Here is a 57,671-nt window from a genome sequence, read left to right on the forward strand (position 1 = left end):
CACTCAACGGTCGCTTGTCGGTCTCTTTTTTTACATATCGTGAGATGACATGGTCACTATGAAGTCGCCTATACGTCTCTCGAGAAACCGCGCAAGACCCAGATATATATTATTCCATTGGCGGGTGATGTGTCTATGAAGCGAGGGAGGGCTGGCGAATCTCAAAAAGTTGATAGCTACTGACCTGATTTTCACGCTGAATTTTACAAGGAACAATTCATGTCAAACCTAATGTAGAGTTCGTTTTTAATATCACGAATAAGTTGATAATCTACCAATAGACGAGAGGGGTGGTTGGATTGGGTGAGTCGTCGATCGATGTGGACGCATTACACAGTACGTACCGTCAGCTTGCAGATGCCATTGGTGTCGACAATATGCTGGCTGTCTACGATCTGTTTAAGGGACTCCAGGTCCAGTTCCCGATGCGACTGTACGATCGAGACCTGGCCGGAAAGAAAATTGCATCCGAATTTACGGGGCACAACGCAAGGGCATTGTCGAACAAATACGGGTATTCACAGCGGTGGATCTATAAGAAAGTTCAGAACGATAAAAATAACCGATAATAGGAGTTGTTGGGTTGTTTTAACACTGATAGGAGGACACGGTGATGAAGAAGGTAACGTTGCGCGTGGGGATAGTCGTATTGTCTCTGGTGGTTACGCTCGTTGGGTGTGGGTCAAAACAGCAGAGTCAAAAAAGTAGTAGTCAAAATGGCTACAAGACGGCTATTTCGAAGGGGTTAGACGCTGTTGCTCAGGACAACTTTGATCAAGCCACCAGCTATTTCGAAAATGCGCTTGACGAGAAGGCAAAGGACAAGACAGCTAAGGCGTATCTTGCTCAGGTAAAATCCCTAGTAGCTGGCCAGAAGCTGATCAAGAGTGGTGATCCCCTCAAAGCGGAGAAAGTTCTTCAAGAAGCGATAGCACAAAAGGGTGGTGCTCGAGCCTTGGAGACCAAACTAAGGGAGCTTCAAGACACCCTAAAAGCAGACGTCAAGCAGTACAAGGCCATGGAGGCTGCACTGACGCAAGCCAATAAGCAAAGCACGGTTAAACAGTTTGACCAGGCGTCAGCCACCCTAGCCCCCTTCGCCAAAACTGATTGGGCAAAGGCGACATACCTGAGTAAATTGAAGCCTAAGTTTGACTCGTTGAGTAAGACGGTCAGTGAAGCTCAGGCTCAGTCAAAGGCAGCTGCCAGCTCCAAGGCGGCCGCAACTGCAGAAGCCAATAAGACGCATCAGCAAGCGCAAGATATTCGGTCCTCAATCCTGAGTGCATATCCCGGACAGCTATCTTCCAGTGAGCTTGGCCGGGTGCCGGACTCGGTTGTCATTAAAGCGTACAATGATTCAGTAGCGGTCGAGGGTGACATTGGGGTAACTGAATCTGAAATTGAACGTCAGTACCCAAGAATCCGTGTAGCGCAAGACAGCGCTCAATCTGGCGACCACGAAGCGGCACAACAGGTGCGAGATACCATGGTCCAGCGCTTTGGGCTTGATGCTACAGCCTTAGCCGCCATCTCTGACTCGGAGATCCTTGAATGTAGTGCCGGGTCGGCAACTAGTTCAGAGCTAGCCCAGACTGAGGCCAATTTGGTCGCCAAGTATCCGAGTTTGGAACCATAATCTGTAATATCGAGGGGTCACCATCAGTGGTGGCTCTTTTTTTGCGCCTGAAAGGGAGGAATTGAATTGGACGAAGAAAGGCTTCATGAGATGCTGGAACAGGTGGCCGCAGCCGACGTCAACCTGTATGAGCTGGGATATGAAACAGTAACGCTCGGGATGGATGAACTTGATGAAAACTTACTCAAGGAGATAGCTGGGTACAAGGGCAATACGGTCGTTGCTACCATTTTCGTTATGAAGTATGCAACCTCAGAGTATGTCGCGTATATGCTTGAGGACCCGAAGAGCGGGAAGACTTTTGCACTCGGTGTGACTAAGAATGGTTGTCTGCTTAGTTCGGAGGTGAAGCTGTCGTGACTAAATGGATTAAGTTAGCGTTGCTTGTTATTGAGGCTGTGGCTCGGGTGGTGGCGAAGGAAATAAAGTAGATCACTTGTTCATCAGTAGATACTGACGTATGCTCATTCTGAGGTGATCTTATGACATATAGACAACTTTTACTGATTTGCCTGTTTCAGAAGAAATTAAGTCATTGGCGTCAGCTGGCCGATCTTGATAAAAACGTAGAGTATTTGCAGAAGTACTTAGCTCTTCTATGGGTGACCAGCTCTCGTTTTCGTGGCTTGGTCCTAAGATCTAATCAGCTAGGCGATGAGCAAAAAGATGGTCAAAGCATGGATGCTTTTTTGCCAAAGCCGGATGACGAGATAGGAAATGCTGAGCTACTGGTGGCGATGTATGCTATTTTGACGAATCACGAAGCTATTGTATTTGGTAAGCCACTGGGCAAAGTGAATCACAATCAGCTGGGGTTGCCAGGAAAACTGGCTGCTGACGAATTGTCACCAAAACGGGGATTTAAGAGTCTGTGGACCCATGTAATGCAGTTGGTAAAGTGTGTGTACGCTGATAGTCAGCAGAACGATCTAGACAGTCTGAGTAGGGAAGACACAATGACGATTGCGATAGCCATGTTTAAAGACACCAGCCTTGCAAATAAGGATCGTAAGGTTGAGAAAGACCGGGATCCAAAGTTTATCCAAGAATGGCGCCGGGAAGCAGAAATACTTGATGTTTTCAAGATGTATACGCAGGACTCCAATGTCAGCCAAAAGGAGAACGCGAAAATGCGGATACTAAGTACTGTGGAGGGTCTATACGCAAGATTGGCGCCAGTGAGCCCTGAAAAAAGCGTACTTGCTAAGAGCCAGTGGATGACGATCAAGCGATCCTCCCTATTACTTGAACACGATGCAGCCGAGCATTTATTCGATCAACTTGATCGTGCCGCACTAGAATTAGGTGCCGACCGGGCGCTGGACTCAGTCAGCACAATCGTAGATGAATGGCTTTTTCCGGAACTTGTAAATCGCTTAATGTATTCGGGAAAAGTTGCCCTTTACCACGAATTTGAGGTCTTGATTTCAATTGCTGGGTATGCGGACGCAAGAAGCCGTGGCGAACTACTTGCGACAATGGCTGAATTGCACACTAACTTCTACTCGAAATTTGGAAGGTATATTCAACAGTTATCTCCCTCCAAAGACTCGAATTTAACTGATAAAAGGCAGCCGAGTTCATACTTTGCCAAAGACCCAGCAGAGAAAGACGAATCGGACTGGATTGTCCCCGGAGCTTTACCACAGCTGCCAGAAGCGCTGAAGTAGTTCCGAAGCATCTCTGCACTTTTTTCTGCAGGAAAAAAACAAACGATAACCGCTATTCTAAGACCGTAGTCAGGAAGCACATTCTCACTACGATCTTGAAAGGCGGTTTTTTGATGACACAGTTAACGAAGTACAAGCTAGTCACTGTGGTCACTGCGGGCACTGCTTGCGTTGCCAGTACGTCGAACCTGTTCGGTGAACCGGCGGGTAAGCCAGTTGCCCCATCCAGTGATTGGAGTGACCACAGTGATAGGTACTTAGTTCGTCCTCCTCCTCCTCGATGTTCCAATTTCATGTCCTTTGACAACTGAAGAGCTTAAAGAACGGTAGCGCTGAGTTGAAGAGTCAGCGCGCCAAACACCCAATTTTAGGAGGAGATTTTTTATGAAGCACAATGTTACCAAAATTGACCAATTGCCACTGAGTGGAAGCCGACTGAACTTTGAGATCATCCAAGCAGAACCTTGGGAAAAGGAGCAAGACGATCTTCATCGGACTGGCATGAAATGCATTATGCGGTTGACAGACCCTAATGGTATTTTCACGCCGACCACAATGCAGATTAACGTCTTTGACCCTATTGATACGCACGCACAAAGCCACAATGACTTTGGAGCCGCATACGCTCATGCTACTAAGCAGTATGTGTACACCGAAGAGGACGTCATCGGATGCAAAGGTCAAGCATGGTATGAACGTGAGAAGGCATGGAATGGTCATGTGTACAACCACTTGAAACACTATCATTTCTCGTATTGCCCAGTAAATGAGCTTGAACACGCTGGTGAGGAGGTGAACGAATAGTGCGACTCTCAGAAAAAAATGCGGATCTTCTTGAGGGCGTTTTCTCTACGGACTGGAAAATCCCCAAAGCTAAGATTGCGCAGTGGCAAAAGCATCCTGACTATGGAAAATGGGTAGCGGTTCTTGAAGAGATGGAACCTTCTCAGCTTGAGAGGTACCTTGACCGTGAGCATTTCATGGATGACGATTTGAAGCGATTTGTTCTTTCGCAAGCAAGAGGGGAAACGTTTTCCTTACAGGCAACGCAGACGGTAGATGAGGAAATCCGTCACTTGGAGCGGAAGCAATTTCAGGTGAACTGGGATAACGGTATTTGCTATCCGACCGCAGAGGGCATAAGCGAGATGATTATGAGCCTTGTACCTGTCGTTCGCCTGACAGATACCGAAGATTTGTATCTGTACAACCGTGTACTCGGGCACTGGGTTCGTGCGAAAGAGACGCTTAACGCGTTTATTGCAGATGCAGCGACCTACCTTGCATTTCCAAGGATGGATGCGTGGAGTGTGGGAATGGAGCAGAAGGTGTACGGGTACTTGCATCGCCGTGTAGAGCGGCGAACCTTACGTGACTTCAATCAAAGATATTTCGCCGTCTCGAACGTAGACATTGATGGCGTGACAGGTCAGGTTGTCGGGCATGAACCTTCGCACCTCGTTACGTTTGCTTCTGATGTTGCCTTTGATCCAGAAGCGCAGGCGCCGCGTTTTCTGAGATTCATTTGCGAGATCATGGATAATGATCTGGTCAGCGTCGACTTCGTCCAGGAGATGATGGGGTATATGCTGACTCCGCTACAAAAAGCCAACAGCATTTTCTTCATGTACTCCAAGGGTGCAAGCGGCAAAAGCGTCCTGACATCAGTGTTGAGTCGTATGATTGGGGTTCACAATGTGGCGGCAGTATCCTTGCAGGACATTGAAAATCGGTTCGCCAAAGCTGATCTTTTGCAAAAGAAGATGTCTATAAGCACTGAGAACGGGGCGGCCACGTTTTCGACAAGCATCCTCAAGGCTGTGACATCGGGAGATGCAATTCAGGTGGACATCAAATTCAAAGACGGTGTGACAGCCGTTCTACCTACGAAGTTCATCTTTGTTTTCAATGCACTGCCGGTTATCACAGATTCGACGCTAGGTTTTACGCGACGGTTGAAGCTGCTACCGTTCCCGAAAACCTACCTGGGAAACCAGCAAGATCGAGATTTAACCCAGAAGTTGTATGCGGAGTTACCGGGCATCTTGAACTTTGCGCTTGCCGGACTCAAGAGACTAATTGATCACGACTATACTTTTTCAATCTCAGACGCGATGCAGAAAGCCACGGATGAATATCTGTTAGCGGGCAATCCAGTTCAGCACTTTCTGGCGCGAGAACTGAAAGTCGAGCACGGTGCACGTACAGAAACGTCAGAGATCGTTCAGGCGTATGTGAAGTGGGCAGCGGATAACAACTACCTTACTTTTAATACGCAAAGTCCACAGATATTCTGGAGAAAGCTGGATGAGAGCCTCATAGTCATGCATGGTTTTAAATCAGTTCGAAGCAAATCTAATGGTCGGTTATTCGTCCATGATCTTGTGCTCGCTGGGCAGGAGAATCACGACTTAGAGGAGGTGGTGTAAAGTGCTTGATTCATCGCACACGTCTCAATCTGGGGCGGAACTGGGTGAGGAAGAGCGATGGGATCACACGACCAGAATGTTTAGTCAACTTTTGGTCGTCTATCGCGAATATGTTTTTAACCAGGACAGTGATCGACTCTTAACCATTAACGAAGCGGCACGACTGCTCAACATCTCGCGGCAGAGCTTCGAGGATTGGATGCTTGATCCTTCGCTGCCACGGATCGTTGTCGGACGATCAGGGACTCAGCTGCGTATACCAAAGCGTGGTTTACTCGAATACGTTCGTATACGTTCCGAGCGTTGGTTTGAGAACAGATAGTGGAAAGACTGGCGGTCTCCTTAGGGGGCCGCTTTTTTAAAAAGGGAGCTAATTAAATGTCGAGGATTATTGCAAATCCAGTGGTGGGTTCAGATCGACCGTTCAAGGCGGAGTATTCAGTCAGCCGCTTTGGCATTAGGAAGAGAAAAACTAAAGTGTTTAGGACGAAGCGTGAGGCTGAGCAATGGCTGGCCAAAATGACGGCGAACGGAGCCAATGGGGTTACGTTCCGTGATGACCAAGTTCTTATCGCTGATTACTTCTACGAATGGTTCATGCTCTATAAGGAGCCGGTTGTAGCCCCCGCTACTGCAGATACCTACCATGTCACCGAAGTTCATCTCAGGCAAATCTTGCCCAAGGTTCGGATGCGTGACGCCAGCCGACCTATCATGCAGCAGTACTTCAATCTGCTAGGGATGTCGAAAGAATCGGCCCGCAAGCAGCTAGCCCAGCTCCGGATGATGTTTCGTTCCGCGGTGGACGACGGTGTCATACTTAAGAGTCCGGTAGCAGGTCCAATCAACCTTGTGGCGGATCCCAGCCGAACCAAAGGTGATGACCGGAAGTTTATGCCAAGAAGGGAATTTTACAGCATTTCTGATTTCCTTTGTAGGTACCACTATGGCCCTAATGATACGAATCGTATGGCGCTACTGGTTGCGACACAGACCGGGATGAGGGCAGGTGAGGTGCTTGCGCTTCGGTCTAATGACCTGGACTATGAGGCACGTACGGTACGCGTGGACGAGTCTTACGATAGCTTGCATAATCAGGTACGTGTTCCCAAAACGACCAGCGCGCGTCGTGTAATCAATATCTCCGAAAGGGCAATGACCTTGATCCACAGGTGGGAGCTCGCACATCGGCAATGGCTGTTCAAGGAGGGCACTGCTAACCCTGGGGAATTCATCTTTCTGCGGAAGACAGGGCGTCTGCCAGATGCCAAGAACCTTAATGCAAGTTATCACCAGCTACAGGTCAAATTAGGATACGAACCCAAATTCAGCACCCATACGATTCGGCACACCATTGCAAGTCTGCTGATCGAAAATGGTGTCAATATCAATTATGTATCCAAATATCTTGGCCATGCATCCACGCTTGTAACGCAGAGGTACTACGTGTCAATTTTACCCGATGACGTTCAACAAGAAAGTGAGAAGGCCCTAAAGGTGATTTCGGGGATTGGATAAGGTTTCAGGCCAGCGCCCATGAGGTGCTGGCCTTTTTGTGTGACGTGAGGCAAACGAGAAAGGATTTTATAATGATTAAAAAGGATAACCCAACGCTTTTGGAAGAAATTACCGTAACTTCGAGATCGAACACCCAGCACCTATTCTGGGTACGCTGGTCATGGAACAGCCTGCTCCCCCAATACCTGGTGGTAGCGAATTACCCCTCCGTAGGCGACCCTCGAGTGCTGGACTTGACCCGTCTGCTGATTGTAAACCATGTTAGAGGAGTCAAGGGAGGAGGTGTTGCAATCGCTAATCTCTTTAGCCGGCCTGTAACGAACGCTAAGGATGAGAGCTTGGTTAGTTCGGCAACCGCGCAAGGACTCAAAGAGATTGCGCTAATGGCAAAGGAGGTTGACCAGGTTGTTCTGGCGATGGGATCGTTGCCTAACAAATCGAAGGTTGCGGGTGCGCGATTAGAGGAGATGCTGGCTGTTCTGCACCATGAAAAGCTGGATGATAAGGTGAGCTGGCTTGTAAATCCCAAGACCCATCAACCAGCTCACCCGCTAAGCCTTCAAGGGCAGGATTGGCAGTTGTCACCATTGAGCCCAACGGTTGCGACAGCTACAAGTAAACGGGAATCTTCCCGGCACAAGAAGAAAGAATTTGAATATCAGCCTGAAATTTGAGGGTAACAGATGGCTGTATTCGAAAGTTGACCGTGTATAGTCAGCGGGTACTCGGCAATGTGGCTGGCTGGTCGTGGAACGGATTGAACAATCAGTACCAGTTCGGCTGCCTGGTAAAGGTAACGATTCATGTATAAGTCGGAGTGAGTGTGTGAAGGTAGTAAACGCTGGTCAAATTGTAAGAGGGCTATAGCAAGTGGCTGCCCTTTCTGTGATGCCATTTGATCATGCTTAGGTCGGTATAGGCAGCTTAAGGCAGGTCTTCATGCTGTAGACGTCACTCTGATGGCAAGCAGCCGTTGATGGTGAAGCGCTTGCTTGAGGGAGCTTGTCTCTGGACGCTGAGCTGTAGGGAGAAGCTAGGAATTGATCCTGTTCTGGGAGCAGCGAACTTGATCATTCAGTGCTACTATAGACGGACTGAAGGCTGCGAACTCTTCGGCGAGGCAAGCTTACATCGTGGTTGAAGTATCCATGTCGCCCATGCAATTGGCTACTTGCATAAAACAGCATAGAATGACGAGGTCGCCTTGTGGTCGCTAATTGGTCAGTAGTATCGGGCGCCTCGATGGGGGGGATGCAGTTGTGGCAGGCTTTTTCTAGCCATTCTGGGAAGATCACATCGCCCCAGACCTGCTGGCGGGCAAGAACGTGATTATCGCCGCGCACGGTAACTCCCTGCGTGCTTTGACCAAGTACATCGAAAACATTTCCGACGAAGACATCATCAACTTGGAAATGGCCACCGGCGAACCCGTTGTCTACACCTTCAACGACAAGTTGGAAGTGACCGACAAGACCAAGCTGGGCAAGTAATCAAGCGACACGTCTACGTGATTGTAGGCGTGTTTTTTTGCGCCCAGCGCCGATCGCGAGGTGTGGTATCATGGACCCAATGGGAGGCGAGCGGATGACGAAGATCGCAGTGATGGCGGATGTGCATGGCAACGTGACGGCATTGGCCGCGGCGCTGGCTGACGCGCAGGCGCAAGGGGCGACGCAGATCTGGTTATTGGGCGACCTGCTGATGCCGGGACCGGGCGGGGCCGAGCTGTTCGAGTTGATCGCGGCGTACGGGGTGCGGCTCCTGGTGCGCGGAAACTGGGAGGATATCCTGTTCAAGGGGTTGGCGCAGGGGTACACGGACAACTTCAAGCACCGCTACTTCACACGCTTGGCGCGCTTCATCGGCGCACAGCTGACTCCGGCTCAGCTGGCGACGCTGCGTGCACTACCACTGACGGCTACGCGCAGTCTCGCTGGTCTGCAGGTCAGCGTGTCACACAACCAGCCGGCGCAGAACTGGGGGCCGGCGCTGATGCCGGCCGCTGAGCAGGCGCACTTCGACGCGCTGGTCCCGCCGACTGCGGATCTGGCCCTGTACGCCCATACGCACCACCAGCTCCTGCGCTACACCAGCCACGAGCAGCCGATCATCAATCCGGGTTCGGTGGGGATGCCAGTCGCCAACTGGCCGCGCCACCCTTACGATCACCGCGCGCGGTACGCCTTGATGACGCTAGCGAATGAGCATCTCGGCGACCTCGCGTTTCGCCGCGTCGATTACGACGTCGCGACAGAGGCGCATCGGGCCACAGAAGCGGGGCTCCCGTACCTCGAGCTCTACCTTGACCAGCTGCAGACTGGCACGATCCACACCTACGACGAAGCCGCCTTGACCCGGCTCAACGCGCAATACGACGCGACCGACCCGCTCGCGTGACACTTTGGGCCTAAAGTCTGATGGCACCGCTTGCGCCTTTTGGTACCATGGGCACATGGAGGTGGCGACGTGATCCAGACAACGAACGTGATGACAGACAAAGCGGCGGTGATCGCCGCCGTCCAGGCCCAGCAGCCGCGGATCCTGCTCGACAACCGCGCCTTGCCTGAAGTGGCGACACTCGTCAGCGTGCCTGCGGTCGCAGGCGGCGCGTCGGATGCGCAACTCCGGCAGCTGATGCTGGCTAGCGGCGTTGGCGTGATCGCTGCGTACCGCCTGCTGTGGTTCTGGGGGCCCGACACGGTGGACGCGATCCTCAGTGACTACCGGATCGTCGCCGATGACCTCGAGGTGCTGACGTTGATCAGGCGGTGAGGCCATACGACAGGCGTTTTTGACCCGGCACGTTGCTTGACTAGGCGGGCACCAAAATACGGGCCTGTGCCATAACGCGGTTTTAGCCCAGAGGATAAGCGCAGTCGCCTGTCAAACCTAAGTTCGGGTTTTGACAGGCGACTGCGCTTATCCGGCTTACGCTGCCCGTTCGAACGCGGTGAGTGACAGGCAGACATGCGTTAGAAAAGGCGTTGCGTTATGGCGCGTCACGTTCTGGCGTAGTCGTGCCACTAGAGGTTATGCCACGCCCCCTTATTTTGATGATGCCCCTTTGGCCATAGCCCCCTCACGCCAAAGCGGCGGTGAGCTCCGCGTCGCACGGCTGGCCGTGGCGAAACGCCTTTAGGTTGTGCAGCGAGGACTCGACCATGTTGCGCACAGCGGTCTGCGTGTAATACGCGATGTGTGGGGAGAGGATCACGTTTGGCCTAGCCAGCAAGGCCTGCCACTGCGGGTCGTTGAAGTGCCCACGGTTGCTCAAGGCCAGCAGGTCGCTGGTCTCGTTCTCATAGGTGTCGATCCCGACGCCGGCTAGGGTGTGCGCATCGAGCGCCGCCATCACCGCGCGCGTGTCGATCAGATTCGGCCGGCCGGTGTTAATCAGCAAGGCGCCGGGGCGCATCTGCGCCAACGCGGCGGCATCGATCAGGTGGTGGTTGGCCGGGGTCCCGGGCACGTGAAGCGAGAGGATATCACTTTCGGCCAGCAGCGTCGGCCAATCGACCGGAGTGAACTGAAGGTCAGCTTCGGCCGGCGGGTGTGGGTCGTAGGCCAGGACGCGCGCGCCGAAGCCGTTGAGCAGGCGGATCAAGACGCGCCCGATACGGCCGGTCCCGACGACGCCAACGGTGCAGGCGCCGAGCTCCCGCCCGATGTGCGTGCCGGCGGTCGCATAATCGTTGGCGCGCAAGTCGGCTTGCACGGCCCCGGTCTGGCGCAGCAGGTAGAGCATGTCAGCGACGGCGAATTCAGCGATCGCAGCGGGTGAGTAGGCCGGCACGTTACTGACGCGGATGCCGTAGTGCGCCGCGGCGTCGAGGTCGACGTTCTCGTAGCCGGTGTTGCGCAGCGCCAGGTAGCGGATGCCCAGCGCCTGCATTTTGGCGAACACGGCCGGGGCGTAAGGCACGGTCTGAAAGCAACTGATCCCGTCCGCGCCTTCACTCAGCGTGTCGGGGGTCAAGAAGCGGTGCGTCTGGTGGACGTGATCACCGGTGCGCGCCGCCCAGTCGTCGAGGTACGGGCGCTCATCGCCGCGCACCCCATAGGCGAGTATCTTCATGTCAACAAGTCCTTCCGAGTGGTGATAGAATCTTAAGTGTAGCACGTTGACGGGACACCCGCGGGCTTTTTGGTGGAAAATTAAGGAACCGCTTGCGACAATAGAAGGGGGAGGTGAAGCACATGGGATTACTCGATGACCTGCGCAAGACCGCGCAGGATGCAGCCAAGAAGGTGACGACCAGCGACGCCTACGCCAAGCTGACCAGCGATGAAAGCAAGGCGGCGTTCAAGGCCGCCGGTCGCTCGATCAAAAACGGCGTCGTGACCGGGACCAAGACGCTGCGCGACGCGGTGAAGTCCGATTCGACCCCGACAGATCACGACAAGGATGACCTGGAGTTCTGACACCAGGCCCTGGCTGAGTGGATGCCCTGACGGGGGTGACAGGCCCTAGGACACGTCGATGCCGGCACTGTGACTGAGATAACGCCACGTTCGGTCTAACGCCTATCCGCTTGTCACGCACAGCGGTCGAACGGGCCAAGCAGGCTGTTTAAGCGCGGCGCCCTGCCACCCTGAACCTAGGGGTGGCAGGGCGCCGCGCTTTTTGCGTCCCGCCGCCTCAAGGGCTACCGCTTGTGCCTGCGTGGGGCGCGCGCGTAAGCTGGAAGTAAAAGGGGGCTTCGATATGATCACACAAGTTCACACGCACACCGCCGTCGATCTCGCGGCAGTTCGCGCTGCGCAAGCGCGGCTTAGCGCCCATGCGCGCGTGACCCCGCTGATCCCGTCGCGGGTGCTCAGCGAGACCAGTGGTGGGGCCGTGTTCTTGAAACTGGAAAACTTGCAATTGACTGGTTCGTTCAAATTCCGCGGCGCGTTCAATAAGATCGCGACGCTACCGCCGCTGACCCAGCAACGCGGGGTGATCACGGTCAGTGCCGGGAACCACGCGCAAGGCGTGGCCTTGTACGCCCGGCTGCTGGGACTGGACGCGACGGTCGTGATGCCGCTGAGTGCGCCGCGCAGCAAGCAGGCCGCGACCTGTGGTTATGGTGCGCGTGTGCAGTTGTGCGGGGAGACCTTCGACGCTGCCCGTGCGGCGATGCAGGAACAGGCGGCCGTCCGCGGCCTGACGGTGGTCGATCCGTACGATGACCCAGCGGTGATCGCGGGGCAAGGGACGATCGGGCTGGAACTGCTCGCGGCGCTGCCGAACCTCGACACGCTGGTGGTCCCGATCGGTGGCGGGGGGCTGATCGCCGGCATCGCGCTGGTCGCCCGCGCGCTGTCGCCGCACACGCGGATCGTGGGGGTGCAGTCGCAGGCGGTGCATGGCATGGCCGCCTCGGTGGCGGCGCGGCAGTTGACGACGCACCGTGACGGGTCGACGATCGCAGACGGGACCGCGGTGGCCACCCCGGGCACCCTGACGTTCGCGATGACCCAGGCGCTGGTGGATGACATCGTGCTGGTGTCTGAACTGGAGATCCGGCAGGCGATGGCGGTGCTCGCACAGCGCCACAAGGTCGTCGCCGAAGGAGCAGGGGCCTTGACCAGCGCGGCGTTGCTGTTCGACAAATTACCGCCAGGTGTGCGCGTTGGTAAGCGCATCGCGGCGGTCGTCTCGGGTGGGAATGTCGACTTACCCGTGCTTGCGGCTATTTGTCAGGACGCCTGAGCGAGCCGCGTGGGCCGAGCCTGGCGCGTTCGCCACGACGTGGACTAGTCAGGTCCGAGCGCGGTGCACGCGCGCAGACCCACAGAAGAAGGTGGGGCCATAAAGCGGGTTTGGCCCAACGTATCAGCATGGCCCCGTGAATCCCCAGAATTTAGGGGGACACGGGGCCATGCTGGTGTGGCGTGGGCGTTGCTTTGTCGCGCGTACGAGTCTGGAATCGTCGTGAGTCATTCTTGGGCTGTCAGTGCGAGGAACGGCTCAGATCTCGAATTGAGGCTGGATGTCTTGGCCGTGGTACAGGGCGTAGAGCTCATCGACGCTTTGGCGGATGGCCTCGACCAGCGGCGCCGGTGCCAGCAGGTGCGCCATGTTGCCCTGACTGAGCAGCCACATCTTGAACGCCTCGCGATACACCGTTGCTTGGATCGTGACTTTGCGGTGTGCGGGGTCTCGATCGACGATCCGGGCGGTTGGGAGCCAATCGAGCGCGGCGTCGGGCCGGCCCCAGAAGTCGAAGGTCACATCGACCTTGGGCCCGGCGGCCATGATCGGGATGTAGCGGCGCAATTCACCTTCCGGGAAGCGCTGCGCGTAGCCGTTGGCCGGCGACTCGCCTTGCTGAACGCGGTAGCTGAGGATGCGATCGAGCCGGTAGAACCGCTCCTCGCCGCACTGCAAGTCACCGGCGATCAGGTAGAAGTAGTGCTCGGCAAACATGATCGCCTTGGGGGCCAGTGTGTGCGTCCGCTGCTTATCGTTGCGTGAGCGGTAGGTCAACTCCACGGTCTGGCCGCGGGTGATGATCATGCTGAACTGCCAGACCAACGCGGTCAGCGGTCGGTCATGGTGGAGCGGGAGGTAGTTGAAGACCTCGTTTTGGACCACCCGGTTGATCACCCGGCGTTCGCTCGGCAGGGCGTTTTGCATCAGCTTGGCGATCAGGCCCTTGGCTTCCACGGCGTTGAGCGCGCGGCTGGCCAGCAGGATCTTGATCAAGACGACCAGCTCGGCGCTGCTGAGCCCGACACCGGCGGTCTTGAGTGCAAAGGCGTGCGCACGGGCGTCGTACTGGATCTCGTAGCCGATCTCCTCGTGGTCGAACAACGCGTTCAGCTGACTGATGTCGCGCTGGATCGAGCGCTCAGTGACGTCAAAGTGTTTACTCAGTTGTTGCTTGGACAGTGGTACGTGCCGCAGTAAGTGCAATAGAATGTAGACCTGACGATAGCCGCTGTTCGCCATGACCGTTGCCCCCCGATCAGATACCCGCTGGTTTCGACTGCTTTTTACTACATTCTACGCGTCGCCTAGACAAATGGCGTCTACTAAAACCGAAAAATTAGCTGAAGGCGCCTTCATTGCACTTGCGTTCGGCCAAACGATACGCCGAATGGCAGGATCTACGTTAAATTACCCCTGCAAATAAAAAATAAAATAATGTGACGCGCCCCCGTTATCCGCAGCCAGTGGCCGAATAACAGGGGCGCGTCGGGCGGATCAGCTGGACCAATGCGCGTCAATCTAGCGCTAAGCGGCGCAGGGCGACTGCGATCCCGTCGTGGTCGTGGTCCGCCGTCGTGAAGTCCGCGGCGGCCTGGACCCGGGGCAAGGCGTTGCCCATCGCGATGGTGGTCCCGGCAAAGGCGAACATCGTCAGATCGTTCTCCTCGTCGCCGATCGCCGCCACCGCCGCGGGAGGCAGGTCGAGCTGGGCACACAGCGCCGCCAGCGCTGCGCCCTTAGAGACGTCCGGGTGCATCAGCTCGACGAACTGCGGGCCGGTCCGCACGACATACAGGTGGGCAAATTCGGTGCGGATCGCGTCGAGCTTGGCGTCTAGTACGGCAGGGGCGCCGACGAAAACGGCCTTGACCGGGGCGAACGTCGGCCCCATCTCGGTGGGGTCGCGGACCAGCACCGGGGCGTGGTTTTCCATCGCCTGCTGGAGCACGTAGTAATCGACGGTCCGGTCAGCGGTGATGATGGCGGACTCGGCGTCGACCACGTTATGGTGCAGACCCTTCGTGCGGGCAAAGGCGGTGACGTGCAGATAGTCGGCCGGTGTCAAGGCCGCTCGAGCCAGCAGGCGCCCGCTGACGGTCTCGCTGACGGCCCCGCCGTTGGTGATCACGTACTGGTCGTCGCCGCTCAGGCCGAGCTGCTCAAGGTAGCGGCTGACCCCAGCGAGCGGGCGGCCACTGCACAAGACGACTTTGGTCCCGCGAGCGATGGCACGCTGTAAGGCGGCCAGGGTCTTCGGGCTGATAGTGGCGTGGCGGGTCAGTAGTGTGTCATCGATGTCGATCGCGATCAGTTGGATCATCTTGGAACCCCTTTCCGGTCATCTCCCCATCGTACCACAGGGCCCCTAGTAAGTTGGCGCAAGTTAACGTATAATGAACCGATAGTGCCATCACGTGCGGTCCCCACTGGACCGCTCAGGCCGGCTTGGACTGGCCGCAACGACGCAAAGGAGCACACGGATGTTTATCTTTTTTACCACCTTGGGTCATGCCCTAGTCATGCCACTCCCGCCACCGCGACGGGCGTTGCTGAACGTTACTCACAATCATAATGAGGAGTGAATCCAATGGAAGCAGTAGACTTACGTGCAGGTATGACCTTCGTTGAAAACGGCAAGCTGATCAAAGTGATCGAGTCCAACCACCACAAGCCTGGGAAGGGCAACACGCTGATGCAGCTGAAGCTGTACGACGTGCGCGCCGGGAGCACCGTGCAGACCACCAAGCGCCCGAGCGAGAAGATCGAGCTGGCGATCCTTGAGACCAAGCCAGCGCAGTACCTTTACACCCAAGACGGGGTGGCCTTCTTCATGGACATGGCCAGCTATGAGCAATACGAGTTGCCGACCGAATCGATCGAAGAAGAGCTCAAGTATCTGCTCGAGAACACCCAGGTGCAGATCGAGTTCTACGGCAGCGAAGTGATCGGGGTGACCCTGCCGACCAGCGTTGAGCTGACCGTCACCGAGACCCAGCCGTCCATCAAGGGCGGGTCGGTCACCAACGGGGGCAAGCCTGCAACGATGGAAACTGGTCTAGTGGTCAACGTGCCAGACTTCATCCAGGCGGGCGAGAAGCTTGTGATCAACACGGTCACCGGCGCTTACCAGAAGCGCGCCTGAGGACCTGAACACGCTAGCGACTAGCGTGTTTTTTTATGCCTGCCGACGCCCGCGGCCTGAGCGGCCTCGCCGTGACGAAAAAACGTTCACCCCACGAACGAACTAGGCGTACGACACCCAGATGAGGTGCTTCACAGGAACGTCTTACGATTTTGTTATTTAACGTGCGCCGCTCTCTCGGGTATAATTAATTCATATGAGCGATCGGCGAGCACTAGACGCGCGTGACCGCAGAGAGAGGGTGTTGGTCATGCGGCAAGCAAGACGGAAGAATAATCGGTGGTACGGGTGGGCGATCGGCCTGCTCGTGATTTTGGTTGGCGCAGGGGGCTTCGGGGCGTGGCAACTTGGCGCCATGTCCCGAAAGGCTGCGGCGCCAAACGCCTTGCGTTCGGCGATCAAGACGGCCAAGACCAAGCACAGTGACGGGCACGCCGTCACGGTCAAGGGCAAGGGGGGCACGGTCGTGTATCTGCTGCCGCGCAACCAGACGCAACCGTCGGCGGCCCTGCGCACGCAGGCCCAAGCGGCATTGCCGGCCAGCGGGCGACAGCGCACCGTCGTGGCGAGTGTCGCCGCCACGAACGGGCCGATGGGGTTGACGGCGCTGCGCGCGACCTTCACCGGGTACAGTATCGTGCATGATCAGCTGCGGGTGACGAAGCATGCCGCCAAGGGTGTCGGCGTCGTGGACGCTGGTGGACACGCGGCGACGATCGCTAACCTGGTGCCGGATGATTACACGCGCCGGGCGGTGAACTATGCCGCCAAGCAAGTCTTAGTCGAGCAGCACAAGCAGACGCCGGACACCCTGGCGCAGGTGCTGGCGATGCCGCTGCTCGCGAGCATGACGGCGACGAATTTTCACCTCGACAAGTCCGCGTTGGGCATCACCGATGCGGCGGGCAAAACGCTGGTCTCCGTGCCGCTTAGCCGCATCGCACCGTACTTGCGGGATGGGGGCGCCACGGCCACGTCTGGCAAGGTGGTCGCGTTGACCTTCGACGATGGCCCGAATCCCACCACGACGCCTAAGGTGCTCAAGGCACTGGCAGACGCCCAGGTCAAGGCGACATTCTTCATGGTCGGGACCGGGCTGCGCGACTTCCCGACGACCGCCAAAGCCGTTGCGGCAGCCGGCCACGAAGTCGGGATCCACACCTATGACCACAAGTTCCTGCCGGGGCTGAGTCACGCCGAGGCGATGGACGAGATCTACGGCAAGATGACGCAGGTGTACTACGACGTGTTCGGCAAGCTCCCAACGCTGTTGCGGCCACCGTACGGGGCGATCTCCAAACCCATCGCGGATGCGGAGGACCTACCAGCGATCCAGTGGACCACCGACTCCCAGGATTGGGAGTCGCGCAATGCGACCGCGATCTTGAATCGGGTCAGCGCGACGACCTATGACGGCGGGATCGTCTTGATGCACGACATTCAGCCGGCCACGGTCCAGGCGTTACCTAATGTGTTACGCGCGCTCAAGGCCAAAGGGTACCGCTTCGTCACGGTCAGCGAGCTGCTGGGTGGCCGTCTGCTACCGGGTCACCAGTACTTCGGCCGCGGTGATGAGCGGCTGGTCAGCAACGCGAAGTGAGTCCTAGCAACCAGATCAAACTCAAAGGGGCTGTGCCATAACCTCTGGTGGCACGACTATTCCAGAACGTTACGTGCCATAACGCAACGCCCTAGCCGTATAAGAGCGCTCCCCTGCAAAACCCGAACTTAGGTTTTGCAGGGGAGCGCTCTTATACTCTGGGCTAAAACCGCGTTATGGCACAGCCCCTTTGGTTATGTGCGCCGGTCCCGAGCGGCTAATCGCCACCCGTCAGTGTTGGGATATGGGTGGCGGCGTGGAGACTCTGGGCCAGTTTTTCAAGGATGAACACCGCGGGGAGCTGTGTGGTGATCTCGGTCTCCTTCTCCGGATCGCGATAGTTTTTCTGAACGGTCTCGCGTGTGACGGTGTAGGGGATGTTCAGGTTGGCCAGCTTGGCGATGGTCGAGGCGTCTGTCTGACAGATCGATAGGATCGTTGCGTTGGCGGCCTTCAGGTGCTCCATGTATTCGATCACTTCGTGTGTCTCGCCACTGATCGACGTGACGATGAAGCACGTTTGCGCCAAAAATCGGGGTGAAAACATCGTGGAGGGGTAATTGGAGGGATCGGCGATCTTCAAGGCCGGGATGGACAGATTGGCGTAATAGAGTTCCCCGTAACCGCCGATCGCCTCAGACGTCCCGGCGCCAAGGAAGACCACGAGCTCTTTGTTGGTCAGCAGGTCGACCGCCTCAGCGAGTCGCTCCTTGAAGAAGCTCTTTTGGGTCGACTCCAGAAAAGCGATGTACTCCTCGACGTGGTTGTCTTGCGGCGCATACTGGCTCGCAGACGCGAGGTAAAGCTTGAGGCGCACTTTGAATTCTCCGTAGCCCTCACACTCGAATTTGTGGCAGAACCGGAGGATGGAGGCGGTGCTGGAGTGTGTTTTCTTGGCCAGGGTCCGGATCGGTAGGTAAGGGATGAGCGAAAGATTCTGGTTGATGTACGTGAAGATCTGGAGGTCAAGGTCGTTCAACTTGGGGGTGTGATTGAGAAATAGCACGAGAAGGCACTTTTCGTGACACGCTTTGTTTGCGACCGGTCACAAGCAACAGGCTAGGGTCATCCGTCACAGGAACCCGTCAGAGGCTTTGCCTGATAGCGCTTTTATTATATTGTTATGTTGTTCTAAGGTCAATTGAAGGAGGACGACATAGGCTTGGCTAATTTGAAATTTCCTGATGGGTTTTGGTGGGGCGCGGCAACGAGTGCGACCCAGTCTGAAGGGACGGTCGCAGGTGATGGGAAAGGCGACAACATCTGGGATTATGCGTCTCGTCATTATAACAATCGGTTTTTTGATGGGGTGACGACGCAGGAGACGTCTCGGTTTTATACGGATCACGTCGCCGATATCGACCGCATGAAGGCGTTAGGGTTGAACTCACTGCGCACGTCGATCTCGTGGTCACGGCTGATCCCTGATGCGAGTGGCACCGTGAATCCGCTGGCGGTTCAGTTCTACCGTGACGTTTTTCAGCGGATGCGTGACGCTGGGATCGCGCCGTTCGTCAATCTGTTTCACTTCGATCTCCCCATGTACCTGCAGACTGAGGGCGGATGGGAGAACAAAGCGACGATCGACGCATACGCGCGTTACGCGAAAACTTGTTTTGAGCTGTTCGGGGACCTGGTCGATCATTGGTTCACATTCAATGAGCCGATGATCCCTGCGGAGGCCGGGTATTTACACGATCGGCATTATCCATTCGTTGTGGAATTCAAGCGGGCCGCCCAAGTGTTGCACAATATCGTGGTCGCGCACTGTCGTGGGATCGAAGCGTTCAGAGCGAGTGGGCTGACCAGTCAGATCGGGATCATCATGGACGTGATCCCGGTCTATCCGCGAAGCCAGAACCCAGCTGATCTCAAGGCGGCACATATGGCGGATCTGTTCTACACGAAGAGTCTGAACGAGGCGATCCTGAAGGGCCACTATCCAAGCGAGCTGAATGAGGTGCTGACGCAATACGGACAACGCCCAGAGGCCGTCTCCGCGGAAGAACTGGCGCTCATCGCGGCCACTAAGATCGACCTGTTGGGGATCAACTATTACCGCCCACGGCGCGTCAAAGCGCGTGAGTCACTGCCGAATCCTGAAGGGGTCTTTGCGCCAGAGTGGTTCTTCGAGCCCTATGAAATGCCGGGGCGGCAGATGAATACGTCTAGGGGGATCGAAATCTATCCAGAGGCACTGTATGACATCGCCAAGATGATCGATCGCGATTATCCAGGCATCCCCTGGTTCGTGTCGGAGAACGGGATCGGGATCCAGGATGAGGCGCGCTTCATTCGAGACGGGATGGTCCAAGATGATTACCGGATCGATTTTTTGAAGGCGCACCTCGCTTGCTTGCACCGGGCGATCAGTGAGGGCAGTCACTGCCTCGGGTATCACATGTGGACGTTCGTTGACTGCTGGTCATGGATGAATGCCTACAAGAATCGTTACGGATTCTACCGCTTAGACCTTGCCACGGGTGAAAAAACGTTGAAAAAGTCAGGGGTCTGGTTCAAACAGCTGATCCAAGCGAACGGGTTTGAGCTGACCCAGACTGAATAGGAGGAGAAGTCGTGTCACATTACTTTGATGTCTTGTCGATGAAGCTGCTGCCGATCGCCAACAAGATCGGGGACCAACGTCACTTACAGGCAATCCGCAATGGCCTGATCTCGATCTTGCCGCTCACGATCGTCAGCTCTTTTTTCACGATCTTATTGAACTTGCCGATCAATGGCTATTCTGATTTTATTGCGCCCTATGTGAGCGCCCTGGACGTGCCTTTCCGCTTCACGGTCGGGCTGATGGCCCTGTACGCGGGCTTCACGATCGGGTCTTACTTGGCGGACTCGTACGGGATCGACAAGACCACAGGGGGGATCCTGTCGATGCTCGGGACCTTGCTCATGGTCATGCCGGTGCAGATCGCCAAGGGGGTGACGACTGCGGGCAACGCCGTGGTCGCAGACCGATACATCCCGTTGACCCCACTTGGGTCTCAGGGGCTCTTCGGTGCAATCTTGGCTGCGTTGATCGCGGTCGAGCTCTACCGCTTCTGCAAAGTGCATAAGCTGGAGATCAAAATGCCCGATGGGGTACCGCCTGTCGTCGGCGAGTCTTTCGCCGCGCTTCTGCCGACGCTGCTAGTCGTCTTGCTCTTCTGGATCCCAAGGCACTTTCTGGGGATCAATATCAACGAACTGTTATCGATCCTGATCTCGCCGCTGAAGGGGTTCTTGACCGGGAACAACTTGTTGGGTGGGATCGTGACGCAATTCTTCATCTGCCTGTTCTGGACCCTGGGGATCCACGGGCACGCCGTGATGGGGCCGATCATCCGACCATTCTGGGATCAGGCGATCATCGAGAACGCGGAATTGTTCCAAAACGGAATGAGTGCCTTCAAGCTGCCGAATATTTTCACGGAGCAGTTCTTCCAGTGGTACGCCCAGATGGGCGGGACCGGGGCAACGCTCGCGTTAGTCGTGCTGTTCTTGTTCTCCAAGTCCAAGTATCTGAAGCAATTGGGCCGGTTGTCGATCTTGCCCGGGATCTTTAATATCAATGAGCCCGTGATCTTCGGCGCGCCGATCGTGATGAATCCGCTGCTTGCGATCCCGTTCATCCTGGTGCCGATCGTGAACACGATCATCATCTATGTGGTGACGGCGTTAGGCTTCATGCCGCGAATGATGGTGAAGCCGCCGTTCTCGATCCCAGCGCCACTGGGCGCGCTGATCACGACGAACTGGAATTGGTTTGCGTGCATGATGGTCTTTGTCTGCTTCTTCGTCTCGCTTGCGATCTATTACCCGTTCTTCAAGGCCTTCGAGAAAACTCAGGTCGCGCAAGAAAATGGGGAATCGACTGCCGAGCTGCTTGAGTCAGAGGCGGCGTCAACCGCTAAGTAATCAAGCGGCCCCTGCGCCGCGATACAAACAAGCCATTCGCTTTTTATGGCGGATGGCTTGTTGACTTGTGCGTGTGCGACGCATTAGAAATAGTCCCAGAGCATGGGTGTCAGGTCAGGCTTCACCAGCGCGTTGAGGGCGGCAGACTGTTCTGGCGTCAGGTCCAGTGTCAGCAGATCCTCGGCGCGGCGATAGCCGAAGAGTAATTGCGTCAGGTCGCGGATGTTCAGTGTCGGGAGGTCTGGCGTCGCGGCGCTTGGGTCACAGTGGAGGTGGCCGTCAGCACTCGTGATGTGCCAGGTCTGATCATTGGTTGCGATCAGCTCATCGCGAACGGTCAGCGTGAGCGCGATGTGTCGAGTCGCAGGCAGGCGATATTGAGCCAGGAACTGGGGCAGGTCAATGATCCGGGCCATCATATAGGCTTGGTTGGTCACGCGCAGCGATTTTTTCGTGTGTGGATCGACGAAGGCATCCAGGCGCGGGCGCGGGTCGCCGGAGACGTAGTCGAAGCTGGCGTATGTCCCCTTGTGCCGCGCGATAAAGCTGAGCAGCTGCCAGTAGGCTGTTCGGCTGGTCCAGAAAAACTCTTGGAGCGACAGGCTCACATTGCGGTCTCGGATATAGACCACGTCGCCTTCAAGGTGGTCATCGATATAGCAGAGGGCGACTTCCCAAGTGGGATGTTTGAGGGCCAAGTACTGCGTCCACCAGTCCTCGCGCACGATCCCACCACTTCGATTGAAGGGGTGCGCATTATGCAGCGGTGTGATCAGATCGATCACATCGCGATACGGTCGGCGGACGATCCTGACGGCATGTGCTTGTGCAAAAGCGGGCAGGGGGACCTGACCAACGTCGCGCGTCAGCAGGTGATATTGCGTGCGGTCAAAGACCTGCTCGAATCCGAAACGCCGGTAGAAGGGGAAGGAGAATGGGGCGAGGTAGGCGACCGGGACTTGATTGGCTTGACAGTCGTTGAAGAACTGCCGCATCAAAGCGGTGATGTTACCGTGTCCGGAGTCCTCTGGGTAGCTGGAGACGTAGCTGATCCCCCGGGCGGCGAGTTGGTCGCCGCCGAGCTGCATCGTGAAGGGGATGCTCAAAAAGCCGGAGCTGAGCGCCTCTGCGTCGAACGCGCCGTACGCCTCACTGTGCCGGTAAAGTTGGCTGAAAAAGCGTTGACGCTCAGGCGTGTCAGGCCGGTTAAAGGCGTAGAGTGTCAGTTGGTAGAAGCGGGCTTCTTCCGTCAGTGGATCGAGGTGACGATAGGTGGTCAAATGATCAGATCCTTTCAATCGGGGCGTAAATGAGCAAACGGAGTCGACCTGAAGGCGACCCCGTTGGTGTGACGTCATGACGGCGTCATTGAGATTAGGCAGCGTCTTTGTCTGCATCAGCCTCAAGTGCAAGCTGCTGACGCTCGAAGATCTTGAAGAATGGGTAGTAGATCGCAACGGCGATCACGATGTTGACGATGTTCAGGATCGCGGCTGGAATGCTCCAGTTGGTACTCATGAGCGCGCCAAGCGGGCCAAACAAGGTGAACGGCAACTTCGCCATCATCATCGGGACAAGACCGGTGATCGTCGCAATGTAGGAGACGATCGTCAAGACGATCGGCGAGAGGATGAACGGGATGACCAAGATCGGGTTCATGACGATCGGGGTCCCGAAGACCAGCGGTTCGGAGATGTTGAAGAGCCCAGGCACGATGGTCAGCTTACCCATCTGTTTCGTGAAGGTCGACTTAGAGGTGAGAAAGAGGATCGCCAGTGCGATCGTCGTCCCTGACCCACCGATCTGAACGAACCACTGCAGGAACTGCTCCGTGAAGATGTTGGGGAGTGCATGGGCATTCCCTGATTTCGCGAACACATCCATGTTTTCAAGAATCGCGGCATTCCACATTGGGCGAATGATCGGGCCCAGCACATTCTCGCCGTGAATCCCAAAAGACCAGAAGAGCTGGATGAAGAAGACGGTCAGAAGGCCCCCGAACAGGCTGTTGCCGACCATGAAGTGCTTCAGCGGGCTGACCAGCAAGGTGATGAAGCTGTTCATATCAAACTTCAGACCGTAGCGCAAGCCCCAGAACAGCATCATGATCACAAACGCCGGGATCAGTGCTTCAAAAGACTTCAAGACGGCAGGTGGCACGCTGTCTGGCAGCTTGATCGTGATCTTGTGCTGAACGAAGAAGCGGTAGATCTCCACTGAGACGACTGCGGCGACGATCGCGCCGAACAGGCTCGTGGAGCTGATATCTGCGATCGACAGGTAGTTGCCGGCGGTGATCACGTTTTTCACGTCTTCCGTGACACGAACGGGCGTGACGACCGAGATCAAGTAGCCGACGATCGACAGCAGGCCAGAACTCAGGGGATCGAGCCCATAGGATGACCCCAAGTAGTGTGCGACCGAGAAGGCGGCGTAGATCCCCATCATGCCGACCGTGAAGCGGAACGGGATATCCAGGATCGGCCGGAAGCCTGCGATCATCTGGTCGTAACCGTCGATCGGGATATTCAGAAAGATGACGAAGATCGAGCCAACGATGGTCAGCGGCATGATGGAGATCAGGCCGTTACGGATCGCAAGCAGGTGGCGCTGGTTACCAATTTTATTGGCAACAGGCATGAAGTACTTCTCAAGGAAGCTCATCATTTTGTCCATAATTAGTGCTCCTCACAAAATAGATTTGGGTTAAGTTCTTGAAACAACTGGAGTTTAACATTATAACGTTATGTTGTAAACGTATACTTCGGTTTTTTGTCGTGGTATACTCGACGTAAACTTTGAATAGAATGGTAGGACCTTGACATGAAGAGAACCGGGATCCTGTATAAGGACATTGCAGACGACATTAAGAAAAAAATATTTCAGGATCGGTACGCCTTGAATGAGGCGATCCCGACTGAAAATGAGCTAATGGCGGCGTACAACGTCAGCAAGATCACGGTCCGCAACGCGGTGGAGATCTTAGTCAAGGAAGGCTACTTACGGAAAAAAAGTGGCAAGGGGACGTTCGTGATGAGCAATCGGCCCTTCAACCGGTTGTCCAAAGCGGATTCCTTCTCGACGATCCTGGAAGCAGAAGGCAAGCTGATGGTCAAAAAAGTGCTGAGTATCACCTCGAGCCTCTACACAGAGGTCCCTGCGGCGTTTGGTGAGACCAAAGCGGAGATCACGAAGATCGAGCGACTTTACTTTTTGGACGGGCATCCGTTCATTCACTTTGTTCATTATCTGCGGATGCCGATGGATCAGATCTCCGCAAGCTACCTCGAGCGGCACTCACTTTATCAGGCGCTCAAGATGGCGGACGTGACGGTCAAGCGGTTTGAGGATACGTTTGCGACACGCAAGGTCGATCCGCAGATCGAGAAACTGTTGCAGCTTCAAGCGCCATATGCGATGCGGCGGCTGAGATTAGGCTACGATCAGATGGATGAGGTCGTGGAATACTCACTCGCAACGTACAATACTGACGTGCACCCGTACGAGATCGATTACGAAGTTTAATCTTCGGTTTACTTTCAAAGATTATAATGTTATGATTGCCGTGAAATCAAAGGAGATGAAGACATGATCGTTGTACTTGTGATCGTTTTTGCCCTGAGCGCCTTGATCGTCGAGCGAGAGCTGCTACCGGCGGTTGTCTTAAGGTTGTCGGGATTCAGGACGATCTTGCTGAGTGTTGCGGTGATCGCTGTGAGCATCCTCGTGACGCTGCCCTGGTCGATCCGCTACGTCGTTGTCCCGGCGGTGACGATCTTCATGTCGCTACTGATGATCCACAAGTTCAACCGGATCAAGAGTCTTCACCCGGAAGGAAGTAAACGACCGTGATGGAGAGACGACTAGGGATATCGGTTTATCCCGACCACAGTGATGAAGCCCAAAATGAGGCCTACCTTAGGTTAGCGAGCCAATATGGATTCTCCCGGCTCTTTATGAGCATGCTTGAGATCAAGGGCGATCAGGCCCAGGTGGTCGCCAAGTATCACCGCTTGATCACGCTGGCCAAAACGCTGGGCTTTGAAGTGATCCTGGACGTTGCGCCGGCGATTTTCACCGCGCTCGGGGTCTCGTATGATGACCTGAGCTTTTTCAAATCGCTTGGTGCAGACGGCATTCGGCTCGATGAAGGGTTCGACGGCAAGAAGGAAGCGCTGCTCACCTACAACCCGGAGCACCTGATCATCGAGTTGAACATGAGCAACGATGTCGCCTACCTCGACAATATTTTGAGTTATCAAGCGAATAAGCCGTTCCTCTACGGGTGTCACAACTTTTATCCCCAGGCAGGGACTGGCTTGCCAGAGGACTTCTTCATGCAGTGCACGGCGCGCTTCAAGCGCCAGAACATCCGGACGGCGGCGTTTATTACGTCGGCTAGCGGGGCGATCGGACCGTGGAACGTCAATGATGGGCTCCCGACCTTGGAGGTGCACCGCGCGCTCCCCATTGAGGTGCAGGCGAAATCCCTCTTTGCGACCGGTCTGATCGATGATGTGATCATCGGCAACGCGTACGCGAGCGAAGCTGAGCTGAAGTCGCTGAGTGCGCTGGATCGCTACCAGGTCGTCTTCAAGGTCGCGTTGCAACCGGCCGCCAACCCGGTCGAGCGTGAGATCGTACTCGCGAATCAGCACGTTCGCCGTGGCGATATTGCCGCCCAGATGATCCGCTCGACGGAGACACGCAAGCGTTACAGCGGTGAGGCCAACCCGCCGCACGATGCCGATCATGCCTTCAAGCGGGGGGATGTCGTGATCGGAAATGATCGATTTGGCAAGTACAAAAACGAGCTGCAGGTCGTCTTGACGCCACATCAGGACGCACGCAAAAATCTCGTGGGGCACATCGACGCGGCAGAGTTAGGGCTGCTAGACTTCATTGGCCCGTGGTCAAAATTTAAGTTTACGGAAGGGTAGCGCAATGACAGACTTATATCTCAAAAATGGACGGACCGTTGACGGGGCACCGATCGAGCTCGGTATCACAGGCGGCCAGATCACAGCCGTTGGGCCGAAGTTGAACGGGCTGCAAGCGGCGGAGACGATCGATCTTAACGGTGATCACTACGTCTCGGCCGGGTGGATAGACGACCATACCCATTGCTACGAAAAGCTGACGTTGTACTACGATGACCCAGATCTGGATGGCGTCCCGACCGGTGTCACCACGGTGATCGACGCCGGGTCGACGGGCGCAGACAATATCGGTGATTTTTACCGGATCACGCGGGACAAGCGGACGAACGTGTACGCGATGATCAACGTGTCCAAAACGGGGATCCTGGCCCAAGACGAACTTGGGGATATGAATCGGATCCAAGATGACTTGATCACGCAAGCACTGGCAGACTATCCAGATTTCATTGTCGGGTTTAAGGTGCGTGAGAGCCACTCGGTCGTGATCGATAATGACGTCTTGCCACTGATCGCAGGCAAGCGGATCCAAAAGGCCAATGGGGACCTCCCGCTTATGGTCCACGTTGGTGCTAATCCGCCGGCGCTCAAGGATGTGCTCGATCTGCTTGAACCAGGCGACATCTTGACGCACGCGTACAACGGTAAGCCCAATGGGATCATTGATCAGGAAGGCAATATCGCTAACTTTGTTTGGGCGGCATACAACCGCGGGGTCATCTTCGATGTTGGCCACGGCACCGATAGTTTCAACTTCAAGACGATGGCGATCGCCAAGTACGCCGGGCTGGATCCGTTCTCGTTGAGTACCGATATCTACCACACGAACCGTGAGAATGGGCCGGTCGTTGACATGGCGACGTGCATCGAGAAGATGCTGCTGCTCGGCTACACGCTACCTGAGGTGATCCCGATGATCACCAGCGCCCCGGCGCGGAATTTCCGGTTAGCGCAAAAAGGCAGTTTGGCCGTTGGCCAGGATGCCGATGTGACGATTTTCCAAGTGCGTCAGGGCCATAAGACACTGACCGATTCGAATCACAATGATCGTGAGACAGACACGTTAGTCGTGCCAACGCATACGATCGTTGCCGGCACGGTCTATACATTGGAGGGATAACATGTCAGCGGATATTTATCAGCGCTACCACCTGAAACAAGTGATCAACGCCAGTGGCAAGATGACGATCCTGGGCGTCTCCCAGGTCTCTGAGGCGGTGCTGGCAGCACAGCAGTTTGGCGGCACGCATTTCTTTGAGATGAAGGACCTTGCCGAAAAAACTGGCGCCCACATCGCGCAGTTGCTCGGCGCAGAAGGGGCCTTGATCGTCAACTCGGCGTCGTCAGGGATCGCCTTGGCGGTCGCGGGGCTGATCGGCCAAGGAAGCCAGTATCACGCCTATCATCCCAACGACCCGCGTTTTACTAAGCGCGAGGTCGTCATGCCCAAAGGCCACAACGTTGATTACGGCGCGCCAGAGGACGTGATGATCGAGTTGGGTGGGGGCCAGGTGGTCGAAGCGGGGTATGCCAACATGTGTACGCCGGCGCACATCGACATGATGATCACGGATCGCACTGTGGCGGTGCTTTACGTGAAGTCGCACCACACGGTCCAAAAGAGCATGCTGTCTGTCACTGAGGCACTTGCGGTCGCGCACGCGCATGCGCTACCGCTGATCCTCGACGCTGCGGCAGAAGAGGACCTGATCAAATACGTCCAAATGGGTGTCGACATTGTGGTCTTCAGTGGGGCAAAGGCGCTGGAAGGCCCCGCCTCCGGTCTCGTCTTTGGGAAGAAGCAATACATCGATTGGATCGAGTTGCAGACCAGTGGGATCGGGCGAGCCATGAAGATCGGTAAGGATAACATCCTCGGGCTCACGGCGGCGATCGAGCAGTATCTGACGTCAGGGCCCGAGGCCGGGGCACATATGCTGGCACGACTGGACCCATTCGTCACCAAGCTGGACGAGATCGACGGGTTGAGTGCCAGCGTGGCCCAGGATGGTGCCGGTCGTGAGATCTACCGGGCGAGTGTCCGGGTCGATGCGCAGGCGCCGGTGACCGCCAAAGCGGTGACCGCGGCGCTCAAAGCGGGTGATCCGGCGATCTACACGCGGGAGTACCGCGCCAACGAGGGGATCATCGAGTTTGATATCCGGGCAGTGGATGAACGTGAGATGGCGCAGATCGTTGAACGGCTAAAAACAATCATGGAGGCAAAGTGATGAGTGAATTACGTCCGAATTACTATAATGACCGGGTGGCGCTGAACGTGTTGGCCAACTCCGTCGAGAACGCGAAGGCTTGCTACGATGCGGCGGAGGGACACGTGGTCCTCGGGGTTTTGACCAAGAATTACCCCACTGACGAAGCAGCGATCGCGGATATGAAGCGGTATCAAGCCGCGATCGACAACGCGGTCTCCGTGGGTCTGGGCGCTGGTGATCCGAATCAGAGCCTGATGGTCAGTCGCGTCAGTCAGGTGGTGCAGCCACAGCATGTGAACCAGGTCTTCACTGGTGTCGGGACGAGTCGTGCCCTGTTAGGCCAGTCAGAGACCGTGATCAACGGCTTAGTGTCCCCAACAGGCACAGTCGGGACCGTTAACATCGCGACTGGCCCGCTGAGTAGTCAGGCGCCTGCCGCTGAGGTCCCGATCGAGACCGCCATTGCCTTACTCAAGGATATGGGCGGGACATCGATCAAGTACTTCCCCATGAAGGGGCTTGCGCATGAAGAAGAGTTTCGCGCAGTCGCCAAGGCGTGCGCGGAGAATGATTTTGACCTCGAACCAACGGGCGGGATCGACCTTGAGAATTTTGAGGCGATCTTGACCATTGCGCTGGACGCAGGCGTCAAGCGGGTGATCCCGCACGTTTACTCGTCGATCATTGACCAAGCCACCGGCGACACGCGCCCAGCGGACGTTGCAACGCTCTATGAGATCGTCAAGAAGCTTGTCGATTAGCGGAGGCCCTGCTTATGACGATCGCTGCATTTGGTGAAGTGATGTTGCGTTTGACGGTCCCCGAGCACTTGATGCTTGAGCAGACGGATCAGTTGCAGATGAGCTATACCGGGACGGGCGTCAATATCTTGGCTAGCTTGGCGCATTTTGGTCACGCGACGTCACTGATCTCCGCTTTGCCGGATAACCGACTAGGGCGAACCGCCGCGGGGGCACTGCGTCGGTTGGGGGTCAGTGATCGGTTCGTTCAATTTCGCGGGGACCATCTGGGGAGTTTTTTCGTGGAGCTCGGCTTCGGCAACCGGCCGGAAACGGTGACCTATCAGAATCGATTGGCCAGTGCGTTTGGGACGAGTAGCGAGCATGACTACCCCTTCGGTGCATCGCTAGCGGATGTGAACCTATTGCACATTTGTGGGATCTCGCTTAGCCTGACTGCGGGGACCCGTGAGGCTGCGTTCAATTACGCTGAGCAGGCCGCTAAGCGGGCCATTCCCGTGTGTTTTGACTTCAATTATCGGGTCGCGTTGAATCACAATAATTCCCACGATCAGATGAAAGGGTATTACGAGCGGATCCTGCAACGCAGTAGCATCGTGTTTGGGAGTCGGCGAGACTTGACCGACTTGTTGGGCTATCCCCAGGATCGCGACGACGAATCGCTGTTCGCGCAGTTCGTCGCGCAGCACCATCTGACTGCATTTGCTGGCACACGGCGACTCACGCACGATGGACGAGACTATATTCAAGGCTTTCTGTGCGACGCGTCTGGGGTATATTGGTCGGACCAACAAGAAGTGATGATCCTCGATCGGATCGGTGGGGGAGACGCTTACGCGGCAGGGATCCTGCACGGTCTGCTTGAACGCTGGCCTGTCTCACGAACATTGCCGTTTGCCGTGGCGAACGCCGCTTTGGCGCATGCTCAGATCGGTGACAGTCCGCTGGCGACGACTGATCAAGTCGAGGCTTTCATTGCCAATCACGGGGTGACCGGTGCGCTGGTTCGGTGACTGGCGGCGGAAGGTGCTTGACGTTTGAGGTCACTTGCTGAATAATCAATAACTGTTTCAGAGTTGACGGATCCTGCGTTCTTTTGGGTTAAGTGCTTGGGATTCTGAACGGCATCCTTCCGCAGTGCAGTGGAGAATGTGCTGAGGCAGTTGCTCGATCTGTAACGCGCAGGGCGATTCAGTTGAATCGTCCTGTTTTGGTGACAGCTAGGTGGTAGACGAGACAGGCATATGGCCAGTGAGGAGACAGCGGCGTGACGACTTTTTATTTTGTGCGGCATGGTCAAACAGAGATCAATCTAGCGAACCGGTTGAATGGGGGATCGGTCGACTCGCCCTTAACCGCCGCTGGCGTTGACGGGGCCACAACGGTCGGGCGGGTGCTCGCCACCCATCAGTTCACGCAAGTCGTGTGTTCGAGCATGCCCCGAACGCAGCGCACGACGGCGTTGATCATGGCCGAGAATCAGTTTCGGACGGTGACGCCGGTCCAGCCGGTCGACGGCCTGCGCGAGATGAACCTCGGGGACTGGGATGGTCACCGCATCGCCGACTTGGCCGACCAGGCGCAGACGGCACTTTATTTTCACGACCCACTGGCTTTTGATGCGCACGTTGCGCCTGCGATCCACTCAGAAACATACGCGGCTGTGAGACAGCGGAGCCGAGCGGTGATCGATGCGGCCTACGCGGCCCATCCTGATGGCCGGATCCTGGTGGTCGCGCACGGCGTCGTTTTTCTGGTGCTCTTGAACGACCTTCTCGGCCGGCCACTTGCGCGGCTGCGCGAGTGGCCGTTGCTCGCCAACACCACCGTGACCAAGCTTCAGACCAGCGATGGCCACCACTACACGGTGAGCTACCGTGACCGGCTGCCGGCGGTGGACTGAAAATTAATTTTGCGTGAGGGGTTGACTTCCCTTTCTCATACGCGTATTGTTCTCAACATACCAGTGCAGGAGTGTTGATTATGACAAAATTAAGTCCAACACAGTTAAATCACTCGTATTACTACGGCTATTACGGATAGCGGCTTGCATCGCCGATTGGATGCAAACCGCGCGCAAGCAGTTTGCATCCATGATGGTCGTAGCATTTAAGTATGCCATTACGCCACATGGATGAGGGATAACTCTCCATGTGGTCTTTTTCTTTCCGGAAAGAAGTAGGCCGGCCACGGGGGAGTGCCCCATGTGGCCGGCCTTTTGTTTGACCCACAGCCCATTTTTCGGAGGAGAATACCATGAAGAAGACACCGTTGATGACCACCCTAGCAGCAGTTGTGATGATCGTGAGCCTCGCCGCTTGCGGCAAAAAAGCCGAGTCCAAAGATTCAGACACCGTGAAGGTCGGGATCTTGCAGCTGATCGACCAAAGCGCACTGAACGCCGCTCGCAAAGGCTTCACCGAGGAACTGGCGGCCAATGGGTACAAGGGCAAAAAGATCGAGATCGACTACGTCAACGCCCAGGGCGATCAGGCCAACCTGAAGTCAATGAGCCAGCAGCTGGCCAAGGATGGTAACGATCTGAACCTTGCGATCGCGACCCCGGCGGCGCAGGCGCTGCTCAAGGAAGATAACAAGACGCCGATGTTGTTCACCGTTGTGACCGACCCGAAGTCAGCCGGACTCGTCTCGAACGTCAAGGCGCCTGACCAAAACGCGACGGGCGTGACCGACGCGGTCGATGTCTCGGGTCAGATCGCGTTCACGCATAAGCTGTTCCCGAAGGCCAAGAAGATCGGCCTGCTGTACAACGCCGCTGAGGAGAACTCGGTCGTTCAGATCCAGGAGGCGAAACGGGCGATCAAGAAGCTCGGGCTGACCGCCGTGGTCAAGACTGCCGCGACCACCAATGACGTGCAGCAGGCCGCAGAATCGCTGGCCGGCCAAGCCGATGCGATCTACATCCCGACCGATAACGTCGCGGCCGCCGCGATGCCGACGATCGGCAAGGTCTCCGAGGCAAAGAAGGTCCCAGTAGTTAATGCCGACGCGACGATGATCGCAAGCGCTGGCGTCGCGACGCAGGGGATCAACTACGAGGACCTCGGGCGCCAGGCAGCCAAGATGGCGATCAAGATCCTCAAGGGTGAGCAGGTCAAGGACCTGGCCGTTGAAGCGCCGGCCAAGACGTCCCTGGTCACCAACGCCAAGCGAATGAAGCTGTTCGGACTGACGCAGGCAGACGTTGAAGCGGCCGCCAAGTGATCGTCGCCTAGACAGAAGTTTTCCCCCTGAACCGCACGTGAGCCGCCCCAGTTGAATCCGGTGAGAAAAAAGCACTTGACATGAGAAATCGCTGAGTGTATTCTCGAACACATACCAGCGCGACTGGTAATGTGAAGGAGTGTTGACTATGAGACAAGCAATGCCAACACAACTGAATCGCGAATTTTTCGCCGGCTTTTTCTTCGGATAGCGGGACGCATCCCCGATGGATGTGAACCCGCGGTTCACATCCATGAGGCCGGCGCAGTTAAATGTGCAATCAACCGCCACATGGATCAACACAATCCATGTGGCCTTTCTTTTTCCGGAAAAAATGAAATGGCCAGCCACGTGGAATTGTGTCCCGTGGCTGGCCGTTTTTTGCTCAGTCAACCAGGAGGAAGAAATCATGAAAATGCAAAAGGGACTCACCGTACTCGCCACCATCGCAATGCTCGCCAGCCTGGCCGCTTGCGGCCAACAGACGGACGCTAAAGACGGCACCGTTAAGATCGGGGTCTTGCAGTTGATTGACCAGACGGCCTTGACCGATGCGCGCAAGGGCTTCGAAGCCGAGCTCGCCAAGGCGGGCTACAAAGGGGATAAGGTCAAGATCGACTACGTCAACGCGCAAGGGGACCAGGCGAACCTGAAGACCATGAGCCAACGCCTCGCTAAGGACGGCAACGACGTCAACTTGGCGATCGCCACCCCGGCCGCCCAGGCGCTGCAGCAGGAAGACGCGAAGACGCCGATGGTCTTCACGGCTGTCACCGACCCCAAGGCCGCCGGGTTGGTCACCAACCTGAAGGCGCCCGACCGAAACGCGACCGGTGTGGTGGACATGGTGGACATCCCGGCGCAGATCGCGTACATGCACAAGCTGTTCCCAAAGGCCAAGACGGTGGGCATGCTCTACAACGCCGCCGAGCAGAACTCCATCGTTCAGATCAAGGCGGCCGACCAAGCCGTCAAGAAGCTCGGCCTGCGTGTGGTCAAGCGCACGGTCGCGAGCACCAATGACGTGCAGCAGGCGATGGAATCGCTGGCCAGCCAAGCTGATGTGATCTACGCGCCGACCGATAACACGGTGGCGGCAGCGATGGTGACTGTCGGCAAAGTCTCTTTGGCCAAGAAGGTGCCGGTCGTGCCAGCTGCCTCGACCATGGTCCAAGACGGTGGCGTGGCCAACATCGGCATCGACTACAAGGACCTGGGTCGCCAGACGGCCAAGCTGGCGATCAAGATCCTGAAGGGGCAGAAGGTCAACAAGCTGGCCGTTGAGACGCCGGCGAAGGTCACCGTGATCAAGAACGAGAAGATGATGAAGGCCTTCGGGATCACCGATGCCGAGGCCGCACAGAACTGATTGTTGTCACACGATTTTTTGGAGGTAAAAGATGGACATCCTGATTTCAAGCATCTCCCAAGGGCTTCTCTGGTCGGTCATGGCGATCGGCGTGTACCTGACGTTTCGGATCCTCGATATCGCCGACATGACCGCTGAAGGGAGCTTTCCGCTCGGCGCGGCGATCACCGCGCACCAGCTGGTCAGTGGGACCGGCCCGGTGCTCGCCACGCTGTACGGGGCGCTCGGTGGGGCGGTGGCCGGACTGGTTTCAGGGGTCTTACATACCAAGTTGAAGATCCCCGACCTCCTGACTGGGATCTTGACCATGACCGGGTTGTACTCCGTCAACCTGTTCGTCATGGGCCGGCCCAACGTGTCGTTGCTGTCAGACGTCAAGACCGTTTTCACCCCTGTCGACTTCGGCGACCCGACGTTGAACGCCATCGCAGTTGGGTTAGTGGTCGCGGCGATCGTGATCGCCGGCCTCGTATACTTCTTCAACACCGAGATGGGCTTGGCTGCCCGGGCGGTGGGGGATAATCAGGCGATGAGCGCCGCCAATGGGATCAACAACGACACGATGAAGATCGTGGTCTACATGGTCTCCAACGCCCTGATCGCTTTGTCAGGGGCCTTGATGGCGCAGACCAACGGGTTCGCGGATAGCTCGATGGGGATCGGCACGATTGTTATCGCGCTGTCTGCGATCATCATCGCCGAGATCCTGATCCGGAACCTGAGCTTCGGTTGGCGGTTGGTCACGATCATTGCCGGGGCGATCATCTACCGCTGGATCATCGCGTGGGTGCTCGATCGAGGGGTCGACCCGAATGCCTTGCGCCTGTTCTACGCGCTGATGCTCGTGCTGTTCCTCGCGCTGCCGCTGATCCGCAAGCAGTTTCAGCAGAGCATGGCGCGCCGTGAGAACCGTCGTCGGATGAACGAGTAGGAGGTCAATCATGCCAGCATTGGAAGTCAAAGCGTTGCATCAGTACTTCGAAAAAGGGACCGTCAACGAGAACCATGCCTTGAAGGGCATCGACCTGACGCTAGACCCGGGGGACTTTGTCGCGATCATCGGCGGTAACGGGGCCGGTAAATCCACGCTGCTCAACAGCGTGGCGGGGTCGATCCCGGTCACGCACGGCCAGATCAAGATCGCCGATAAGGACGTGACCTACCAGAACGTCGCGAAGCGCGCCCGGTTGATTGCACGGGTGTTCCAGGACCCGAAGGCCGGCACCGCGCCGCGCCTGACCGTCGAGGAGAACTTGAGTCTGGCTTTGAAGCGCGGCCAGTGGCGTAACTTTTGGGCCAGCGGGGTCAAGAAGCGCGACCGTGCACTGTTTCGTGAGAAGCTGGCAAGCCTCGGCCTCGGCCTGGAGGAACGCCTGACAGCTGAGATCGGCCTGCTGTCTGGCGGTCAGCGCCAGGCGGTGACGTTGCTGATGGCAACGTTACAGGCGCCGGAGCTACTGTTGCTCGACGAGCACACCGCTGCCTTGGACCCGCAGACTAGCGCGACGGTCATGACGCTGACCGAGCAGCTCGTTGAGGCGCAGCAGATCACCACTCTGATGATCACGCACAACATGCAAGACGCGCTGCGCTACGGCAACCGGCTGATCATGCTCGACCACGGCCGCATTGCGGTGGACATTAAGGGGCCCGAGAAAGAGGGGCTGACAGTGGCTGACCTGATGCGTCTCTTCAAGGAACAAAGCGGGCGTGAGCTCAACGATGATGCGGTCCTGCTCAGCTGAGCGGCGCATAAAATAACGACGCGACTAACAGGCGCCGGTCTCACCGCTCGAATCGAGCTGGTCAGACCGGCGCCTGTTGGGCTGCTCGGGGCTTGAATTGATGGTGGTTTGGTTAAATTTCGAGCGTCTTGCTACACAGGTTCCGCGGTATTCGCTATAATGAATGTGATATTGCGTGGGGACAATAAATATCGTATCTTGGAGGTTCGATCGTGAATCAAACCAGCACAGATCTTTTTTTACAAAAAAATACGCGCGATAAACTGCGCCTCTATGAGACGATCATGCGCACCAAACAGCGCGATCTTCCGGTCACCACGCAGGTCCAGCAGACCCGTGCGCACACCGGCGCGGTCGAAGACGTCAACCTGCGCCGGATCGCGATGCTGATGGACCGCAATTATGGTACGCTCTATTACACCTACAATCAGCTGCTGGATGAGTTGCGTGAGATCGTGGGCGATCCCGATGCGGATATCCCGAAGCTCTTCAGCATCTCAGTTGGCCAGTTGCGCATGGCGATGGTCCAAAAAAGCGTGCCGTTCGCGTTTCTCCAGCACCTGATCAACGAGGACCAACCGAACTTCGAGGCGTTCGTCGATTCGGTCGAGGCCTCGCGCGTGACCTGCCTGCGTTACCTGCGGCCCGTTCGTGACTTGGCGAAGCAGCTCGGCGTGCGGATCGTGTACGAAAAAATGCGCATCTCGGGTGACGAGAATCGCATCCGGATCTTCTTGACCCTCGTCTACTGGCTGGCGACAGACGGCGCCGTGTGGCCATTCACACACTTCACCCACCGGGATGCGCTTGAGATGGTCCACCGGATCACGGCGGCCTTCGACCTCGACTACACCAGCCCGGTGATCCGTGAGGTGCTCGGCTACCACGTGACGATCAACCAGACGCGGATCGCCCACGGGCACACGCTGACGCAGCCGGTCGACACGCTGTCGTATCCGGTCCCGAACCTATTCGACAACGACGTGCGCCTGACGCAGGCCGAGCAGTTCAGCGAATCTCAGCACCTCTATCAGCTGAACTTTCTGCTGCCGATCTATTACGCGCCCGGGGACCCGAACATCCCGCAGGTCCTGGCCACCTTCAAGCGCTACAACCCAGCGCTGTACCAGTTCATTGAGCGCTTTATGCGCCAACTGCCGGAGGAGATCCTCGATGTTCACCGGCTGAGCGAGCCGATGGGGGAGCTGATCCAGGCCAGTCTGCTGGCGATCGTGATGAGCGTGCTGACCTTTGGCTTCGATCTCGGGGCGGTGATTGCCTACGCGTTCAACCACCGGGTGATCGCGGCCCGACCGGATGACCGCTTGGCGATCGCGGTGCGCCAGACGGCTGAGGCCGTGCTGGTGAAAGAAGACCCGCGTGAAGTCCAGGCCTTGATGCCGGCGCTGTCGCAGGCCCTGTACGCCAACCTGCTGCAGGTGCGCCGCTTCGCGCAACCGGCTGCGAAGGTCAAGGTCGCCTTGATGCTGGAGCCGGTCACTTTAGGCTTCATCGACCTCGTGACCTTCATCGACCAGCAGCCGTTCGTTGAACTCCTGCACGATCACTTCGAATCCGCCGACCTGGTGATCAAGGATTCCTCGATGCCGCTGGATTTTGGCGAGCACCAGCCGCTGATCTTCAAGTGGAACATGAACGCCTCCAGCGACCTGTTCGGCCAGTTGTTCGGCCTACTGCACGCGCTGCAGCAGGAAAAAACCAGTCTATAAGCGGACCCGCCGCGACCAAGCGAATTGGTTGCGGCGGGTTTTGTCGTCTTGTTAAGCTACGGGTAACGGCGGGTCAGAAAAGTTTTAGCACTTGCATTGACCGAGTGCTAAAAACGCCGTATAATATATTATGTAAACAAGAAGGTCTGGTCGCGATGTGGCGCTCATCTGAATGAGGCAGTCGCGGCGCGTGTCTTTTTGTTGCCACACAGGACGCAGGCACATGGCCGCGGCCGGAACAGAGGAGGAATGACGCAATGGCACGTTTTGATGATCCGTTTTTTAACACAGACATGGATGATTTTATGAATGCAATGCTTCGCCGCATGGGGGAAGGTGGCACGACCCGGTATACGATCAACGGGCGTGAAGTGACCCCTGACGAGTTGGCGCAGTACCGTGCGACCGGGCAGCTCCCTGCCGCCAATGCGCACGAGGTCCCCGTCCAGACGCCAGCGGCTAAGCAACCTGAAGGAATCCTGGCGAAGCTGGGCCGTAACCTGACCCAAGAGGCTAAGGCTGGCTTGCTCGATCCGGTGATCGGGCGCGACCACGAGATCCAAGAGACCGCGGAGATCCTCAGCCGGCGCACGAAGAACAACCCGATCCTAGTCGGTGACGCTGGGGTCGGGAAAACCGCTGTGGTGGAGGGCTTGGCCCAGGCGATCGTCGCCGGCAATGTGCCCGAGGCGGTCAAGGACAAGCAGATCATCTCGATCGATCTGTCCGGACTGGAGGCAGGGACCCAGTATCGCGGGAGCTTCGAGCAGAACATTCAGGAGCTGATCCAGCAGGTCAAGGACGCCGGCAACGTGATCCTGTTCTTCGATGAGATCCACCAGATCCTCGGTGCGGGGGCGACCGGTGGTGAGGAATCCGGCAGCAAGGGGCTGGCCGATATCATCAAGCCAGCGTTGTCGCGCGGTGAGATCACCGTCATCGGGGCGACCACGCAAGACGAGTACCGGAACACGATCATGAAAGATGCCGCATTGGCGCGCCGGTTCAACGATGTGACGGTCAATGAACCGAGCGCTGAAGACACTGTCAAGATCCTGCAAGGGGTCCGGCACCTGTACGAGGAACACCACCACGTTCAGTTGCCGGACGCCGTGTTGCAGGCTTGCGTGGATTACGCGATCCAGTATATCCCGCAGCGCTCGCTACCGGATAAGGCGATCGACTTGCTCGACATGACGGCCGCACACTTGGCGGCCAAGCACCCGGTTGTCGATAAAGTGGCGCTGGAACAGAGAATCGCGACGCTGACGCAGCAAAAAGACGCCGCCGCGAAAGCCGAAGACTTCGAGCAGGCGGCGACGCTCAAGCAACAGCTCGATGAGGCACAGACGGCGCTGGCCGGGGCGGACGACACTGCGACCGCGGTGGTCGCCACACCGGATGACGTGGCACAGTCGGTGGAGCGGTTGACCGGCATCCCGGTCTCGCAGATGGGGGCAAGCGACATTGAGCGCCTCAAGACCATCGGCCAGCGACTCAAGGGCAAGGTGATCGGGCAAGACGAGGCAGTCGACATGGTCGCCCGGGCGATCCGTCGCAACCGGGCCGGCTTTGACGAAGGCAACCGACCGATCGGGAGCTTCCTGTTCGTTGGGCCGACCGGGGTCGGGAAGACGGAGCTGGCGAAGCAGCTCGCCCAAGACCTCTTCGGCGACAAGAACGCGATCATTCGCCTCGACATGTCCGAGTACAGCGATCGCACCGCGGTGTCGAAGCTGATCGGGACCAGTGCCGGTTATGTCGGGTACGCTGACAATGGTAACACGCTGACGGAGCAGGTCCGCCGCGACCCATACGCGATCGTCTTGCTCGATGAGATCGAAAAAGCCGACCCGCAAGTCCTGACCTTGTTGTTGCAGGTAATGGATGACGGGCGCCTCACCGACGGGCAAGGCAATGTGGTCAACTTCAAGAACACCGTGATCATCGCGACCAGCAACGCCGGCTTCGGGCAGGAAGCCCTGACCGGTGACGCGGCTAAAGATCAAGACCTGATGACCCGGCTGGCGCCGTATTTCCGCCCCGAATTCTTGAACCGGTTCAACGGGATCGTTGAATTCAGCCACCTGAGTAAGGCTGACCTCGGCAAGATCGTTGACCTGATGCTCGCCGATGTCAACCGGACTTTGGCGAAGAAGGGGCTGACACTCACGGTCACCCCCGACGCGAAGGCGTGGCTGATCACCGAGGGCTACGATGAGGCGATGGGGGCACGCCCGCTTCGCCGCGTGATCGAGCAGAACATTCGCGATCAGGTGACCGATTACTATCTCGACCACCTGGACGCCAAGGCGCTCAAGGCAGACCTGGTCGACGGCAAGATCGTGATCAGCGAAGGCTAACGAACCGGTCCCAATGACACCCCAATAGCGCCCACGGCTAGCCGTGGGCGCTATTTGCATGCATCTGATCAGTGCCACAAGAACCGGTTGATCGTCGTCGCGACCTTGGCGTTGAGGCGCAACATGCTGTGCTGGGCCATGGCCCCGTTGAAGGCTTTTTCCTGGTAGTGGCGCGCTTGCTTGCCGAGCAGATAGCCCAGCGAGCGGGACGAGGCGTTCAGGATCTTGCCGTCGGAGTGGGTACCGTCGTCGAGGTTGCCATAAAGGTTGAGGATGTCGACTTGATCGACGGGAAAGTGGCGGCGCAAGGCAAGGGCTTGGCGAAACGGCGGCGCCAACCAGCGTGGCCGACCGCTCGGCAGTAGCGCGTTCGGGTGCTGGCCCCGGTGGCGACCGGGAATGCCGTCGAAATTACCGGCGATCGCAGCGTATTTGTTCAGCTGCGGGAGGGTGCGGTCCTGCCCGTAGCGAAGCATATAGAACAGGACGGCGGCGTTGCCGAGCGAGTGGGCGACGATGTTGAAACGCTTGATGTGGTAGCGCCGCTGGAGCGCGACCAGCACATTGTGCAGCCAGTTGCTGATGCGGTGGTAGCGCATGGTCCGATTGTTCTGAAAAACGATCTTGACCAGCGGCCGCCGCGTGTTGGCTGGCCAGCGGCCGCGCAGCCGCACGTGACCGTTGCGCTTGACCGTTGCCGTGATCACGGCGTGGGCCTTGTCCGCCACCTCCGCGGCGTGCATCAGGTAGTCCATGGAGTGGGGGCCCCCGAAGTGCCCGTGTAGGTACAGCGTTGCCGGGGCGCGCTCGGCCGTGGTCGCGGCGTGCACCGGTCGTGGCCCGGTGGCGATCAGGGCAAGCAGTAAGCACAGACTGAACAGGGATCGGCGCATCACAAGCCCTCCTTTCGAGTTGGGATCATTCTACCTCATTGTAGCGAGGTTAGCGTGAATTGTCCCTCGGCCTTACGGAACTGTTCGCGCCGGTCGCGCGGTGTAATTACGCTTTTTTAATTGTTTATCGATAAAAGGCGCGGGTATACTGGAAACAAAGACGGAGGCGATCGAATGAAAATACGATTATTGGGACTGAAAGCACTGCTGAGCGCGGCCGGGCTGGCGGTCACCGTCATGGTGGGCGGCCTGTCACCCTATGCACTCGGTCAACTTCGCAGTGCTCCCTGGCCAGCCTGGCTCGGACTGGTCGGGATCTGGGCGACAACTGGCTTGTTCTACTGGGCGCTGGTCGGCGCGTGGCGCCTGCTTCGCTGTGTTGAAATGGCGCAGGCGTTCACGGTGATCGCGGTCGATCGACTCAAGCGGCTCAAGTGGGCGGTCGCCGGAATGACCGGGGCGCTGACGCTGTGCCTACCGGCGATTTATCATGTTGCCGATTCAGGGGACGCGCCGGGGGTGATGATCATCGGGCTGGGGCTGGTCGGTCTGCCGCTGATGGTCACGTTGTTTTTGGCCGTGCTGCAGCGTCTGTGGGCGGCAGCGCTTGACTTCAAGCAAGACAGCGACTTGACAGTGTGAGGTGGCGGATGATCGAGATCACATTAGAGGCACAGCTGGCGGCGCGCGGCATGACACTGACTGAGCTCGCCGCTGCCGTGGGCGTGACAATCGCTAACCTGTCGATCCTGAAGACGGGCAAGGCCAGGGCGGTCCGCTTTTCGACCCTGGCCAAGCTCTGCGACGTGCTGGCGTGTCAACCAGGAGATCTGTTGGTGTACACCCCGGTGGACGCGTGACAGGACGCCAACCAGCTGAGACATCATTCAAAAATGAGGTTGAGCGCACGACGATTCCAGAATCGTCCGAGCTGTCAAGCGACGCCCATTTTGACGCATGTCGGTCCGTCACTCACTACGTTGGAACGGGCAAAGTCAGCCATATAAGCGACAATGCCTGCAAAACCCAGGTTTGGGTTTGCAGGCATTGTCGCTTATACACGGGGCTCAATCCGCATGTTATCTGAGCCTCTTGGCTGTGGGTCGCTTATAGCGTGACGTTGTATTCGGCGAAGAAGTCGGTCAGCGGCCGCAGGCGCTGGCCGTCGTACTGGGCGAAGAACTCAGCAAGATCTCGCGGCTTCGCCAGCGTGTGGTTGGCATTGTAGCTTGGGCTGACGGTCTCGATCAGCTGGCCGTCTTCGATGGCCAGCTGCAGTTCCTCGACTGGCAGGCCGCGCTTATCGGTGATCTTTGTGTCGATCAGGAACGGGCGCCCAGCGCGGGTGACGGCCAGCGCTTGGTCGAAGGCGGCCGGCAGATCGGCGCTCTTGGTGACCGTGACGCTTTCGACCCCCATGGCCGCGGCGATCTTGGCAAAGTCCTGATCCTCGATGAAGATTCCGGAGTGCTGGACCATGTCGATATCGTCCTGCTCGGACTTGATGAAGTTCAGGCTGGCGTTGCTGGTGATGATGTTGATGACCGGCAGCTGGTATTTTTTCTCGGTGATCAGGTCCTGCATCACCATCGAGAAGGCCCCGTCACCGGAGATGTTGAAGACTTGGCGGTCCGGGAAGCTCAGCTTGCCGGCGATCGCCCCAGGCAGGCCGTAGCCCATGGAAGCGAACAGGGCCGAGATCGTCCACTTGTTCTTCGGCGTCAGGTTCAAGAAGCGAAAGGCGTTGATGATGTTGTCACCGACGTCGATCGAGAACACCGCATCCGGTTCGGCGATGCGGTTGATCTGCTTGTAGACGGCCTCGAACTCTAGCGGATCAGACGGCCGCTCGCTGAGGGCCGTCAGGTACTCGCGCCAGTTGTGGTTGGCCGCCACGGCGGCCTGGAAGTAAGGCGACGGGGCGCTCGCCGTGCTGCGGGCCAAGGCCTTGGTGACGAAGCTTGTCGCGTCCGACCATACCCCGTAGTCGAGGAAGTGGTGACGGCCGAATTGGGCCTCGTCGATGTCGATCTGGACGAACTTGAACGGGTGTGTGCGGTAGACTAAGTTGGCGAACGGAAAGTCGGCGCCCAGTGCGATCACGAGGTCGGCAACGGCGAAGATCTCGTCGGCGGCCTTCATCGCCGCCCGGTTGGCATAGCCGAGGTTGCCTTCGTAGTCATCTGGCACCAGGCCCTTCGTCAAGCCGGTCAGGACCAGCGGGACCTGAAGCTTCTTGGAGAGCTCGACGAGCTGCTCACCGCCGGCGCCGATCCCGCGGCCGACGTGGATCACCGGCCGCTTCGCCTGCGCGATCAGCTCGAGCACGTGGTCGACTTCCTCGTCGGTCGCCTCAGGCAGCGGCCGGGACTTGCGGTCCGTTGGCGAGACGCTGGTGTAGGGGGTGTCCGGGATCTGGACATAGCCAAAATCATTCGGGATCACGACGACCGCCACGCCGCGGTGTTTGTAGGCCTCACGGATGGCTTTATCGACGACGTAAGGCAGGCTCTCCGGGGTCATCACCAACCGGTTGTACACTGCGACGTCGGCAAACATCGGATTCTCCGCGAATTCTTGGAAGTAGTTGTAGTTCATGTTGGTGCTCGGGACTTGTCCGATCAGCGCCAAGACGGGCGCGTGGTCTTCACGGGCATCGTACAGCCCCGTGATCAGGTTCGTCGCCCCGGGGCCAGCGGAGCCAAACGCGACCGCGATCTTGCCGGTCAGCTTCGCGTCCGCACTGGCGGCCAGCGCCCCGACCTGTTCGTGGCGGATCTGGATGTATTTCAAACGCGCCTGTTCGGCGTCGAGCGCCGCCATGGTGGAGTTGAACGAGCCACCCGGGTAACCGTAGATGTGGTCGACCCCCCAGGATTCAATGACACGTAACATCGCGACACTTGCAGGAACGGTTTGTGGATCTGTCATGCGAATGCACCTCTTTATAATTAGTTGTTGACGATTATCACGCTTACAATGTATCACCTTTTGTGAGCGGTTGCAACAGTTCACGCTCAAAATACCGCAAATTTCATTCAAAAAAAGCACAGTTTCGCCAACTGCTTGGGACTGTGATATAATTGTAACGATAACTTAGACGTGATGACTTGATTCAAGGGGGACCCAATGCAAAAATTGACGCGCAACCCAATCGCTCGCGCCGGCTTGATGGTGGTCGCGCTCGAGCTGATCGCGCTCGCCATCAACCTCTTTTACGCGCCGCATGGCGTTGCCCCGGGGGGCGCGACCGGGATCGCGATCCTCGTTCAGGAGGTCTTTGGCCTCAACGTCAGCGTCACGACCCTGGCGGTCAACGCCGTGATGCTCGTGCTTGCCTGGTGGCTGCTCGACCGCAGTACGACCCGGCGGATCCTGTTCGGGAGCATTGGCCTACCGGTCCTGCTCGCACTGACGCCGCAGGTGATGGTGGTCCAAGACCGCTTGCTCGCAGTGATCGTCGGCAGCGTGATCTTCGCCCTGGGCGTGGCCTTGAACTACCGGCTCGATGCCTCGAGCGGTGGGACCACTGTCCCACCGATGATCATGGCGCGCTACTGGAACATCAAGCCGGCAGTTGGCCTGTTCGTGATCGACATGCTGGTGTCGCTGTTCAACATTCCGGTCAGCGGGCTGGAGGCGTTCATTCTCGCGCTGTTTGCCATCGCCCTGACCAGCCTCGTGATGAATTACGTCGAGACTGGGTTAGACCGTAAGAAGGTCGTCTACATCATGAGCAACACCGCGCTGCCGCAGATCGAAGCGGGGATCCGAGACAAGACGGACCATGGCTTGACGATCCACCAAGTGATCGGCGGTTACTCCGGTGAGCCCAAGGAGATGTTGATGGTCGTTGTCGAGCAATCGGACTTGCGTGCGTTGGTCAGCCACGTGCGTGAGCATGACCCGGCGGCCTTCATCCTCGCGACAGAAGCGACAGAGGTCCACGGCGGGAGCTTGACCTGAACCGAAACGGTGTCGGCTCCGGCGCCCGCGGCGTTGACGGGGCGACCAGGCGGCGGTCCCCAGCCTCATGCTGGCGCCAGTCCTGGGGGGTGGCGGGCGACGCTGAAGCCCAATGATGTGCATGCAAGGGCCTGAGACAATCTGACCGGTTGTCTCGGGCCCTTTTTGGTGCGCCGCGATGCGACCCGGGGCGAGTCGTTTCGCTGGCGTTTTAGCGAGAAAGTGGCACACTGATGAAAACATCCTGTCCAGGTAGACGGATGCTTTCTAGGTATGTTTCATGGGCAAAACTATTTTTGGGGGTGGCGAGTGTCGCGGCTCGCTATTGCGAAAAAAGGTGATATACTCACATTGTAAGCGGTAACAATAAAGGAGGGGTGAGAATGGCGGAGGACTTGGCGCCGTGGTTGTACCTGTTCAACCGCGGTGAGGATTTTCAGAGTTACCGGCGGTTCGGGGCACACCAACTGGCGACCGGCGACTGGCAGTTCCTGGTCTGGGCGCCGCACGCGCAAGGGGTGGCGATCGTCGGCGATTTTTCCGGGTGGCAGCCCGTCGCGCTGACGCCGATCGCGGACACCGGCTGCTGGCTCGGCACGCACGCAGGGACGGTCGGGCAGCTGTATAAGGTGCAAGTCACCTCAGACGGGACCGTTCACGAGAAGATCGATCCGTATGGGTTCGGGTTCGAGCGCAAACCGGGGACTGCGGCGCGCCTGCTCGACTTACCCGAACACACCTGGCAGGACGCCAAGTGGCTGGCACACCGGGAGGTAACGCCGCCGTACGATCAGCCGATGAATATCTACGAGCTACACTTGGGGTCGTTCATGCGGGCCGCAGACGGTGGGTACTTGACCTACGCGGAAGCGGCGCAGGCGGTGCTACCTTACGTCAAGCGGATGGGCTACACGCACATCGAGCTGATGCCGGTGATGGAACATCTGCTGGACGCGAGCTGGGGGTACCAGCTGATGGGGTATTTTGCCCCGACCAGTCGGTTCGGCGACCCGGTCGACTTCCTGCAGTTCGTTGACGCGGCGCACCAAGCGGGCCTCGGGGTGATCATGGACTGGGTGCCCGGCCACTTCATTCGCAACACGGATGTGCTGGCCCGGTTCGACGGGACGCCGACCTTCGAGTACCAGGACCCCCACCGGGCAGACAATGTCCGGTGGGGCACGTGGAATTTTGATCTCGGCAAGACGCAGGTGCGCAGTTTCCTGATCTCCAGTGCGATGTTTTGGCTCGATTACTGTCACCTGGACGGGCTGCGGGTCGATGCGGTGTCGAACATGCTATACATGGATTACGACGCCGGCAAGGAAGCGGATCGCAACCGTGACGGTGGCCGCGAGAACCTAGAGGGCCAGGCATTCTTGAAGCAGCTGAACACCGCAGTGTTTGCCGCCCACCCCTCGGCTCTGATGATCGCCGAGGAGAGTTCGGCCTACCCGTTGGTCTCCGCCCCGATCGACGCCGGTGGCCTGGGGTTCAACTACAAGTGGAACATGGGTTGGATGAATGACACGCTGCGCTACTTCAGCTCGGATCCTTACGCGCGGCGCGCCCACATGACGCTGTTGACCTTCTCGTTCATGTACATGCACGACGAACAGTTCATTCTGCCGTTCTCGCACGACGAGGTGGTCCACGGCAAGAAGTCGTTGATGCACAAGATGCCCGGTGACCGCTACAACCAGTTTGCGAATCTGCGGGTGATGTTCGTGTGGCTGATGACGCATCCGGGCAAAAAGCTGCTCTTCATGGGCGGCGAGTGGGGTCAATTCCTAGAATGGCGCGACTGGAGCGCGTTGGAGTGGGTCGATCTCAATGATCCGATGAACCTGGCGATGCAGACGTTCACCCGGATGCTGAACAAGTTATATCGTCAGACCCCGAGCTTGTGGTGCCAGGACCACACGCCGGCGGGGATCGCCGTGACGATCGGGGATGCCGTCGATCACCTGAGCTATATTCGCTGGGGGGCGGCGGCAGATGACTTCACGGTGGTCGTGTTGAACCTGGTGCCGGAAGAACGTGCCGAGTTTCGCGTGCCGGTCCCGCGCGCCGGGACGTACCGCGTCGTGCTGAACACGGAGAGTCAGCACTTCGGTGGCACATGGACCCGACTGCAACGGACGCTGCGCACGACCGGCACGCCGAGTCACGGCCAGCCCGACAGCGTGGTCGTCGTGCTACCGGCGATGGGGGCGCTCCTGATCGCCCCGGTCGCCTTGGCCCCGCCACCACTGCCGGTGCAGGCCGGTGCAGTCACTGAGGAATAAGGGAGGAACACCAGATGGCAACCGAAATGCTAGGAATGATCTTGGCCGGGGGGCAAGGGACCCGGCTGGGCAAGCTGACCAAGAACACCGCCAAGCCCTCTGTCCCGTTCGGCGGACGCTACCGCATCATCGATTTTACCCTGAGCAACTTGAGCAACTCCGGGGTCAATACGGTGGGGGTGATCACGCAGTACCAGCCACTGGAGCTCAACCGACACGTGCAAAACGGGGCGAGCTGGGGCCTCAACGAGCGTGGCGCCGGGGTGACGATCCTGCAGCCGTACGCAGCCAGTGACGGGGAAAAATTCTTCGAAGGCACCGCGCACGCGATCTATCAAAACATTGCCTACATCGACTCGTACAACCCGCAGTACCTGCTGGTCCTGTCTGGGGATCACATCTATAAGATGGATTACGAGCGGATGCTGAATTTTCACAAGGCGAAGAAGGCGACGCTGACGGTAGCCGTGATGCCGGTGGCGATGGCGGAGGCGCCGCGCTTTGGCATTATGAACACGGATGACACCGACCGGATCATCGCCTTTGAGGAGAAGCCCGCGGAGCCGAAGTCTAACCTCGCGTCGATGGGGATCTACATCTTCGACTGGGCGCCGCTGAAGAAGTACCTGACGGAGAGCTACGCGACCGACGGCAAGATGGAGGACTTCGGCAAGGACGTGATCCCAGCCTATCTGGCCCACAACGAGCCGACGTATGCCTACGCCTTTCATGGGTACTGGAAGGACGTCGGGACGATCCAGTCGCTGTGGGAGGCGAACATGGAATTCCTCGCGCCGAACAACGCGCTGAACATCGCCAACCGCAACTGGCGCATTTTCTCTGAGACTGAGGCGTTGCCGCCGATGTTTTTGACTAAAACGGCGAAGGTGCACCGGGCCATGATCACCGACGGCTCGTATGTCGCCGGTGAGATCGACCACAGCATCCTCAGCCAGAACGTCAAGGTCGGCGAGGGGTCGGTGGTGCGCGACTCGATGGTGATGCCGAACGTCGTGATCGGCAAGAACGTGGTGATCGACCACGCGATCATCGGGGAAGACGCGATCGTCGGGGATGGTGGTGCCGTGGTCGGCACACCGGACGAGATCGCCGTTGTCGGGTACGGCGAAGCCGTAGGAAGGAAGGAAAAAGCATGAGAAAAGGGGAAATCGCGGCCATCATCGACTTGAACGAGGATGTGCATGACCTGTTGCCACTGACGGCCCACCGCCCGATCGGGACGTTGCCGTTCGCCAGCCGCTACCGGTTGCTGGACTTTCCGCTGTCGGCGATCACCAACGCGGATATCCACTCGGTCGGCTTGTTCATGCCGGAATCCGAGCGGTCGGTGCAAGACCACCTGCGCAGCGGCGCGGCCTGGAACCTGGACCTGATCCAAGGCGGCGTCTTCTTATTCCCGTATGTCGCGACGCGTGACTACACGGATCCTGCGCTGCGGGAGCGTTACTACGAGAACTACACGCAGTTCCTGCGTCGCAGCGGCTCGAAATATACGGTCGTGATGGGGGCCAAAAACGTCGCGAACGTGGACCTGAACGCGATCCTGGCTTACCACAAGGCCAGCGAGGCGAGCATCACCGCGGTGTACAAGAAGGTCCCGCGGGCCCGCATTCAGCCTAACGATTGGACGCTCAGCTTGTCGGAGCAGGGGGCTGCCAGTTCCGTGATGCGCGCGGCAGACCGGACGGATGAAGCCGAGGAGACGGTGCCGGCGTTCATGGAGATCTACCTGCTACCGACGATCGATCTGATCGACCTGCTGGAGACGGCCGCGCAGACCGCCGAGTTCCGTCGACTCCCACAGCTGATGCGCGAAGCGGTGTTGGCCCAAAACGCCAACGCCTTTGAGTACACCGGCTACCTCGCGCGCATCGACTCGATCCCGCGGTATTTTGCCGCGAACATGGAGATGCTGCAGGAGGTCAACTACCAGTCGCTGCTGTTCTCCAGCATCCCGATCCTGACGAAGAGCAAAAACGAGGTGCCGAGCTTCTTCTCCAAGGAGTCGGTGGTGACGAACTCGCTGCTGGGGACCGGGGCGTATATCGAAGGCACGGTCGAAGACAGCGTGATGTTTCGCAATGTGGTCGTCCACCGCGGCGCCAGTGTGACCCACAGCGTCGTGATGCAAGGAAGCAAGATCTCGACGGGCTCGACCGTGCGTTATGCGATCCTTGACAAAGGCGTGGTGATCGGCCCGAACCTGACGATCGAAGGCACCCCGGAGGCGCCGGTCGTGATCGGCAAGAACCGGACGGTCTTTCGGAGCAGTGAACTGGAGGGGGATGCGCATGCTTAAAGTGATTTTTGCCGCCGCAGAAGGGGCCCCGTTCTACAAGACTGGTGGCCTCGGTGACGTCGCCTACGCGCTGCCCAAGGCGTTGCAGCAGGCCGGGGTCGATGTGCGCGTCGTTCTACCGTACTACGGGCGGCTGTTTCCCGCGGCGTTGCGCGCCGACCTGCGACCCCGGGCGCAATTCACGGTGCGCTTCGGTGGGCAGGAGAAGTACGTGGGCGTCCTCACCCTGCGGCTAGGGGCCGTCACCTACTACTTGATCGACAACGAAGAATTTTTCGGCCGTGACGGGCTCTATGGCTACTGGGACGACGGTGGGCGGTTCGGCTTCTTTCAGATGGCGATCATCGAGATGCTCCAGGTGATCGATTTCATCCCGGACATCTTGCACGTCAATGACTGGCACACCGCGTTCATCCCGGTGCTCCTGAAGGATAAGTACAGTTGGATCGAGCCGTACCGCCACTTGCGCACGCAGTTGACGATCCACAACCTGCAGTTCCAGGGCTGGTTCCCGCCGAGCGTCTTGGGGGACGTGTTCGGCATCGGGCGGCAGTTCTTCCATCCGGATGGGTTCGAAAAAGACGGCTCGGTCAACTGGATGAAAGGGGGGATCAACTTCGCTGACCGGGTCACCACTGTTAGCCCGACATACGCGCAGGAGATCCAGACCCCTGCGTATGGCGAGCGGCTGGACGGGGAGCTGCGCCAGCAGGCGTGGAAGCTGCGTGGGATCCTCAACGGGATCGACACCAGTCTGTACGATCCGGCGACTGACCGTCACCTTAAGGCGACATACAGTGCCGTCGACCTGCGCGGCAAGGCGCTGGACAAGGCGGCACTGCAGGTCGAAGTCGGCCTGCCGCAGCGGGCAGTTCCGCTGTTTGGCATCGTGTCACGCCTGACGCGACAAAAAGGGATGGATCAGCTGATCACCGCGCTGAACACGATCCTGCCCGATGCCGATGTGCAAGTCGTCTTGCTCGGGACCGGGGACCCTGATCTGGAGGCTGGCTTCACTGCCTTGCACGACCGCTTTGCCGGTAAGGTCGCCAGCTTGATCCGCTTTGATGAGGCGCTGGCGCAGCGCATCTACGGCGGGGCAGACTTCTTCGTGATGCCAAGTGCCTTCGAACCCAGCGGCCTGGCGCAGATGATGGCGATGCGCTACGGGACCCTGCCGATCGTTCACGAGACCGGGGGGCTGCGCGATTCCGTGCACCCTTACGATGCGACGACCGGGGCGGGGACGGGCTTCTCGTACTGGGACTTCACCCCGCGGGTACTCGGAGACACCCTCCTGCGGGCCGCCAGCCTCTACCAGGCCGAGCCAGCCGTGATCGCGCGGTTGCAGCAGCAGGCGATGGCCGCGGACTTTGACTGGGTCCACGCCGCCCAGCACTACCTGAGCGGTTACCAGGAACTGGTTGACACACACGCGTGAAAGGACAATCTATGGGACTGACAACGGCACAATTCATCAAGGATTACAAAGCGGCGGCCCTGCACCTGTTCGCCGATTCGCTGGACAACCTCTCCACGCTCCAGCAATACCAAGCACTTGCTTTTGTGGTCAAAGGCTATTACGCCAAGGACTGGGTGCAGACCAAGGCGAACAACGAGAAGCATCACCGCAAGCAGGTCTACTACTTCTCGATCGAGTTCATGCCGGGCCGCTTGCTCGGGTCCAACCTGCTGAACCTCGGCATCAAGGCGACGGTCGAAGCTGGGCTAGAGCGACTGGCGCTCGACCCGGTAACGCTGTATGCGGCGGAAGGCGATCCGGGGTTGGGTAACGGCGGTCTGGGACGGTTGGCGAGCGCATTTTTGGACGCGATGGCCAGCGTCGGCATGGCCGGCCACGGGAATGGGATCCGCTACCAGTACGGGCTGTTTCAGCAACGGTTCGTCGATGGCTACCAGGTCGAGTTGCCCGATGACTGGTTGCGCGATCCGTATGTTTGGGAGACGCGCAAGGAGAATCGGGCCGTGATCGTCAAGTATGGGGGGCAAGTTGAGCTGCGACCGCGGGCTAACGGGAGCCTGCAGGCGATCTACCACGGGGCCGAGGACGTCTTGGCGGTCCCTTACGACACGGCCATGGTCGGCTACCGCACTGGCTGCGTGAACACGTTGCGGTTGTGGGCGGCCGAGCCGGTTCCAGGCCGGGCCCATAACTTAGCCGAAAAAGCGCGCGTTAACGCGATCACGCAGATCCTGTACCCCGACGACTCCGACAACGATGGGCGTGAGCTCCGGCTACGCCAGGAGTACTTCTTCGTCTCCGCGGGGGTACAGAGTATCGTCACGCACTTCAAGCGGACGCACGCCGATTTGCACCTGCTCCCGCAGTTCATCGCGATCCACATCAACGACACGCACCCGGCGATGGCTGTGCTGGAGCTAATGCGGATCCTGCTGGACGAAGAGGAGATGACTTGGGAGGAGGCGTGGCGACTGACGGTGGCGACGATGTCGTACACCAACCACACACTGATGACCGAGGCGTTGGAGACTTGGCCGGAGTCGATGTTTGCTGGGCTCCTGCCCCGGCTCTATCAGATCGCCCAGGAGATCGATCACCGCTTTCGGGCGGCCCACGTGCAGCAGTACGGCGAGTTGCTGGTCGACCGCAGCGCGCCGATCGCGAACGGCCAGCTCCGCATGGCTTACCTCGCCGTGATCGGGAGCCACGCCGTCAACGGGGTGGCGAAGTTGCACACGGAGTTACTGGAACAAAGCGTGCTCCACGACTTCTACACGCTGTACCCGGCGCGCTTCAACAACAAGACCAACGGGATCACGCCTCGGCGCTGGGTCCAGCTCGCCGACCCGGCGCTGGCGACGTTGATCGATGCGACACTGGGGCCAGGCTGGCGCCGCGATCCGCGGGCGCTGCAGGACCTGCGTGCCCATGCCGACGACCCGGCGTTTTTGGCGGCGCTCAACGCCGCCAAGTTGGCGAATAAGGGCCGCTTGGCGGCGGTGATTCAGCAGCAGCTCGGGCTTTATGTTGACCCTAGCGCAATGTTCGATGTCCAGATCAAGCGGCTGCATGCGTACAAGCGCCAGCTCCTGCATGTATTTGGGCTCCTCGACAGCTATCGCGCGTTGAAGGCGGGGGAGGACCGCCCGGCGCGGGTCCATGTCTTTGGGGCGAAGGCGGCCCCGAGTTACCGCTACGCCAAATCGGTGATCAAGCTGATCAACGCGGTGGCGGACCTGGTCAACCATGACCCGGCGGTGAATCAGAAGCTCCAAGTCGCGTTTTTGCCCAATTACGGCGTCAGTCTGGCCGAGGCGATCATTCCCGCCGCAGACGTCTCAGAGCAGATCTCGCTGGCCGGCACCGAGGCCTCTGGCACCAGTAACATGAAGCTGATGGCGACCGGGGCGATCACCTTAGCCACGCTGGACGGCGCGAACATTGAGATCCAGGCCGTAGCCGGGGCCGAGAACATGGTCACCTTCGGACTGACCGCCACCGAGGCGACCCGCATGCAATCGGCGCACACGTACAACGCGCGCGCCGTGTATGAGGCCGACCCGCGGCTGCGGGCAGTGGTCGACATGCTGACCGATGGGAGTATCCCGGGCATCGCGTCGGAAGGGCGGGAGATCCGGACCGAGTTGCTCGACTACAACGACACCTATTTCGTACTGGAAGACTTCGCGGCGTACCTCGCGGCCAACCGCAAGCTGGATGCCTTGTGGGCCGATCCTGACCGGTGGGCACAAGCGGCGCTAGCCAACATCGCCGCCAGCGGCCAGTTCTCCGCGGACTTCACCGTCCAACGTTACGGGCGTGAGGTCTGGCACGTCCTGCCGGAGCAGCCGATCGGCGATTGAGCGGACGCGCCTGGGTCGCCACAGCACGCAAACAGGCACCGCGTGAAGCCCCCAGATGGCGGCTTTGTGCGGTGCCTGTTCGCGGTCGGCTGGCAGTGGCGACAGGGCTGAATCAGCGCTCAGTGGCCCATCGTCGGCATCAGGGTCTCGCGTAGCCCAGCGGTCTTATACAGTTGCGTGTCTCGGGTGATGAAGACTGCCTCGGCACCGGCGTCGGTCACCGCATCATAGCCGGCGGGGATGCCCGCATAAAAGCCGATCGAGGACAAGACGTCCGCTTCTTCCGCTGAGTCCGCCACCACGGTGATGCTCGCCATGGCCGAGTCGACAGGCGCGCCGGTCTGCGGATCCAGCAAGTGGTGGTAGACGTGGCCGTTGCGGTCGAAGTGGCGGAAGTAGATCCCGGTCGAGACCACCGCGCAAGGGCGGGTGGTCAACGTTGCGATCGGCAGGTTCTCGGGGCCGCGGGGGTCTGTGATCGGCACTTGCCACAGGGGCACGCCGGCCTCGCTGTTGCCGAACAGGCGCACGTTGCCCGCGAGGTCGATGCGGCCGCCGGTCACGCCGCGCTTGGTCCACAGGCGCACCATCTCGTCGATAATGAAGCCCTTGGCGATCCCGCCGAGGTCTAGGGCCATACCCGGCTGGGCCAGCATCACCGTCTGCGCATCGGGATCCAGTTGGACTTGTTCGGGATCGGTCAGCGCCAGTCGCGCTTGGATCTGGTCGGAGCTGGGCACGCTGGCGTCATCGAACCCGATGCGCCACAGGTCGACCAGCGGTCCGATCAAGGCGTTGTAGCCGAGGCCGCGCTTGCTCCAAGCGACGGCGCGGGCGATCAAGTTGAAGATCGACCGGACGGGGATCTCGACCGGCTTGAGCCCAGCGTTGGCGTTGATCGCGCTGATCAGGGAGTCTGGGTCGTAGAACGAGAGGAGCCGTTCGTAGGCGGCGACTAGCGCGATGCTTTTATCGAAGGTCCCTGCGGTGCCGCCGGCATAGATGGTCAGCGTGTTTTGCGCACCGAGGCCGGTGAATGTCATGGTATGAGTCATGCGCACACTTCCTTTTGAAGGGTATCGAACACTTTCAGTGTAATCGTTTGCAGGTTTTTGCGCAAAGAAAATAATTGCGCAAAAAACGCACATTTATTTTGAGAAAAGAGTAAACTATTCGTAATAACGAGATGGCGGCGAGGCCGCTGTGTAACTGGAGGAGATCACTGTGAGTACCTATTCCCGCGCCCAGGAGGAAGCGTTGCACGAGTTCAAACTGGACATCGGCCACCTCAATGCGCTTTCGAACGCCAGCCGGCAGAAGCTGATCATGATCTTAGGGACCGTCACGACCGAGCACGGGATCAAGGTCAACGACCTGGCAGAGGCGATCGGGTTATCACAACCGGCGACGTCCCACCACCTCAAGACGCTGCGCGATATCGGCATGGTCGGCCAGCGCAAGGTCGGCAACATTGTCTACTATTACCTGACCCTTGATGACACGATCGACCGCTTGGAACGCTTGACCGCCGCACTGCGGCGCCAGCAGCGCGGCGAGTGACGCCGATGCGCCAAGAAGCCGCGGACTGGTATGCGCCGGTCCGCGGCTTCTTGGCGTGCAGGTTCACATCACTTGGCCGATCGCATAGTGGATGATCATGGTGAGAATTCCGATGATCACGTTGCGCGCGACCGCGACTCTGGTCAGTCCGTCGCCGAACCGCGCGGACAAGAAGCCGGTCAGGACGACAGACGCGATCACCGCTAAGATCGTGCCGGGCCACTGCCAGGCGATCGGGAGGCAGGTCATCGCGACCAGGGGAAAAAGCCCGCCGCTGGCCGCAGCCACCAACGACGAAAATGCGGCGGCCCACGGGTCCATGTAGTGACCGAGCGTGAGGCTGTACTTGACGCGCAGAACGGTGCCCAGCGCGTCTTTGGCCATCAGTTGTGCCGCGATCTTCTCGGCGGTCGCCTGCGTGACGCCGCGGTCCTGGTAGTACTGAACGACGGTTTGCACGGACTGGGCGTGGTCGGTTTGCAGCAGGGCGGCCTCCTTGGCGACCACCGCTTTTTCTGTATCCTGTTGGGCGCTGACACTCGCATATTCGCCACTGGCCATCGAAAACGCACAGGCCAGTAGGTCCGCCAGACCGGCGATGAAGATCGTGAAGTGGTTGCTCGTCGCGGCGGCGACGGAGAACAGGACCCCGACGACCGTCAGGATCCCATCGTTAGCCCCGAGGACACCGGCACGCAAGGTGTTGGCGCGTTCGGCCATAGTCTGATGATGCGGACGGGTGTGCATCAATGCTTTTGGAATGATCATTCGTGTCTCCTAACCCTTGAAATTGGTCTACTTATGCGACCAGTGTGCCGATCAAGTACGTCACCGCCATCGTCAGTAAGCCGGACACGACGTTGCGGCCGACTGCGCGCCGGCGGTTTGCGTTGCCCAGTGCAGCGGCGCTATAGCCGGTGATCGCTAGCGCGCAGGCCACCGCGATCACCGTGGCGAGCAGCTTGATCCGCGCCGGGAAAAGGGTGATGGCGACCAAGGGGAGGATCGACCCGGTCGGAAAGGCGATCATCGAGGCGATCGCGGCACCGATCGCACTGGTCTGCTCGTGTGGATCGAATCCGTAACGCTCGCGCGTCGCGACGTTGATCGCGTCGTGCGCCAGCATCTCGCGTGTCGCCTGGGCGGCGAGGGCAGCGGGGATCCCGGTCGCCTCGTACTGCTGCTGAATGTACGCAAACTCGCCGGCGTAGTCGTTGTCTAGCGCTGCGCTCTCCTTGATCAGCGCGTTGCGTTCGCTGTCACGTTGCGAGTTGACGGAGACATATTCGCCCATCGCCATCGACACCGTGCCGGCCAGCATCCCCGAAAGGCCGGCCAGTAAGATCGCGGCGTTCGATGTGCCTGCCCCAGCGACCCCGATCACGATCCCGGCGACGGATAAGATCCCGTCGTTGGCGCCCATCACGCTGGCCCGCATGAGGTTGATCCGTTCTGCCAAATTCTTGCCCATCGTTCGCACCCCTTATGCATAATAGAATGATTCTAAGTTACAGAGACTAGTATACCGTGTTGACGGCAGAGTGCAAGGGTTTAGGTCTACCTAGTTCACTTTTGGGGTCTGGACCACCAGCTGGCATGCAGGCTAAGGCGACGCAGGATGAATTTTGTGGTTTCTTTACCGGTGCCGACCCGGATTTACGTTACAATGGAGTCATAGCTAGTTTCTGAAAGGAGTGGGACACATGGGTTACCGCACACCGCCGTTACTGTCCCCAGCCGCGATCGTTTCGATCATTATCCTGATCAGCGGGTACAGTCTGATCAATAACGCCGTCAATCCGACCAGTACCCCGAAGTCGGAGGCGTCACAAAGCGCGCTGTTGTCGAGTATTCGCGCGCAGAAGTCGAGTCGCTCGACCAGCACATCGAGCGCCCCGTCGGATGCAGAGACCTCGACTGCGACGTCGTCGGGGGCGGCCAGTGCCTCTAGCACCAGCACCTCGAGCAGTCGCTCGAGCAGTAGCCACCCGAAGACGGACACGACCACCACGCCAGACGACACGACCGATGATACCGCGGACACGGCACAGACGGGGACGGCGGACGACACTGACCAGACCGACGACAGTGCCGGCCAGGATACCGCGACGAGTAGCAAGTCGTCGTCAACGGGCTCCAGTCAGCCGGCCACGGGTCAAGACACGACCGACGCAGGGTCGCAGTAAGGAGTCAAACATGCTGACAGCACTGGATATTCTTAACCGCCTTTTGGGTTATTTCAACATTCAAGACAAAGCCAAGGGCAAAGCCTTCACGGTCGTTGCGTTTGGCGCCAACTTTTTCTTGCTGTACCAAGCGATCCGGCACTTGCGGTACCCGGGCTTTCGGGTCGCTGGGGCGCTATTTCTGTTGGCGTTTCTCGTGTTGACGTACTTCATCGCGCTGAATTTTATTTATTACTACACGGATAAGCGGGTCAAGTGGGACATTTCACCGAAAGTCGAGCAATTGTTGGGCGGCAACCCGCAGGCGATGCGCGCCGCAGAACAGCAGCTGGCGCAAGGCGCTTCGACCGGCGCGGCTAGTGGGCTGTTCGATTCGGATCACATCTTGCCGACGGCGATCGAACTGTCCGCGGCGCAGCAGACGAACCTGGAGGCTTTGGTGCAGACCTTGCTGCAGCAAGGCACGCTCAGCTTGGACTACCAGGGGCTCGATGAGCGTGCAATCGGCCGGGTCGCCCGGCAGAGCGGCCAGCCGGTGATGGCGATGGGGGCACCGGTCGAGCTCCCGTTTTTCAGCCTTCAGGCCCAAGGGCAGCGGCTCGTGGTCCTCGGGGGGCTCAACGCCTTGACGCCAGTCGAATTGGCGACGGTGACG

Annotated in this window: 53 protein-coding genes and 1 pseudogene (1 of these 54 cut by a window edge); 43 read left to right on the forward strand and 11 right to left on the reverse strand. The window is 58.3% G+C overall.

Features of this window, described 5'->3' with window-relative positions; all coding sequences use genetic code 11:
- Nucleotides 1–320 precede the first annotated feature (320 nt).
- From HII33_RS13985 to HII33_RS04575, 12 genes and pseudogenes are all read left to right on the forward strand, one after another.
- On the forward strand, nt 321–569 hold the full coding sequence (locus HII33_RS13985) for a Mor transcription activator family protein (RefSeq protein WP_425483983.1): 249 nt from the start codon (nt 321–323) through the stop codon (nt 567–569).
- Between the two features lie 44 nt (nt 570–613).
- Nucleotides 614–1,639: a hypothetical protein gene (locus tag HII33_RS04525; RefSeq protein WP_179394588.1), complete on the forward strand. Its 1,026-nt coding sequence runs from the start codon at nt 614–616 to the stop codon at nt 1,637–1,639.
- A gap of 66 nt (nt 1,640–1,705) precedes the next feature.
- On the forward strand, nt 1,706–1,999 hold the full coding sequence (locus tag HII33_RS04530; protein WP_179394589.1) for a hypothetical protein: 294 nt from the start codon (nt 1,706–1,708) through the stop codon (nt 1,997–1,999).
- Between the two features lie 122 nt (nt 2,000–2,121).
- Complete coding sequence (locus tag HII33_RS04535; protein ID WP_179394590.1) at nt 2,122–3,309, forward strand: hypothetical protein; 1,188 nt, start codon at nt 2,122–2,124, stop codon at nt 3,307–3,309.
- Nucleotides 3,310–3,693: 384 nt separating this feature from the next.
- Nucleotides 3,694–4,113, forward strand: coding sequence for a hypothetical protein (locus HII33_RS04540; protein WP_179394591.1), 420 nt, complete (start codon nt 3,694–3,696; stop codon nt 4,111–4,113).
- Entirely contained in the window at nt 4,113–5,738 is a 1,626-nt protein-coding gene (locus HII33_RS04545; protein ID WP_179394592.1) for a phage/plasmid primase, P4 family, read from the forward strand. Before HII33_RS04540 ends, HII33_RS04545 begins: the two co-directional genes overlap by 1 nt.
- Before the next feature lie 76 nt (nt 5,739–5,814).
- Nucleotides 5,815–6,060, forward strand: a complete 246-nt coding sequence (locus tag HII33_RS04550; RefSeq protein WP_179394707.1) for a helix-turn-helix domain-containing protein — start codon at nt 5,815–5,817, stop codon at nt 6,058–6,060.
- Nucleotides 6,061–6,116: 56 nt separating this feature from the next.
- On the forward strand, nt 6,117–7,256 hold the full coding sequence (locus HII33_RS04555; RefSeq protein WP_179394593.1) for a site-specific integrase: 1,140 nt from the start codon (nt 6,117–6,119) through the stop codon (nt 7,254–7,256).
- A 71-nt stretch (nt 7,257–7,327) separates the two neighbouring features.
- Nucleotides 7,328–7,930: a DUF1643 domain-containing protein gene (locus tag HII33_RS04560; protein ID WP_179394594.1), complete on the forward strand. Its 603-nt coding sequence runs from the start codon at nt 7,328–7,330 to the stop codon at nt 7,928–7,930.
- A gap of 603 nt (nt 7,931–8,533) precedes the next feature.
- Nucleotides 8,534–8,746 (forward strand): annotated as a pseudogene (locus HII33_RS04565) (2,3-bisphosphoglycerate-dependent phosphoglycerate mutase); the annotation flags it as partial.
- A gap of 94 nt (nt 8,747–8,840) precedes the next feature.
- Entirely contained in the window at nt 8,841–9,653 is an 813-nt protein-coding gene (locus HII33_RS04570) for a metallophosphoesterase family protein (RefSeq protein WP_179394595.1), read from the forward strand.
- A 69-nt stretch (nt 9,654–9,722) separates the two neighbouring features.
- The gene (locus HII33_RS04575) at nt 9,723–10,028 is read left to right on the forward strand and encodes a hypothetical protein (RefSeq protein ID WP_179394596.1); all 306 of its coding nucleotides are present in this window, start codon (nt 9,723–9,725) and stop codon (nt 10,026–10,028) included.
- Between the two features lie 307 nt (nt 10,029–10,335).
- Here HII33_RS04575 and HII33_RS04580 read toward each other — a convergent pair whose 3' ends face one another.
- The gene (locus HII33_RS04580) at nt 10,336–11,331 is read right to left on the reverse strand and encodes a D-2-hydroxyacid dehydrogenase (protein WP_179394597.1); all 996 of its coding nucleotides are present in this window, start codon (nt 11,329–11,331) and stop codon (nt 10,336–10,338) included.
- Between the two features lie 122 nt (nt 11,332–11,453).
- Between HII33_RS04580 and HII33_RS04585 the strand changes: the two genes are divergently transcribed.
- Both HII33_RS04585 and HII33_RS04590 read left to right on the forward strand, forming a co-directional pair.
- Nucleotides 11,454–11,678 carry a hypothetical protein gene (locus HII33_RS04585; protein ID WP_179394598.1) on the forward strand — a complete coding sequence of 75 codons (225 nt, stop codon included), beginning with the start codon at nt 11,454–11,456 and terminating at the stop codon, nt 11,676–11,678.
- A gap of 283 nt (nt 11,679–11,961) precedes the next feature.
- Nucleotides 11,962–12,954 carry a pyridoxal-phosphate dependent enzyme gene (locus HII33_RS04590; protein ID WP_179394599.1) on the forward strand — a complete coding sequence of 331 codons (993 nt, stop codon included), beginning with the start codon at nt 11,962–11,964 and terminating at the stop codon, nt 12,952–12,954.
- 258 nt (nt 12,955–13,212) lie between these two features.
- Here the strand turns inward: HII33_RS04590 and HII33_RS04595 are convergent, their stop codons facing one another.
- Both HII33_RS04595 and HII33_RS04600 read right to left on the reverse strand, forming a co-directional pair.
- Nucleotides 13,213–14,196, reverse strand: coding sequence for a helix-turn-helix transcriptional regulator (locus tag HII33_RS04595; protein WP_179394600.1), 984 nt, complete (start codon nt 14,194–14,196; stop codon nt 13,213–13,215).
- Nucleotides 14,197–14,470: 274 nt separating this feature from the next.
- Nucleotides 14,471–15,277 carry a Cof-type HAD-IIB family hydrolase gene (locus HII33_RS04600; RefSeq protein WP_179394601.1) on the reverse strand — a complete coding sequence of 269 codons (807 nt, stop codon included), beginning with the start codon at nt 15,275–15,277 and terminating at the stop codon, nt 14,471–14,473.
- 267 nt (nt 15,278–15,544) lie between these two features.
- Between HII33_RS04600 and efp the strand changes: the two genes are divergently transcribed.
- Together efp and HII33_RS13790 are read left to right on the forward strand one after the other, a co-directional pair.
- Nucleotides 15,545–16,099, forward strand: coding sequence for an elongation factor P (efp, locus tag HII33_RS04605; protein WP_179394602.1), 555 nt, complete (start codon nt 15,545–15,547; stop codon nt 16,097–16,099).
- 250 nt (nt 16,100–16,349) lie between these two features.
- Complete coding sequence (locus HII33_RS13790) at nt 16,350–17,699, forward strand: polysaccharide deacetylase family protein (protein WP_246287267.1); 1,350 nt, start codon at nt 16,350–16,352, stop codon at nt 17,697–17,699.
- A gap of 217 nt (nt 17,700–17,916) precedes the next feature.
- Here the strand turns inward: HII33_RS13790 and HII33_RS04615 are convergent, their stop codons facing one another.
- Nucleotides 17,917–18,705 carry an SIS domain-containing protein gene (locus tag HII33_RS04615; protein WP_179394603.1) on the reverse strand — a complete coding sequence of 263 codons (789 nt, stop codon included), beginning with the start codon at nt 18,703–18,705 and terminating at the stop codon, nt 17,917–17,919.
- 156 nt (nt 18,706–18,861) lie between these two features.
- Between HII33_RS04615 and HII33_RS04620 the strand changes: the two genes are divergently transcribed.
- Together HII33_RS04620 and HII33_RS04625 are read left to right on the forward strand one after the other, a co-directional pair.
- Nucleotides 18,862–20,265 carry a glycoside hydrolase family 1 protein gene (locus HII33_RS04620; RefSeq protein ID WP_179394604.1) on the forward strand — a complete coding sequence of 468 codons (1,404 nt, stop codon included), beginning with the start codon at nt 18,862–18,864 and terminating at the stop codon, nt 20,263–20,265.
- Nucleotides 20,266–20,303: 38 nt separating this feature from the next.
- On the forward strand, nt 20,304–21,614 hold the full coding sequence (locus tag HII33_RS04625) for a PTS sugar transporter subunit IIC (protein ID WP_179394709.1): 1,311 nt from the start codon (nt 20,304–20,306) through the stop codon (nt 21,612–21,614).
- An 83-nt stretch (nt 21,615–21,697) separates the two neighbouring features.
- On the opposite strand, the gene HII33_RS04630 is transcribed toward HII33_RS04625, so the two are convergent.
- Both HII33_RS04630 and HII33_RS04635 read right to left on the reverse strand, forming a co-directional pair.
- Nucleotides 21,698–22,894 (reverse strand): GNAT family N-acetyltransferase, encoded by a 1,197-nt coding sequence (locus HII33_RS04630; RefSeq protein ID WP_179394605.1) that lies wholly within the window; start codon nt 22,892–22,894, stop codon nt 21,698–21,700.
- A gap of 94 nt (nt 22,895–22,988) precedes the next feature.
- Nucleotides 22,989–24,290 carry a PTS sugar transporter subunit IIC gene (locus tag HII33_RS04635; RefSeq protein WP_179394606.1) on the reverse strand — a complete coding sequence of 434 codons (1,302 nt, stop codon included), beginning with the start codon at nt 24,288–24,290 and terminating at the stop codon, nt 22,989–22,991.
- 147 nt (nt 24,291–24,437) lie between these two features.
- Between HII33_RS04635 and HII33_RS04640 the strand changes: the two genes are divergently transcribed.
- From HII33_RS04640 to HII33_RS04705, 14 genes are all read left to right on the forward strand, one after another.
- Nucleotides 24,438–25,139: a GntR family transcriptional regulator gene (locus HII33_RS04640; RefSeq protein WP_179394607.1), complete on the forward strand. Its 702-nt coding sequence runs from the start codon at nt 24,438–24,440 to the stop codon at nt 25,137–25,139.
- 63 nt (nt 25,140–25,202) lie between these two features.
- Nucleotides 25,203–25,466 (forward strand): hypothetical protein, encoded by a 264-nt coding sequence (locus HII33_RS04645; protein ID WP_179394608.1) that lies wholly within the window; start codon nt 25,203–25,205, stop codon nt 25,464–25,466.
- The gene (locus tag HII33_RS04650; protein ID WP_179394609.1) at nt 25,466–26,554 is read left to right on the forward strand and encodes a DUF871 domain-containing protein; all 1,089 of its coding nucleotides are present in this window, start codon (nt 25,466–25,468) and stop codon (nt 26,552–26,554) included. Before HII33_RS04645 ends, HII33_RS04650 begins: the two co-directional genes overlap by 1 nt.
- Before the next feature lie 4 nt (nt 26,555–26,558).
- Nucleotides 26,559–27,671 carry an amidohydrolase/deacetylase family metallohydrolase gene (locus HII33_RS04655; protein WP_179394610.1) on the forward strand — a complete coding sequence of 371 codons (1,113 nt, stop codon included), beginning with the start codon at nt 26,559–26,561 and terminating at the stop codon, nt 27,669–27,671.
- 1 nt (nt 27,672) lies between these two features.
- Nucleotides 27,673–28,782 carry a DgaE family pyridoxal phosphate-dependent ammonia lyase gene (locus HII33_RS04660; RefSeq protein ID WP_179394611.1) on the forward strand — a complete coding sequence of 370 codons (1,110 nt, stop codon included), beginning with the start codon at nt 27,673–27,675 and terminating at the stop codon, nt 28,780–28,782.
- The gene (gene dagF / locus HII33_RS04665; protein WP_179394612.1) at nt 28,782–29,525 is read left to right on the forward strand and encodes a 2-dehydro-3-deoxy-phosphogluconate aldolase; all 744 of its coding nucleotides are present in this window, start codon (nt 28,782–28,784) and stop codon (nt 29,523–29,525) included. The genes HII33_RS04660 and dagF overlap by 1 nt, the downstream gene beginning before the upstream one ends.
- Nucleotides 29,526–29,539: 14 nt before the next feature.
- The gene (locus HII33_RS04670; protein WP_179394613.1) at nt 29,540–30,538 is read left to right on the forward strand and encodes a sugar kinase; all 999 of its coding nucleotides are present in this window, start codon (nt 29,540–29,542) and stop codon (nt 30,536–30,538) included.
- A gap of 254 nt (nt 30,539–30,792) precedes the next feature.
- Nucleotides 30,793–31,428 carry a histidine phosphatase family protein gene (locus HII33_RS04675; protein WP_179394614.1) on the forward strand — a complete coding sequence of 212 codons (636 nt, stop codon included), beginning with the start codon at nt 30,793–30,795 and terminating at the stop codon, nt 31,426–31,428.
- Between the two features lie 353 nt (nt 31,429–31,781).
- Nucleotides 31,782–32,750 carry an ABC transporter substrate-binding protein gene (locus HII33_RS04680; protein WP_179394615.1) on the forward strand — a complete coding sequence of 323 codons (969 nt, stop codon included), beginning with the start codon at nt 31,782–31,784 and terminating at the stop codon, nt 32,748–32,750.
- 409 nt (nt 32,751–33,159) lie between these two features.
- Nucleotides 33,160–34,119, forward strand: a complete 960-nt coding sequence (locus tag HII33_RS04685) for an ABC transporter substrate-binding protein (protein ID WP_179394616.1) — start codon at nt 33,160–33,162, stop codon at nt 34,117–34,119.
- Nucleotides 34,120–34,150: 31 nt separating this feature from the next.
- Nucleotides 34,151–35,050: an ABC transporter permease gene (locus HII33_RS04690; RefSeq protein WP_179394617.1), complete on the forward strand. Its 900-nt coding sequence runs from the start codon at nt 34,151–34,153 to the stop codon at nt 35,048–35,050.
- A gap of 10 nt (nt 35,051–35,060) precedes the next feature.
- Nucleotides 35,061–35,864: an ABC transporter ATP-binding protein gene (locus HII33_RS04695; protein ID WP_179394618.1), complete on the forward strand. Its 804-nt coding sequence runs from the start codon at nt 35,061–35,063 to the stop codon at nt 35,862–35,864.
- Nucleotides 35,865–36,148: 284 nt separating this feature from the next.
- A complete protein-coding gene (locus HII33_RS04700; RefSeq protein ID WP_179394619.1) occupies nt 36,149–37,594 on the forward strand; it encodes a helix-turn-helix domain-containing protein in 1,446 nt (481 codons plus the stop codon).
- 257 nt (nt 37,595–37,851) lie between these two features.
- Nucleotides 37,852–39,957 (forward strand): ATP-dependent Clp protease ATP-binding subunit, encoded by a 2,106-nt coding sequence (locus HII33_RS04705; RefSeq protein ID WP_179394620.1) that lies wholly within the window; start codon nt 37,852–37,854, stop codon nt 39,955–39,957.
- A 68-nt stretch (nt 39,958–40,025) separates the two neighbouring features.
- On the opposite strand, the gene HII33_RS04710 is transcribed toward HII33_RS04705, so the two are convergent.
- The gene (locus tag HII33_RS04710) at nt 40,026–40,850 is read right to left on the reverse strand and encodes an alpha/beta hydrolase (RefSeq protein ID WP_179394621.1); all 825 of its coding nucleotides are present in this window, start codon (nt 40,848–40,850) and stop codon (nt 40,026–40,028) included.
- Nucleotides 40,851–41,024: 174 nt separating this feature from the next.
- Between HII33_RS04710 and HII33_RS04715 the strand changes: the two genes are divergently transcribed.
- Both HII33_RS04715 and HII33_RS04720 read left to right on the forward strand, forming a co-directional pair.
- Nucleotides 41,025–41,492 (forward strand): DUF2975 domain-containing protein, encoded by a 468-nt coding sequence (locus HII33_RS04715; RefSeq protein WP_179394622.1) that lies wholly within the window; start codon nt 41,025–41,027, stop codon nt 41,490–41,492.
- A gap of 8 nt (nt 41,493–41,500) precedes the next feature.
- Complete coding sequence (locus HII33_RS04720) at nt 41,501–41,710, forward strand: helix-turn-helix domain-containing protein (protein WP_179394623.1); 210 nt, start codon at nt 41,501–41,503, stop codon at nt 41,708–41,710.
- Nucleotides 41,711–41,957: 247 nt separating this feature from the next.
- On the opposite strand, the gene spxB is transcribed toward HII33_RS04720, so the two are convergent.
- Entirely contained in the window at nt 41,958–43,781 is a 1,824-nt protein-coding gene (gene spxB / locus HII33_RS04725) for a pyruvate oxidase (RefSeq protein ID WP_179394624.1), read from the reverse strand.
- A gap of 198 nt (nt 43,782–43,979) precedes the next feature.
- Between spxB and HII33_RS04730 the strand changes: the two genes are divergently transcribed.
- The 6 genes from HII33_RS04730 to glgP all read left to right on the forward strand — a co-directional run bounded on the left by HII33_RS04730 (nt 43,980) and on the right by glgP (nt 53,270).
- A complete protein-coding gene (locus tag HII33_RS04730) occupies nt 43,980–44,816 on the forward strand; it encodes a YitT family protein (RefSeq protein WP_179394625.1) in 837 nt (278 codons plus the stop codon).
- 383 nt (nt 44,817–45,199) lie between these two features.
- Nucleotides 45,200–47,104: a 1,4-alpha-glucan branching protein GlgB gene (glgB, locus tag HII33_RS04735; RefSeq protein WP_179394626.1), complete on the forward strand. Its 1,905-nt coding sequence runs from the start codon at nt 45,200–45,202 to the stop codon at nt 47,102–47,104.
- 14 nt (nt 47,105–47,118) lie between these two features.
- Nucleotides 47,119–48,261: a glucose-1-phosphate adenylyltransferase gene (locus HII33_RS04740; RefSeq protein ID WP_179394627.1), complete on the forward strand. Its 1,143-nt coding sequence runs from the start codon at nt 47,119–47,121 to the stop codon at nt 48,259–48,261.
- Entirely contained in the window at nt 48,258–49,424 is a 1,167-nt protein-coding gene (glgD, locus tag HII33_RS04745) for a glucose-1-phosphate adenylyltransferase subunit GlgD (protein ID WP_179394628.1), read from the forward strand. The genes HII33_RS04740 and glgD overlap by 4 nt, the downstream gene beginning before the upstream one ends.
- Nucleotides 49,417–50,865 carry a glycogen synthase GlgA gene (gene glgA, locus HII33_RS04750; protein ID WP_179394629.1) on the forward strand — a complete coding sequence of 483 codons (1,449 nt, stop codon included), beginning with the start codon at nt 49,417–49,419 and terminating at the stop codon, nt 50,863–50,865. Before glgD ends, glgA begins: the two co-directional genes overlap by 8 nt.
- A gap of 11 nt (nt 50,866–50,876) precedes the next feature.
- A complete protein-coding gene (gene glgP, locus HII33_RS04755) occupies nt 50,877–53,270 on the forward strand; it encodes a glycogen/starch/alpha-glucan family phosphorylase (protein ID WP_179394630.1) in 2,394 nt (797 codons plus the stop codon).
- Nucleotides 53,271–53,389: 119 nt separating this feature from the next.
- On the opposite strand, the gene HII33_RS04760 is transcribed toward glgP, so the two are convergent.
- Entirely contained in the window at nt 53,390–54,325 is a 936-nt protein-coding gene (locus HII33_RS04760) for an FAD:protein FMN transferase (protein WP_179394631.1), read from the reverse strand.
- Nucleotides 54,326–54,494: 169 nt separating this feature from the next.
- On the opposite strand from HII33_RS04760, the gene HII33_RS04765 reads away from it, so the two are divergent.
- Nucleotides 54,495–54,830, forward strand: a complete 336-nt coding sequence (locus tag HII33_RS04765) for a metalloregulator ArsR/SmtB family transcription factor (RefSeq protein ID WP_179394632.1) — start codon at nt 54,495–54,497, stop codon at nt 54,828–54,830.
- Between the two features lie 63 nt (nt 54,831–54,893).
- Here the strand turns inward: HII33_RS04765 and HII33_RS04770 are convergent, their stop codons facing one another.
- The gene (locus HII33_RS04770) at nt 54,894–55,598 is read right to left on the reverse strand and encodes a VIT1/CCC1 transporter family protein (RefSeq protein WP_246287268.1); all 705 of its coding nucleotides are present in this window, start codon (nt 55,596–55,598) and stop codon (nt 54,894–54,896) included.
- Between the two features lie 31 nt (nt 55,599–55,629).
- Nucleotides 55,630–56,301, reverse strand: a complete 672-nt coding sequence (locus HII33_RS04775) for a VIT1/CCC1 transporter family protein (RefSeq protein WP_179394633.1) — start codon at nt 56,299–56,301, stop codon at nt 55,630–55,632.
- A gap of 232 nt (nt 56,302–56,533) precedes the next feature.
- Between HII33_RS04775 and HII33_RS04780 the strand changes: the two genes are divergently transcribed.
- Both HII33_RS04780 and HII33_RS04785 read left to right on the forward strand, forming a co-directional pair.
- A complete protein-coding gene (locus HII33_RS04780; protein WP_179394634.1) occupies nt 56,534–57,016 on the forward strand; it encodes a hypothetical protein in 483 nt (160 codons plus the stop codon).
- Nucleotides 57,017–57,026: 10 nt separating this feature from the next.
- Nucleotides 57,027–57,671, forward strand: partial view of a DUF6681 family protein gene (locus HII33_RS04785; RefSeq protein WP_179394635.1) — the 5' portion only. The gene runs 180 nt beyond the window's last position; the window shows 645 of its 825 coding nt (coding positions 1–645); the start codon lies at nt 57,027–57,029; its stop codon lies beyond the right edge, outside the window.

This window comes from Lacticaseibacillus absianus, assembly GCF_013407595.1.
Lineage (GTDB): Bacteria > Bacillota > Bacilli > Lactobacillales > Lactobacillaceae > Lacticaseibacillus > Lacticaseibacillus absianus.

What these genes read in the sequence shown, in the direction of transcription:
- HII33_RS04525 (WP_179394588.1), top strand. Translation starts at nt 614, where the DNA reads ATGAAGAAGGTAACGTTGCGCGTGGGGATAGTCGTATTGTCTCTGGTG.
- HII33_RS04535 (WP_179394590.1), top strand. Translation starts at nt 2,122, where the DNA reads ATGACATATAGACAACTTTTACTGATTTGCCTGTTTCAGAAGAAATTA.
- HII33_RS04540 (WP_179394591.1), top strand. Translation starts at nt 3,694, where the DNA reads ATGAAGCACAATGTTACCAAAATTGACCAATTGCCACTGAGTGGAAGC.
- HII33_RS04550 (WP_179394707.1), top strand. Translation starts at nt 5,815, where the DNA reads ATGTTTAGTCAACTTTTGGTCGTCTATCGCGAATATGTTTTTAACCAG.
- HII33_RS04555 (WP_179394593.1), top strand. Translation starts at nt 6,117, where the DNA reads ATGTCGAGGATTATTGCAAATCCAGTGGTGGGTTCAGATCGACCGTTC.
- HII33_RS04560 (WP_179394594.1), top strand. Translation starts at nt 7,328, where the DNA reads ATGATTAAAAAGGATAACCCAACGCTTTTGGAAGAAATTACCGTAACT.
- HII33_RS04570 (WP_179394595.1), top strand. Translation starts at nt 8,841, where the DNA reads ATGACGAAGATCGCAGTGATGGCGGATGTGCATGGCAACGTGACGGCA.
- HII33_RS04580 (WP_179394597.1), bottom strand. Translation starts at nt 11,331, where the DNA reads ATGAAGATACTCGCCTATGGGGTGCGCGGCGATGAGCGCCCGTACCTC.
- HII33_RS04585 (WP_179394598.1), top strand. Translation starts at nt 11,454, where the DNA reads ATGGGATTACTCGATGACCTGCGCAAGACCGCGCAGGATGCAGCCAAG.
- HII33_RS04590 (WP_179394599.1), top strand. Translation starts at nt 11,962, where the DNA reads ATGATCACACAAGTTCACACGCACACCGCCGTCGATCTCGCGGCAGTT.
- HII33_RS04595 (WP_179394600.1), bottom strand. Translation starts at nt 14,196, where the DNA reads ATGGCGAACAGCGGCTATCGTCAGGTCTACATTCTATTGCACTTACTG.
- HII33_RS04600 (WP_179394601.1), bottom strand. Translation starts at nt 15,277, where the DNA reads ATGATCCAACTGATCGCGATCGACATCGATGACACACTACTGACCCGC.
- efp (WP_179394602.1), top strand. Translation starts at nt 15,545, where the DNA reads ATGGAAGCAGTAGACTTACGTGCAGGTATGACCTTCGTTGAAAACGGC.
- HII33_RS13790 (WP_246287267.1), top strand. Translation starts at nt 16,350, where the DNA reads ATGCGGCAAGCAAGACGGAAGAATAATCGGTGGTACGGGTGGGCGATC.
- HII33_RS04625 (WP_179394709.1), top strand. Translation starts at nt 20,304, where the DNA reads ATGAAGCTGCTGCCGATCGCCAACAAGATCGGGGACCAACGTCACTTA.
- HII33_RS04635 (WP_179394606.1), bottom strand. Translation starts at nt 24,290, where the DNA reads ATGGACAAAATGATGAGCTTCCTTGAGAAGTACTTCATGCCTGTTGCC.
- HII33_RS04640 (WP_179394607.1), top strand. Translation starts at nt 24,438, where the DNA reads ATGAAGAGAACCGGGATCCTGTATAAGGACATTGCAGACGACATTAAG.
- HII33_RS04645 (WP_179394608.1), top strand. Translation starts at nt 25,203, where the DNA reads ATGATCGTTGTACTTGTGATCGTTTTTGCCCTGAGCGCCTTGATCGTC.
- HII33_RS04650 (WP_179394609.1), top strand. Translation starts at nt 25,466, where the DNA reads ATGGAGAGACGACTAGGGATATCGGTTTATCCCGACCACAGTGATGAA.
- HII33_RS04655 (WP_179394610.1), top strand. Translation starts at nt 26,559, where the DNA reads ATGACAGACTTATATCTCAAAAATGGACGGACCGTTGACGGGGCACCG.
- HII33_RS04660 (WP_179394611.1), top strand. Translation starts at nt 27,673, where the DNA reads ATGTCAGCGGATATTTATCAGCGCTACCACCTGAAACAAGTGATCAAC.
- dagF (WP_179394612.1), top strand. Translation starts at nt 28,782, where the DNA reads ATGAGTGAATTACGTCCGAATTACTATAATGACCGGGTGGCGCTGAAC.
- HII33_RS04670 (WP_179394613.1), top strand. Translation starts at nt 29,540, where the DNA reads ATGACGATCGCTGCATTTGGTGAAGTGATGTTGCGTTTGACGGTCCCC.
- HII33_RS04680 (WP_179394615.1), top strand. Translation starts at nt 31,782, where the DNA reads ATGAAGAAGACACCGTTGATGACCACCCTAGCAGCAGTTGTGATGATC.
- HII33_RS04685 (WP_179394616.1), top strand. Translation starts at nt 33,160, where the DNA reads ATGAAAATGCAAAAGGGACTCACCGTACTCGCCACCATCGCAATGCTC.
- HII33_RS04690 (WP_179394617.1), top strand. Translation starts at nt 34,151, where the DNA reads ATGGACATCCTGATTTCAAGCATCTCCCAAGGGCTTCTCTGGTCGGTC.
- HII33_RS04695 (WP_179394618.1), top strand. Translation starts at nt 35,061, where the DNA reads ATGCCAGCATTGGAAGTCAAAGCGTTGCATCAGTACTTCGAAAAAGGG.
- HII33_RS04700 (WP_179394619.1), top strand. Translation starts at nt 36,149, where the DNA reads ATGCGCACCAAACAGCGCGATCTTCCGGTCACCACGCAGGTCCAGCAG.
- HII33_RS04705 (WP_179394620.1), top strand. Translation starts at nt 37,852, where the DNA reads ATGGCACGTTTTGATGATCCGTTTTTTAACACAGACATGGATGATTTT.
- HII33_RS04710 (WP_179394621.1), bottom strand. Translation starts at nt 40,850, where the DNA reads ATGCGCCGATCCCTGTTCAGTCTGTGCTTACTGCTTGCCCTGATCGCC.
- HII33_RS04715 (WP_179394622.1), top strand. Translation starts at nt 41,025, where the DNA reads ATGAAAATACGATTATTGGGACTGAAAGCACTGCTGAGCGCGGCCGGG.
- HII33_RS04720 (WP_179394623.1), top strand. Translation starts at nt 41,501, where the DNA reads ATGATCGAGATCACATTAGAGGCACAGCTGGCGGCGCGCGGCATGACA.
- spxB (WP_179394624.1), bottom strand. Translation starts at nt 43,781, where the DNA reads ATGACAGATCCACAAACCGTTCCTGCAAGTGTCGCGATGTTACGTGTC.
- HII33_RS04730 (WP_179394625.1), top strand. Translation starts at nt 43,980, where the DNA reads ATGCAAAAATTGACGCGCAACCCAATCGCTCGCGCCGGCTTGATGGTG.
- glgB (WP_179394626.1), top strand. Translation starts at nt 45,200, where the DNA reads ATGGCGGAGGACTTGGCGCCGTGGTTGTACCTGTTCAACCGCGGTGAG.
- HII33_RS04740 (WP_179394627.1), top strand. Translation starts at nt 47,119, where the DNA reads ATGGCAACCGAAATGCTAGGAATGATCTTGGCCGGGGGGCAAGGGACC.
- glgD (WP_179394628.1), top strand. Translation starts at nt 48,258, where the DNA reads ATGAGAAAAGGGGAAATCGCGGCCATCATCGACTTGAACGAGGATGTG.
- glgA (WP_179394629.1), top strand. Translation starts at nt 49,417, where the DNA reads ATGCTTAAAGTGATTTTTGCCGCCGCAGAAGGGGCCCCGTTCTACAAG.
- glgP (WP_179394630.1), top strand. Translation starts at nt 50,877, where the DNA reads ATGGGACTGACAACGGCACAATTCATCAAGGATTACAAAGCGGCGGCC.
- HII33_RS04760 (WP_179394631.1), bottom strand. Translation starts at nt 54,325, where the DNA reads ATGACTCATACCATGACATTCACCGGCCTCGGTGCGCAAAACACGCTG.
- HII33_RS04770 (WP_246287268.1), bottom strand. Translation starts at nt 55,598, where the DNA reads ATGATCATTCCAAAAGCATTGATGCACACCCGTCCGCATCATCAGACT.
- HII33_RS04775 (WP_179394633.1), bottom strand. Translation starts at nt 56,301, where the DNA reads ATGGGCAAGAATTTGGCAGAACGGATCAACCTCATGCGGGCCAGCGTG.
- HII33_RS04780 (WP_179394634.1), top strand. Translation starts at nt 56,534, where the DNA reads ATGGGTTACCGCACACCGCCGTTACTGTCCCCAGCCGCGATCGTTTCG.